The sequence below is a fragment of the Mitsuokella sp. AF33-22 genome (assembly GCF_003475755.1).
GTDB lineage: Bacteria > Bacillota > Negativicutes > Selenomonadales > Selenomonadaceae > Mitsuokella.
Map to the genome: position 1 here is coordinate 1 of NZ_QRQA01000003.1, position 57,671 is coordinate 57,671.

45 protein-coding genes and 2 CRISPR repeat arrays (1 of these 47 running past the window's edge) are annotated in these 57,671 nt (G+C 55.1%); of the genes, 7 read left to right on the forward strand and 38 right to left on the reverse strand.

The features are described 5' to 3' along the window. Positions 1 to 31 precede the first annotated feature (31 nt). The 8 genes from DWZ54_RS02310 to DWZ54_RS02340 all read right to left on the reverse strand — a co-directional run bounded on the left by DWZ54_RS02310 (position 32) and on the right by DWZ54_RS02340 (position 8,518). A complete protein-coding gene (locus tag DWZ54_RS02310) occupies positions 32 to 433 on the reverse strand; it encodes a methylglyoxal synthase (RefSeq protein WP_118474336.1) in 402 nt (133 codons plus the stop codon). Between the two features lie 205 nt (positions 434 to 638). After that, positions 639 to 1,007 (reverse strand): hypothetical protein, encoded by a 369-nt coding sequence (locus tag DWZ54_RS11970; RefSeq protein ID WP_233541593.1) that lies wholly within the window; start codon positions 1,005 to 1,007, stop codon positions 639 to 641. Between the two features lie 39 nt (positions 1,008 to 1,046). Further along, positions 1,047 to 1,844 carry an MFS transporter gene (locus tag DWZ54_RS02315; RefSeq protein WP_233541594.1) on the reverse strand — a complete coding sequence of 266 codons (798 nt, stop codon included), beginning with the start codon at positions 1,842 to 1,844 and terminating at the stop codon, positions 1,047 to 1,049. 260 nt (positions 1,845 to 2,104) lie between these two features. Beyond that, positions 2,105 to 3,742 (reverse strand): nucleoside kinase, encoded by a 1,638-nt coding sequence (locus DWZ54_RS02320; RefSeq protein ID WP_118474471.1) that lies wholly within the window; start codon positions 3,740 to 3,742, stop codon positions 2,105 to 2,107. 239 nt (positions 3,743 to 3,981) lie between these two features. Beyond that, entirely contained in the window at positions 3,982 to 4,980 is a 999-nt protein-coding gene (locus DWZ54_RS02325; protein ID WP_118015430.1) for an inorganic phosphate transporter, read from the reverse strand. Further along, complete coding sequence (locus DWZ54_RS02330) at positions 4,973 to 5,599, reverse strand: DUF47 domain-containing protein (RefSeq protein ID WP_118015431.1); 627 nt, start codon at positions 5,597 to 5,599, stop codon at positions 4,973 to 4,975. Before DWZ54_RS02330 ends, DWZ54_RS02325 begins: the two co-directional genes overlap by 8 nt. A 183-nt stretch (positions 5,600 to 5,782) precedes the next feature. Next, positions 5,783 to 7,027, reverse strand: a complete 1,245-nt coding sequence (locus tag DWZ54_RS02335) for a pyridoxal phosphate-dependent aminotransferase (protein ID WP_118474337.1) — start codon at positions 7,025 to 7,027, stop codon at positions 5,783 to 5,785. 261 nt (positions 7,028 to 7,288) lie between these two features. Then, a complete protein-coding gene (locus DWZ54_RS02340; RefSeq protein ID WP_118015433.1) occupies positions 7,289 to 8,518 on the reverse strand; it encodes an aspartate kinase in 1,230 nt (409 codons plus the stop codon). Positions 8,519 to 8,907: 389 nt separating this feature from the next. On the opposite strand from DWZ54_RS02340, the gene uraA reads away from it, so the two are divergent. The 4 genes from uraA (at position 8,908) to DWZ54_RS12120 (ending at position 12,291) form a co-directional block, all read left to right on the forward strand. Beyond that, a complete protein-coding gene (gene uraA / locus DWZ54_RS02345) occupies positions 8,908 to 10,170 on the forward strand; it encodes a uracil permease (protein ID WP_370245729.1) in 1,263 nt (420 codons plus the stop codon). After that, complete coding sequence (locus DWZ54_RS02350) at positions 10,167 to 11,054, forward strand: RluA family pseudouridine synthase (protein ID WP_118474339.1); 888 nt, start codon at positions 10,167 to 10,169, stop codon at positions 11,052 to 11,054. The genes uraA and DWZ54_RS02350 overlap by 4 nt, the downstream gene beginning before the upstream one ends. 155 nt (positions 11,055 to 11,209) lie before the next feature. Further along, positions 11,210 to 12,208 carry a class II fructose-1,6-bisphosphate aldolase gene (fba, locus tag DWZ54_RS02355; protein WP_118474340.1) on the forward strand — a complete coding sequence of 333 codons (999 nt, stop codon included), beginning with the start codon at positions 11,210 to 11,212 and terminating at the stop codon, positions 12,206 to 12,208. Continuing rightward, a complete protein-coding gene (locus DWZ54_RS12120; RefSeq protein WP_118474472.1) occupies positions 12,208 to 12,291 on the forward strand; it encodes a KxYKxGKxW signal peptide domain-containing protein in 84 nt (27 codons plus the stop codon). Before fba ends, DWZ54_RS12120 begins: the two co-directional genes overlap by 1 nt. An 83-nt stretch (positions 12,292 to 12,374) precedes the next feature. Here DWZ54_RS12120 and pyrE read toward each other — a convergent pair whose 3' ends face one another. The 21 genes from pyrE to cas1 all read right to left on the reverse strand — a co-directional run bounded on the left by pyrE (position 12,375) and on the right by cas1 (position 35,427). Beyond that, on the reverse strand, positions 12,375 to 12,953 hold the full coding sequence (gene pyrE / locus DWZ54_RS02365; protein ID WP_118474473.1) for an orotate phosphoribosyltransferase: 579 nt from the start codon (positions 12,951 to 12,953) through the stop codon (positions 12,375 to 12,377). A gap of 2 nt (positions 12,954 to 12,955) precedes the next feature. After that, on the reverse strand, positions 12,956 to 13,681 hold the full coding sequence (pyrF, locus tag DWZ54_RS02370) for an orotidine-5'-phosphate decarboxylase (protein ID WP_118015437.1): 726 nt from the start codon (positions 13,679 to 13,681) through the stop codon (positions 12,956 to 12,958). Next, on the reverse strand, positions 13,682 to 14,614 hold the full coding sequence (locus tag DWZ54_RS02375; RefSeq protein ID WP_118474341.1) for a dihydroorotate dehydrogenase: 933 nt from the start codon (positions 14,612 to 14,614) through the stop codon (positions 13,682 to 13,684). It abuts the gene before it with no gap. Continuing rightward, positions 14,614 to 15,381 carry a dihydroorotate dehydrogenase electron transfer subunit gene (locus tag DWZ54_RS02380; protein ID WP_118474342.1) on the reverse strand — a complete coding sequence of 256 codons (768 nt, stop codon included), beginning with the start codon at positions 15,379 to 15,381 and terminating at the stop codon, positions 14,614 to 14,616. Before DWZ54_RS02380 ends, DWZ54_RS02375 begins: the two co-directional genes overlap by 1 nt. Beyond that, positions 15,368 to 18,601 carry a carbamoyl-phosphate synthase large subunit gene (gene carB, locus DWZ54_RS02385; RefSeq protein ID WP_118474343.1) on the reverse strand — a complete coding sequence of 1,078 codons (3,234 nt, stop codon included), beginning with the start codon at positions 18,599 to 18,601 and terminating at the stop codon, positions 15,368 to 15,370. The genes DWZ54_RS02380 and carB overlap by 14 nt, the downstream gene beginning before the upstream one ends. Positions 18,602 to 18,604: 3 nt before the next feature. Continuing rightward, positions 18,605 to 19,678 (reverse strand): glutamine-hydrolyzing carbamoyl-phosphate synthase small subunit, encoded by a 1,074-nt coding sequence (gene carA / locus DWZ54_RS02390; RefSeq protein WP_118015441.1) that lies wholly within the window; start codon positions 19,676 to 19,678, stop codon positions 18,605 to 18,607. A gap of 23 nt (positions 19,679 to 19,701) precedes the next feature. Beyond that, positions 19,702 to 20,988 carry a dihydroorotase gene (locus tag DWZ54_RS02395; RefSeq protein WP_118474344.1) on the reverse strand — a complete coding sequence of 429 codons (1,287 nt, stop codon included), beginning with the start codon at positions 20,986 to 20,988 and terminating at the stop codon, positions 19,702 to 19,704. Then, positions 20,985 to 21,932: an aspartate carbamoyltransferase catalytic subunit gene (locus DWZ54_RS02400; protein WP_118474345.1), complete on the reverse strand. Its 948-nt coding sequence runs from the start codon at positions 21,930 to 21,932 to the stop codon at positions 20,985 to 20,987. The genes DWZ54_RS02395 and DWZ54_RS02400 overlap by 4 nt, the downstream gene beginning before the upstream one ends. 293 nt (positions 21,933 to 22,225) lie before the next feature. Next, entirely contained in the window at positions 22,226 to 23,839 is a 1,614-nt protein-coding gene (locus tag DWZ54_RS02405) for an MBL fold metallo-hydrolase RNA specificity domain-containing protein (protein WP_118474346.1), read from the reverse strand. 161 nt (positions 23,840 to 24,000) lie between these two features. Further along, entirely contained in the window at positions 24,001 to 24,915 is a 915-nt protein-coding gene (murB, locus tag DWZ54_RS02410) for a UDP-N-acetylmuramate dehydrogenase (RefSeq protein ID WP_118474347.1), read from the reverse strand. A gap of 36 nt (positions 24,916 to 24,951) precedes the next feature. Then, on the reverse strand, positions 24,952 to 25,434 hold the full coding sequence (gene trmL, locus DWZ54_RS02415; protein ID WP_118015446.1) for a tRNA (uridine(34)/cytosine(34)/5-carboxymethylaminomethyluridine(34)-2'-O)-methyltransferase TrmL: 483 nt from the start codon (positions 25,432 to 25,434) through the stop codon (positions 24,952 to 24,954). Between the two features lie 101 nt (positions 25,435 to 25,535). Continuing rightward, positions 25,536 to 26,573 carry an alpha/beta hydrolase gene (locus tag DWZ54_RS02420; protein ID WP_199663178.1) on the reverse strand — a complete coding sequence of 346 codons (1,038 nt, stop codon included), beginning with the start codon at positions 26,571 to 26,573 and terminating at the stop codon, positions 25,536 to 25,538. Positions 26,574 to 26,653: 80 nt separating this feature from the next. Further along, positions 26,654 to 27,379, reverse strand: a complete 726-nt coding sequence (locus DWZ54_RS02425; RefSeq protein ID WP_118474349.1) for a metallophosphoesterase — start codon at positions 27,377 to 27,379, stop codon at positions 26,654 to 26,656. A 79-nt stretch (positions 27,380 to 27,458) separates the two neighbouring features. After that, positions 27,459 to 28,208, reverse strand: coding sequence for a CRISPR system precrRNA processing endoribonuclease RAMP protein Cas6 (gene cas6 / locus DWZ54_RS02430; RefSeq protein WP_118474350.1), 750 nt, complete (start codon positions 28,206 to 28,208; stop codon positions 27,459 to 27,461). Next, positions 28,202 to 29,395: a type III-A CRISPR-associated RAMP protein Csm5 gene (gene csm5 / locus DWZ54_RS02435; protein WP_118474351.1), complete on the reverse strand. Its 1,194-nt coding sequence runs from the start codon at positions 29,393 to 29,395 to the stop codon at positions 28,202 to 28,204. The genes cas6 and csm5 overlap by 7 nt, the downstream gene beginning before the upstream one ends. A 12-nt stretch (positions 29,396 to 29,407) precedes the next feature. Continuing rightward, positions 29,408 to 30,409: a CRISPR-associated protein Csm4 gene (locus tag DWZ54_RS02440; RefSeq protein WP_118474352.1), complete on the reverse strand. Its 1,002-nt coding sequence runs from the start codon at positions 30,407 to 30,409 to the stop codon at positions 29,408 to 29,410. Next, positions 30,406 to 31,125 carry a type III-A CRISPR-associated RAMP protein Csm3 gene (gene csm3, locus DWZ54_RS02445; protein ID WP_118474353.1) on the reverse strand — a complete coding sequence of 240 codons (720 nt, stop codon included), beginning with the start codon at positions 31,123 to 31,125 and terminating at the stop codon, positions 30,406 to 30,408. The genes DWZ54_RS02440 and csm3 overlap by 4 nt, the downstream gene beginning before the upstream one ends. A 2-nt stretch (positions 31,126 to 31,127) precedes the next feature. Beyond that, positions 31,128 to 31,562, reverse strand: a complete 435-nt coding sequence (gene csm2, locus DWZ54_RS02450) for a type III-A CRISPR-associated protein Csm2 (protein ID WP_118474354.1) — start codon at positions 31,560 to 31,562, stop codon at positions 31,128 to 31,130. Beyond that, the gene (gene cas10, locus DWZ54_RS02455) at positions 31,559 to 34,117 is read right to left on the reverse strand and encodes a type III-A CRISPR-associated protein Cas10/Csm1 (protein WP_233541595.1); all 2,559 of its coding nucleotides are present in this window, start codon (positions 34,115 to 34,117) and stop codon (positions 31,559 to 31,561) included. Before cas10 ends, csm2 begins: the two co-directional genes overlap by 4 nt. Continuing rightward, positions 34,101 to 34,412, reverse strand: coding sequence for a CRISPR-associated endonuclease Cas2 (gene cas2 / locus DWZ54_RS02460; protein ID WP_118474355.1), 312 nt, complete (start codon positions 34,410 to 34,412; stop codon positions 34,101 to 34,103). The genes cas10 and cas2 overlap by 17 nt, the downstream gene beginning before the upstream one ends. Positions 34,413 to 34,422: 10 nt before the next feature. Next, positions 34,423 to 35,427 (reverse strand): CRISPR-associated endonuclease Cas1, encoded by a 1,005-nt coding sequence (gene cas1, locus DWZ54_RS02465; RefSeq protein ID WP_118016450.1) that lies wholly within the window; start codon positions 35,425 to 35,427, stop codon positions 34,423 to 34,425. 19 nt (positions 35,428 to 35,446) lie between these two features. Beyond that, positions 35,447 to 36,901: a CRISPR direct-repeat array (repeat unit 34 nt; unit sequence GTTTCCGTCCCCTGTCGGGGATGTTGGTTTCAAA). A gap of 307 nt (positions 36,902 to 37,208) precedes the next feature. Between cas1 and DWZ54_RS02470 the strand changes: the two genes are divergently transcribed. The 3 genes from DWZ54_RS02470 to DWZ54_RS02480 all read left to right on the forward strand — a co-directional run bounded on the left by DWZ54_RS02470 (position 37,209) and on the right by DWZ54_RS02480 (position 40,030). Further along, positions 37,209 to 38,987: an ATP-binding protein gene (locus tag DWZ54_RS02470; protein ID WP_158573593.1), complete on the forward strand. Its 1,779-nt coding sequence runs from the start codon at positions 37,209 to 37,211 to the stop codon at positions 38,985 to 38,987. A gap of 236 nt (positions 38,988 to 39,223) precedes the next feature. Beyond that, positions 39,224 to 39,412, forward strand: coding sequence for an IS66 family insertion sequence element accessory protein TnpB (gene tnpB, locus DWZ54_RS02475; protein ID WP_118474357.1), 189 nt, complete (start codon positions 39,224 to 39,226; stop codon positions 39,410 to 39,412). A gap of 36 nt (positions 39,413 to 39,448) precedes the next feature. Further along, positions 39,449 to 40,030, forward strand: coding sequence for a transposase (locus DWZ54_RS02480; protein ID WP_118474358.1), 582 nt, complete (start codon positions 39,449 to 39,451; stop codon positions 40,028 to 40,030). A gap of 156 nt (positions 40,031 to 40,186) precedes the next feature. Beyond that, positions 40,187 to 44,364: direct repeats of the CRISPR family, unit length 28 nt; unit sequence TTTCTAAGCTGCCTATGCGGCAGTTAAC. A gap of 129 nt (positions 44,365 to 44,493) precedes the next feature. Here the strand turns inward: DWZ54_RS02480 and cas6f are convergent. The 9 genes from cas6f to DWZ54_RS02525 all read right to left on the reverse strand — a co-directional run. Continuing rightward, positions 44,494 to 45,075 (reverse strand): type I-F CRISPR-associated endoribonuclease Cas6/Csy4, encoded by a 582-nt coding sequence (gene cas6f, locus DWZ54_RS02485; RefSeq protein ID WP_158573594.1) that lies wholly within the window; start codon positions 45,073 to 45,075, stop codon positions 44,494 to 44,496. A 5-nt stretch (positions 45,076 to 45,080) separates the two neighbouring features. Beyond that, entirely contained in the window at positions 45,081 to 46,103 is a 1,023-nt protein-coding gene (gene csy3, locus DWZ54_RS02490) for a type I-F CRISPR-associated protein Csy3 (RefSeq protein ID WP_118474360.1), read from the reverse strand. Between the two features lie 2 nt (positions 46,104 to 46,105). After that, complete coding sequence (csy2, locus tag DWZ54_RS02495; protein ID WP_118474361.1) at positions 46,106 to 47,053, reverse strand: type I-F CRISPR-associated protein Csy2; 948 nt, start codon at positions 47,051 to 47,053, stop codon at positions 46,106 to 46,108. Continuing rightward, the gene (locus DWZ54_RS02500; RefSeq protein WP_158573595.1) at positions 47,050 to 48,249 is read right to left on the reverse strand and encodes a type I-F CRISPR-associated protein Csy1; all 1,200 of its coding nucleotides are present in this window, start codon (positions 48,247 to 48,249) and stop codon (positions 47,050 to 47,052) included. Before DWZ54_RS02500 ends, csy2 begins: the two co-directional genes overlap by 4 nt. Positions 48,250 to 48,441: 192 nt before the next feature. Further along, the gene (gene cas3f, locus DWZ54_RS02505; protein WP_118474363.1) at positions 48,442 to 51,801 is read right to left on the reverse strand and encodes a type I-F CRISPR-associated helicase Cas3f; all 3,360 of its coding nucleotides are present in this window, start codon (positions 51,799 to 51,801) and stop codon (positions 48,442 to 48,444) included. Next, positions 51,773 to 52,774, reverse strand: a complete 1,002-nt coding sequence (gene cas1f, locus DWZ54_RS02510; protein ID WP_118474364.1) for a type I-F CRISPR-associated endonuclease Cas1f — start codon at positions 52,772 to 52,774, stop codon at positions 51,773 to 51,775. Before cas1f ends, cas3f begins: the two co-directional genes overlap by 29 nt. Before the next feature lie 168 nt (positions 52,775 to 52,942). After that, the gene (locus DWZ54_RS02515; protein WP_118474365.1) at positions 52,943 to 54,178 is read right to left on the reverse strand and encodes an HlyD family secretion protein; all 1,236 of its coding nucleotides are present in this window, start codon (positions 54,176 to 54,178) and stop codon (positions 52,943 to 52,945) included. 65 nt (positions 54,179 to 54,243) lie between these two features. Next, positions 54,244 to 56,859 carry an alanine--tRNA ligase gene (gene alaS / locus DWZ54_RS02520; protein ID WP_199663197.1) on the reverse strand — a complete coding sequence of 872 codons (2,616 nt, stop codon included), beginning with the start codon at positions 56,857 to 56,859 and terminating at the stop codon, positions 54,244 to 54,246. A 224-nt stretch (positions 56,860 to 57,083) separates the two neighbouring features. Next, on the reverse strand, positions 57,084 to 57,671 hold the 3' portion of the coding sequence (locus DWZ54_RS02525; RefSeq protein ID WP_199663180.1) for a DNA translocase FtsK. Its footprint extends 2,085 nt past the window's final position; the window shows 588 of its 2,673 coding nt (coding positions 2,086–2,673); its start codon lies off the right edge, out of view; the stop codon is at positions 57,084 to 57,086.

Genomic DNA, 57,671 nt, shown 5'->3' on the forward strand with positions numbered 1-57,671 from the left:
AGTTGACGATTTTATCTGTGATTTCCATGCGTTACTGCGCGTCCGCAGCCTCCTCCGCCGAAAGCTTGTCAGCTGCATAGCTCAGGAGGATGTGCGCGCTCTTGCGGTTCGTCGCGAGCGGCACATCGTGCACGTCACAGAGGCGCAACAGTGCGTTGATGTCCGGCTCATGCGGCTGCGAGGTCAGCGGGTCGCGCAGGAACACGACGTAAGCGACATCGCCGACAGCCACGCGTGCGCCGATCTGCTGGTCACCGCCCATCGGGCCCGACAGCATCGTCTCGACATGGAGATCAAACGTATCGTTGATGAGCGTACCCGTCGTCCGCGTCGCGATCAGATGGAACTTTGCCAAAAGTTCCTTGTGGTGGCCGACAAACTCGAGCATCTCGCTCTTCTTCTTATCATGGGCAATCAGCGCAATGGTTTTCATCGGGGGAATCCTTCCTTTCTCACGTCTCAGGCAACAATTTCATCCGCCTAAAAAGGCTCTACTTGTCCATTTCGCGGGAAAACAAAAAAATCCTGCCAGCTCCAAAGATACCGGCAGGTTTTTTCGGACTCTGATGAACGCCAACCACTTTTAAGTCAGAGCCCAAAGGTTAAAAAGGTTTAAAAGTGGCAACTGTCGAAAGAAATTACAGCGCGGAATGGGACGCCATGTCCTTGCGCAGGCCGTACTGCTTGAGCACGGCCGCAATGATGAAGTTCAGCACGAAGCAGCAGGCGAAGAAATAGAGCGAAGCCGTGTAGCCGCCCGTCTGCGCGTGGAAGCAGGAGACAATCGAGGGGCCGGCAACACCCGCGAGGCCCCAGGCCGTCAGGATGCGGCCGTGGATGGCGCTTAATTGGCGCGTGCCGAAGATATCGGAAAGATAGGCCGGCATGCACGAGAAACCGCCGCCGTAGCAGCTGATGATGAGCAGCACGAGCATCTCGAAGACGAAGGCCTCGCGCGTCCCGGCGAGCTGCCAGAACGCGACGACCTCAAGCAGGAAGAACAGCATGTAAACGCGCCCGCGGCCGAGGTAATCCGAGATTGTCGACTAGACGATGCGGCCGCCGCCGTTGAAGACGCCGATGATGCCGACCATCGAGGCAGCCGCCGCATCCATGCCGATGACCTCCTGCGCCATCGGCGAGGCCACGGCCAGAAGGCCGATGCCGCACGTGATGTTGACGAAGAAAACCCACCAGAGCGAGGCGAACTGCCACGTCTTGAGCGCCTCGTTCGCCGTCACGCCGCGCTGCACATGCGTGACACGGCCATGGCTGTCCTTCAGGACCGGCGGCTTCAGGTAGAGTGCCGAAGCCCCTATGACGACCATGTAGACGCAGCCGAGGATCAGGAAGTTGTTGACGAGCCCGACCGTCGCCGTCAGGTACTGCATGACGGGTCCTGCAATCAGCGCCGCGAAGCCGAAGCCCATGATGGCGAGCCCTGTCGCAAAGCCGCGATGATCCGGGAAATACTTGACGAGCGTCGAGACCGGCGTGATGTAGCCGACACCGAGGCCAATGCCGCCGATGACGCCGTAAAAGAGATACAGCAGCGCGAGGCTCTGGACCGACAGCGCGTAGGCCGTGCCGAGCATGCCCGTGCCGAAGAAGGTCATCGCGATGAGCCCGCTCTTCTTCGGCCCGATCTTCTCGACGAAGCTGCCGAGGAGCCCTGCCGAAAAACCAAGGAACAGGATGGCCAGCGAGAACGTCCAAGTCGTCTGCCCCAGTGAAAATCCCATCTCATTCATGATAGGCCGGGTCAAAACACTCCAGGCGTAAACACTGCCGATGGAAATGTGAATGCCGACGGCACTCAGCGCGATAAGCCAGCGATTTCTCATGAAATCTACCTCCCAGAACGATACCGGGGCATCCTTCCAGGCTTATGAAAAAAGACCGCCCGAACAGAATACCCTGCCCAGACGGTCGGCTATTTCTCACAACACAAGACATGTGGTCAATTCCACTCACCCGTCAGCCTTGCACTGCTCTTTACTTTTTCTGCTTTCATTATATGTGCCCGGCTTCCATCCGTCAAGCCCCAGAAAAATTAAATTTTGGGGCCTCGCAATCTTCCATACAGTCTCTATAATAAGGAAGCTTACACCTGGTCTTCTCCCTTGAAGAAGACGGATTTGCCGATGAACTCGCGCAGGAGGGAGTTGTTCGGGATGTCGTCTTCATCCGGCAGATCCTGGAAGTACTGGCAGAAATCGAGCAGGCGGCGCGCCTTCGTGTATTCGGGAACGTCGGGCGTGACGGCCTCGAGCACGGGCACGGCATAGCGGCGCAGTGCGGCGAGCTCGTAGATGAGCGCCGAGTTGAACATGACATCGGCTTCTTCCTGGAACGGGAAGATGTACTTCTCCTCGCCCTGGCGCACATCAGGCCACTGCTTGAGCGTCTTGAGGGCGCTTGAACCGCGGAACTGGTAGTCGCGCACGAGCCGGCGGATGAGCCGCGCGGCCGTCGTCGGGATGCGGTTGTGCGCGTCGATGTTGAGCTGCGTGAGCGCGCTGACGTAGATCTTGAATTTGTTCTTGCGCGGAATCTTCGCTGTGAGCTTCTCGTTGAGGCCGTGGATGCCCTCGACGATGATGGGCTGGTCGGCCTGCAGCGACATCGTGATGCCCGAGTCCTCGCGCTCGCCCGAGATGAAATTGTAGCGCGGCAGCGTAATCGTCTCGCCTTTCAGCAGCGCGAGCATGTCCTTGTTGAACTCAGGCACGTCGAGGGCTTCGAGGCATTCGTAATCGTACTCGCCGGCCGGCGTCTTCGGCGTGTCCTCACGGTTGACGAAGTAATTGTCAAGCGAGATGGAGACCGGCCGAAGCCCCATGACCTGCAGCTGGACCTTGAGTCGCTGCGCGAACGAGGTCTTGCCCGAAGACGACGGCCCCGCGATAAGGATCAGGCGCAGGTCTTTCCTGCGCGCCGCGATGTGGTCGGCAATGCCCGCGATGCGTTTTTCCTGCAGGGCCTCCGAGACGCGAATGACCTCGCCGATACGGCCTGACTGGATTGCGCGGTTGAGATCCGTGACGTAGCGGCAGTGCAGGATGTTGGCCCAGTCCTTCGACTCGGCGAGCACGCTCGAGAGCTTCGGCTGGCGCATGGAGGGCGGCACCTCGCCGCGGCTCCTGAGGTCCGGCGTGCGCAGCAGCACGCCCGCTTCAAAGGCTTCGAGCGCAAAGCGGCCGAGACGGCCCGTCGAGCCCATCATGGCACCGTAGAGGTAGTCGTAGTAGCCGCCGCAGCGGTAGATGCTGACGAATTCGAGCTCGAGCGAGGCGATGAGATTGGCCTTCTCGATCTGCTTGGCTTCCTTGAAGAGGCGCACGGCATCCTCGCGCTTCATGACCTCCTTGACAATCGGCCGGTCCTCGGCGACGATGCGGCGCATCTCCTCCTCGACCTTCGGCACGAGCTCCGCCGGCAGTGTGCGCGCCTCCTCCTCTTCGCTGCCTGCGATCTGCACCTCGCAGTAAAGCCCGTTGTTCGCGCGGAACTTCGCGATGACCTCGGCCCCCGGGAAGAGTTCGTGGACAGCCATGATCAGCAGGAACTCGACGGAGCGCCGGTAGACGATCCAGCCGGCCTCGCTGTCGAGCTCGACGAATTCAAGGCTGCGCGTCTTGCCGACGGGCGTCTGGAGATCGTGTATCGTATTGTCGAGCTTGACGGCGACAATCTTCGAGGCATATTCCTGCTGATAATCCGCCACGAGGTCGCGGGGCATGACATCCGGCAGGACGGTTCTGTTTTTGCGAATGGTGATGAACAAGAGAATCTCCTCCTTGCTGAAACTTGCTGCGTTGCCGTCTTTCCCTCTCGTTTCTCTCTTTCGTGCATTTCTGTCCAGCAAAAAAACAGGAACGCATCACATTTCTATTGTAACACGTTCCTGCCAAAATGTCAGAAAAATCAATATGTACAGCCCTACAATACGGGCCGTGCGTGTTCAAGATATACAGCGGTTTACTGGAAGATCTTGAGCACGAGGCTGTAGGCGACAGCGCCCATGACGGCCGTGCACGGAATCGTGAGAACCCAGGCCAGCACCATCTGCTGCGCAACGCCCCAGCGCACGGCATTGACGCGCTTGGCCGTGCCGACACCCATGATGGAACCCGAAACGACATGCGTCGTCGAGACGGGCAAGTGCAGCAGCGTGGCCGAGAAGATGACGAGCGACGAGTTGAGGTCGGCCGCGAAGCCCGAAATCGGCTCGAGCTTGAAGATCTTGCCGCCGATGGTCTTGATGATGCGCCAGCCGCCAACGGCCGTGCCGCAGGCCATCGCCGTCGCCGCGAGTACCTTGACGTACGTCGGCACTTCGAAGACGTCAATGTAGCCGCCCGAGAGCAGCGCGAGCGTAATGATACCCATGGATTTCTGGGCATCGTTCGAGCCGTGAGAGAAAGCCATCATGGCAGCCGAGAGGATCTGCATCTTCTTGAACTTGCCGTTGACCGAGGACGGACTGAACCGTCCGAACAGCCGGAACAGGATGGTCATGACGATACAGCCCGTGACGATGGCAATGAGCGGCGACGCGATGAGCGATGCGACGATCTTGCCGATGCCGTAGAAATTGAGGCCGTCGCTGCCGACCGAGACGAGCACGGCGCCGATGACGCCGCCGACGAGGGCATGCGACGAACTCGACGGGATGGCAAACCACCAGGTGATGAGGTTCCAGACCACAGCGCCGACGAGTGCAGCGATGATGATACGTTCATCGACATGCTGGGCCGATTTGACGATATCGGCGCCGATTGTCTTCGCGACGCCTGTGCTGTACATGGCGCCGAGGAAATTCAGGCACGCGGCCATGAGGATGGCATGACTCGGATGCAGCGCGCGCGTCGAGACGGATGTCGCGATGGCGTTGGCCGTATCGTGGAAGCCATTGATGAAGTCGAAGATCAGCGCCAGAGCAATAACGGTAAAAATCAAATACTGTAACTCAGGCATACTTCATTACCACTCCTCGAATCATGTCAGAAAGCTTCTCGCAGTGGTCGAGCGTATTCTCGAGGTTCTCGAGAATGTCCTTCCACTTGATGAGCTCAATCGGATCCTTTTCCTTGTCGAAGAGGTACGCAACCTCGTGACGGTACACGCGGTCGCCCTCGCTCTCAAGGCGGGCAATCTTGTGCGTTGCCTCCAGGATCTGGGCCTGATTCTTGCGGATGTTCTTCAAGAGGGAGAAGGCACGGATGATTTCCTCGGTGCTCTCGATCAGGAGCTTCGTGAGCGTCACGGCGCCGCTCATGGCCTTGCCCGTACGATACATGACGATGCGCTGCAGCGTGCCCTGCAGGTAGTCGACGCCATCATCGAGACCGTTGGCGAGGGCATAGATGTCCTCCCGGTCGATCGGAGTGATGAAGGTCAGATTCAGCTTGTCGATGATCTTGTCATTCACTGCATCTGCTTCATGCTCGAGGTCAATGATTTCTTTTACTTTGTCAGCGGCTTTGCTGTAATCCAGCATAACTTCGTCCATCATGAGCGCACCCTTATAGAAATAGCGGGCGCTGTCAACGAACAAGTCAAAGAACTCGCTGTCCTTCTGCTTGAACTTAAACATCTTCTTTTGTGTCCTCCCTCGAACGAAACTTACACATTATCACAGTTTTACTATATCATCATTTTTCATGCACATCAACTGCTAATTTTTGCCAAAACCATAAAAAATGACCAGATTCGTACGCATAAAAACGGACAAATCTGGTCAAATATGACGGTTTTACGTAATTAAGACCGCGAAGAATCAGCCTTCTACGGCCTGCTGAGCCTTGAGGACTTTTGCGGCGACGCCCTTCATCTTCTCGGCCGATACCGAGCAGGCGGCGATGCGGATGCCGAGCTTCAGCGGCACGGCGAAGATGAGATCGTCATGCAGCTTGTCGCAGACGGCCTGCGGATCCTTGGCCGGCACGGAGAGGAAGAAACCACCCTTGTACGGCAGCGCGTTAAGCCCGCAGGCCCTGGCCTCCTCCATGAAGAGGTTGCCGCGGCTCTGGATCATCTGGTAGAAGGCATCGCGTTCCTTCTCAAACTGCGCGAGCGTGCTCTTGTCCTGCTGGATGCGTGCGAGCAGCGTCATCGCGCCGCGGTTGATGTTCGACCAGGTCGCACGGCTCGTGTACTTGTTGATTTCCTTGAATTCCGTGATGACCTCCTGGCTCGAGGAAACGGCAACGAGTGCGCCCGTGCGCTGGCCGTAAGCCGTGTAGCCCTTCGACATCGAGAAGGCGAACATCACGAGGATGTTATCGGGCAGGCTGCCGAACTTCTTCATGAAACGGCGCGTCTCGTTCTTCTCGCCCGCGTAATCGATGTAGGCGATGTCGACGAGGATGCTGATCTTCTTGCCCTTGGCCGCATACTTCTTCGCGAGGTCCAGCACGCAGTCCCAGTCCTCCTCCGTGAGGCTGAAGCCCGTCGGGTTGTGTGCCGGCGTGTTGATGATCGTCAGCAGGCTCTCCTGCTTCTTGAGGATGCCCTCGAATTTGTCGGCGAAGTCCTTGCGGTTGAAATTCTGCTGTTCATCGAAGAGCTTGTAGTTCGTCAGGTGCGAGCCGCATTCGTTGCAGATGACGTTGTACGTGCCCCAGAACCAGTCAGCCGTCAGCACCTCATCGCCGCGCTCCGCGTAGTTGGCGACGGCGTGATGGATGGCGCCCGTGCCGCCCGAAGTGGCGATGGCACCGAAGTAGCCCTCCGGCTTCTGGTCGGCGAAGGTCAGGTCGATGACGGCGTCGAGGTACTCGGGCAGACCCGGGATTGGCGCATAGCGCATGTAGTCCTCAATCGTAAGAGAACGGAAGACGCGCTCCATCGTCGGGATGCTGGCCAGTTTGCCCTCATCGTCCATCATGACGCCCATCGTGGCGTTCGTCACTTTATCGGCGCCGTATTTGGCGGCAGCCTCACGGCAAGCCGCGCTCGCACCAAAAATCGCGTCCTTCAGTCTCTTGCTTGCAGCATGCGTTGCTGCCATACTCGTCGTCATAACGAATGACCTCCTTCATTGCGCTGATGCCCGTGACGGCTTGTACCCGCACACGGTGCACCAGACGTCCATCTATCCATTGGACGAATCCTATGATATACGGTTTCTCGCCCGTTGTCTACTATTATAACAGGCTTTTGGTATAAGTATACAATATTTTTATGGAAGAATTGATGAAACTTCTGGTAACCGGTAAAGAAAGACCGCCCCCGCTGAGGGAGCGGCCAATTCCTCACAGATTGCCCTCAGGGCAGCTGTGCCTTATTTTGCCGGGAAGAATTCCTCGTGGATGGCATTGACGGCCTCTTTGAGCTGGGAGCCCTTGACGAGGCACGAAATGCTGATCTCGGACGTGCTGATGATGTCGATGTTGATCTCGGCCTTCGAGAGTGCACCGAACATGCGGGCAGCGATGCCCGGGTTGCCGAGCATGCCGGCGCCGACGATGGAGACTTTCGCGACGTCCTCCTCGATGAGCACGGCGATGGCATTGAGCTTGTCGGCAACCTTGTCGACGACTTTCTTGGCCTGGCCGAGGTCATCGCTGGCGACTGTGAAGACCATATCCGTCACATTCTTCTCGATGTTGCGGATGCTCTGCACGATCATGTCGACGTCGATGTTGGCTTCCGCGAGCGCCGAGAAGATCTCATGGGCAATGCCCGGCGTGTTCGGGATGCCGAGTACGGCAATCTTTGCTACCTTCTCATCGTGTGCGACACCGCGAATGACAAAATCCTTATCTTCCATCGTATAGTCCTCCCTAATGATTGTGCCTGGTTTGTTCGTGAACGTCGAGCGTACATGGATCGGGATGTTGAAGAACTTGCCCATCTCCACGGAACGCGGCTGCATGACGCCGGCGCCGAGGCGAGCCATCTCGAGCATCTCGTAGTAGGTGATCTCCTTCATCTTGCGGGCATCCTTGACGATGCGCGGATCAGCGGAGTAGACGCCGTCGACATCGGTGTAGATCTCGCAGGAATCGGCCTTGAGCGCACCGGCGAGTGCGACGGCCGACGTATCGGAACCGCCGCGGCCGAGCGTCACGGGGTCACCGAATTCATCGGAGCCCTGGAAGCCCGCGACGACGACGATGTTGCCCTTGTCGAGTTCCTCGTGTACGCGCTTCGGCGTGATGTCGACGATGCGGCCCTTCGTGTGCACGGAATTCGTCTTCATGCCTGCCATCGGGCCCGTCAGCGAAATTGCCGGCTGACCGAGCGTCTTGAAGGCCATTGCGAGAAGGGCAATCGAAACCTGCTCGCCCGTCGTGAGCAGCATATCCATCTCACGCGTGTACTGGTACGGATCTTTCGTGATGCCCTCCGCGAGCGTTATGAGCTCATCCGTCGTATCGCCCATCGCGGATACGACCATGACAATCTGGTCGCCGGGCTGTTTCTCGCTCAGCACCCTCTTTGCCACATTCATGATTTTCTCTGTGGTAGCCACAGAACTGCCACCGAATTTCTTAACAATAAGCGCCATGATTCTCCCCCTAAACATCATACCGGCACATCCGCCACAAACGGACAACGACGGTGTTTTGTCTGTTAAAGTGTTTAATCGAAACATATTATACAAGAATTTCCGCGGCCTGTCTACCGAAATCGGCAAATTTATGTAAAAATGTTTTCCGCAGAAAAACAAGCCGAAATGCCAGCATTACATTTTCAAGAATTCTATACAGGAATACAAGTTAAAATGATAACATTTTCCACAATTTGCGCCGCTATCGGACAAAAGTGGACATCCGTCCCATCCTATGGTAAATTGAGGGATGTGATCATCGTATCTCATTTCGTTTGTTTTTTATTTGAAAGGAGTGTCTCATCTTGCAGAAACGTCCCATCGGTGTCACGGAGAAGCTTCCGCTCATGGAAACCGTCCCGCTTTCGCTGCAGCATCTCTTCGCCATGTTCGGCTCGACCGTACTCGTGCCGATCCTCTTCAAGGTCAATCCGGCCACGGTGCTCTTGTTCAACGGCATCGGCACAATCCTCTACCTCGTGCTCTGTAAAGGCAAGATCCCGGCCTACCTCGGCTCGAGCTTCGCGTTCCTCTCGCCGGTCTTCCTCGTGCTCGCGCAGTACAGCTACGAAGCGGCGCTCGGCGGCTTCATCTGCGTCGGCGTCGTCTTCTGTCTCGTAGGCCTGCTCATTCGTGCGGTCGGCACGGGCTGGATCGATGTGATCTTCCCGCCGGCCTCGATGGGCGCGATCGTCGCGGTCATCGGCCTCGAGCTCATGCCGACGGCCGCCGGCATGGCGGGCCTCACGGGCGACAAGGCCGACACGACGACGATTTTCGTCTCCCTCATGACGCTGGCCATCACGATCTTCGCGTCGGTGGCCTTCAAGGGCTTCCTCTCCATTATCCCGATCCTCATCGGCGTCGTCAGCGGCTACATCATCGCGGCCGTCTGCGGCCTCGTCAACTGGGAAATGGTCGAGAGCGCCCCGTGGTTTGCGCTGCCGACGTTCTACACGCCGACCTTTGATATGGGCGCCATCCTCATCATCCTGCCGGCCTCGCTCGTCGTCATCGTCGAGCACATCGGCCATCTCATCGTCACGGGCAACATCGTCGGCAGCGACCTCACGAAGGACCCGGGCCTCGACCGCTCCATTTTCGGCAACGGCCTCTCGACGATCATCTCGGGCTTCTTCGGCTCGACGCCGAACACGACGTACGGCGAGAACATCGGCGTGCTCGCCATCACGAAGGTCTTCTCGACCTGGGTCATCGGCGGCGCGGCTGTCTTTGCCATCATCCTCTCCTGCTTCGGCAAGCTCGCGGCTCTCATCCAGAGCATCCCGACGCCCGTCATGGGCGGCGTGTCGATGCTGCTCTTCGGCGTCATCGCGGCCTCGGGCATCCGCATCCTCGTCGAGGCCAAGGTTGACTACAACGATCCGATGAACCTCTTGCTGACTTCCATCGTCATGGGCATCGGCGTCTCGACAGCCAGCCTGACGATCGGCACGGTCAGCCTCAAGGGCATGTCGCTCGCGACGATCGTCGCCATCGTGCTGTCGCTCGCCTTCCGCCTCATCTCGTTCCTGCGCGGCGACGAGAAGCGCGTACTGCCGGGCACGGAAGACGAGACGGCGGACAGCTCGCAGGAGCCGAAGGCATGACCAGCTGGCAGGTGAAGCTTCCCGAGGGCGAGATCTGGCCGGCCAGACAGTACCTCCGCCAGGTGCTCGGCATCTCGGGTACAATCTGGAAGCGCATCAAGCATTCGGGCACGTTCATGCACAACGGCGTGCCCGCCAACGCCACGCGCACGCAGGTCAGGAATGGCGATACGGTCGCCTACGACATCCTGCGGCCGAGTGACATCGAGCCCGAGGAGCTGCCGCTTGATATCCGCTACGAGGATGATTTCCTCGTCATCGTCAACAAGCCCGCAGGACAGCTCGTGCATCCGACGACGAAGGAAGCGCACGGCACGCTTGGCAACGCCCTGCTCGCCTGGTATGCGCGCCACGGCGAGCATCATGCCTTCCACCCCGTGCACCGCCTCGACCGCGATACTTCAGGCCTCGTGCTCATCGCGAAAGAACCGCAGGTGCAGTATCAGCTCACGACGGGCCGCGATGGCAAAAAAGCCTTCACACGCGAATACCTCGCCCTGATTGAAGGCACGCTGACGCCTGCCTCCGGCCTCATCGACGCGCCGATCGCACGCGCGCTGCCGAGCATCATCCTGCGCAAAGTCGCACCACCGCCAGCCGGCAAGGAAGCGCGCACGCATTACGAGACGGTCAGGACAAACGGGAAACTCTCGCTCCTGCACCTCGTACTCGATACGGGCCGCACGCATCAGATCCGCGTGCACCTCGCGCATCTCGGGCATCCGCTCCTCGGCGACGACCTCTACGGAGGCGCATGCACGCTGCTTTCCCGGCAGGCCCTTCATGCCTGGCGATTGTCCTTCCGGCACCCCATGACACACGAATTTGTCGTTGTCACCGCACCGCTGCCATCCGATATGCAGCGGATTGCCGCGGATTTTTGACCAAGCACGCGATAGTTTCTATTATTTGCGCGCGAATGAGAAGATTTTCCGAAAAAATGGCGTTTCGCTATACACCGGCCGTCTTTTCTATGCTATAATGAAGTCAGTTCATAGTGTGTTTGTGAACATACACAACTTTTAGGGGGTAATGAAAAATGCCATTAGTTGGAACGAAAGAAATGTTCAAGAAGGCTTATGAGGGCGGTTTCGCCATCGGCGCTTTCAACATCAACAACATGGAGATTGTACAGGGTATCACGGAAGCAGCTGCAGAGCTGAACTCCCCGGTTATCCTCCAGGCTTCCGCCGGCGCTCGCAAGTATGCCAAGGGCCCGTATCTCCGTCACCTCGTACAGGCTGCCCTTGAGGTCAACGATATTCCTATCGCTCTGCACCTCGATCATGGTCCGGATTTCGAGACTTGCAAAGCCTGCATCGATGATGGCTTCACGTCCGTCATGTTCGATGGTTCGAAGTATGAATTCAAAGAGAACATCAAGCGCACGCAGGAAGTTGTCGCTTATGCTCATGAGCACAACGTCGTCGTTGAGGCTGAGCTCGGTAAGCTCGCCGGCATCGAGGATGATGTAAATGTTGCTGCTCACGAGGCAGCTTACACGCAGCCGGAAGAGGTTGAGGAATTCGTTCGTGAGACGGGCGTTGACTCCCTCGCCATCGCTATCGGCACGAGCCATGGCGCATTCAAGTTCAAACCGGAACAGTGCACGCGCAACGCTGACGGCGTTCTCGTACCGCCTGAGCTGCGTTTCGATATCCTCGCTGAGATCGAGAAGAAGATCCCTGAGTTCCCGATCGTTCTCCATGGCGCTTCCTCCGTTATTCCGAAGTACGTCAAGATCATCAACGAGAACGGCGGCAAGCTCGACGATGCTGTCGGCATCCCGGAGGATCAGCTCCGCAAGGCTGCTAAATCCGCTGTCTGCAAGATCAACATCGACTCCGATCTGCGCCTCGCTATGACGGCTGGTATCCGCCAGCACTTCTTCGCTCATCCGGAGCACTTTGATCCGCGTCAGTATTGCGCTGATGGCCGCAACTACATCAAAGAGCTCGTTGAGCACAAGATCAAGGACGTTCTCGGTTCCGACAACAGCGCCGCTGGCATCATGGAGCTCATCAACGCCAACAAGTAATCTTCGGATTACCAAAGCTGCATAAGAGCAAAAAGAGACTGTGTTTCGGCACAGTCTTTTTTTGCGTTATCCTTTCGTCATAAAAAGCGTCCCGCAAATTGGATTGCATCTCCAATCTGCGGGACGTTTCAATATATAATTCGATATAATTCGCTTTCGCCTGGAATTACTTCTTGCCGGTGCTGCCTCTCTTGGTCATCGGGATGCCCTGCTTGCAGAGCGGGCATTCCTCGGGCTTGTACGTCTCGACCTCAAGATGCAGCAGAGCCGTGCACGGTACCTCACCGAAACTGACCTTGCCGCCGCTGCGGTCGACAAGCATGCTGACGGCTACGGGGATGCCGCCGTTCTCCTTGACGACGTCGATGACTTCCTTGATGGAACCGCCCGTTGTAACGATGTCCTCGACAATCAGGCAGCGCTCACCCGGATGCAGGTGGAAGCCGCGGCGGAACGTCATCTTGCCGTTGACGCGTTCCGTGAAGATGGCGCGCGTGCCAAGGGCCTTGCCCGTCTCATGGGCGAGCAGGATGCCGCCGGTCATCGGGCCGACGACCGTCTCGATATTGGCGTCCTTGAATTTCTCGGCCATGGCCTCGCAGAGCTGCTGCGTGTATTTTGGATGCTGCAGCACGTTGAATTTCTCAACGTAATGCGGGCTGTGGAGTCCCGAGGTCAGCAGGAAATGGCCATCCATGATGGCATTCGTCTTGACCAGGAGATCCTTTACTTCTTGTTCCGTCATTGTCATGGTTTTACTGTCTCCATTTCTTTCAAGATTGCCTCGGCTGCCGCCCTGGGGTCTTCGGCGGCGCGAATCGGCCGGCCGATGACGAGGTGGCTCGCGCCATTTCGAAGCGCTGCCGCCGGCGTCGCAATGCGGCTCTGGTCGTTCACGGCCGAGCCTGCGGGGCGCACGCCCGGCGTCACGATCAGGAAGTCCTCTCCGCAGGCCTCACGGATGAGCGCGGCTTCCTGCGGCGAGGCGACGACGCCGTCGAGCCCCGCTGCTTTCGCGAGCTTCGCGAGGCGCACGACCGCGTCCTTGATGGGCAGCGTCTGGCCGACGCCGTCCCAGTCTTCCTGATTGATGCTCGTGAGCACCGTGATGGCGATGAGCTTCGGGCAGGGAATCCCCTGCTCCGCCGCTGCCGCATGCAGGCGGTCGGCAGCCGTCTTCATCATCGTGTAGCCGCCGCTCGCATGGACATTGAGGATATCGGCACCGAGGTTCATGAGGGAGCAGAGCCCTCCGGCCACGGTATTCGGGATATCGTGAAGCTTGAGGTCGAGGAAGACGTGCTTGCCCTCTTCGCGCAGCCAGGTCACGACCTCGCCGCCGACGCTGTAGAAGAGCTCCATGCCGACTTTATAGTACGAAACGCTGTCGCCGAGTTTCGCTACGAGTGCCTTCACATCCTCCATGGTGTGAAAGTCGAGCGCGACGATCAGACGGTCATCTGCTGCTGCCATTCAGCGGCCCCCTTTCAAAAAGCCAGGATTGGCTTTGCCGATGAGCTCATCGATGCTCTTGAGCCCATGATTCTCCAAGTATGCGGCCAGGCCGTCACAAATCTCCATCGTGATGGCAGGGTCCGTGAAATTGGCCGTGCCGACGGCTACGGCGCTGGCGCCGGCGAGGAAGAACTCGACGGCGTCCTCCGCACTCGCGATGCCGCCCATGCCGATGATCGGGATGCGCACGGCCTGCGCGACCTGCCAGACCATGCGCACGGCCACCGGCTTGACACAGGGGCCCGAAAGGCCGCCCGTGACGTTGCCGAGCACCGGCTGGCAGCGCTCGATGTCGATCTGCATGCCGAGCAGCGTGTTGATGAGCGAGATGGCATCTGCCCCCGCCTTCTCAACGGCCCGGGCCATGGCGACGCCATCCGTCACGTTCGGCGAGAGCTTGAGGATGACCGGCTTGCCGGTGTTGGCCTTGGCTGAACGCACGACGGCCGAAGCCGCCTCGGGGTCCGTGCCGAAGACGATGCCGCCTTCCTTGACATTCGGGCAGGACACGTTGAGCTCAATCGCGGCCACGCCCGGCACATCAAGCAGGCGCGCAAGCTCCCCGTACTCCTCCACCGTGCTGCCCGAGATATTGACGATGACATTCATGCCATACGCGGCAATGCGCGGCAGAGTTTCGTTGAGGAAGGTCGCAACGCCCGGATTCTCGAGGCCGATGCAGTTGAGCATGCCCTGCGGCGTTTCCGTGATGCGCACGCCGTCGTTGCCGCGGCGCGGCTTCAGGGTCGTGCCCTTGACCATGACGCCGCCGAGGCGCGAGAGATCGACGAAATCCGCAAATTCCTCACCGAAGCCGAAGGTACCCGAGGCCGTCAGGACCGGGGTCTTCATCTCGATGCCCAAGAGGGTTGTATGCAGGCTTTCATCCATTACAGGAACACCTCCTCTGCCGAGAAGACCGGGCCGTCCTTGCAGACCTTCTTGCGCTTGCCTTCCGTCGTGTCAATCGAGCAGGACAGGCAGGCGCCGAGACCGCAGGCCATGCGCTTTTCAAGCGATACCTCACATGGGATGCCGTGCTCGCGGGCGATGCGCGCAATGCCGCGCATCATGACGTCGGGACCGCAGACAATGATGGCATCGTATTTGTGGTCCTCGAGGATCTTGGGCAGGTACTCCGTCGTGAAGCCCTTGAAGCCCAGCGAACCGTCATCCGTGGAGATGAACACCTCGCCGCAGAGCTCGTCGAAGAGGTCTTTCCAGAAAACCTCTTCTTCGGAGCGGCCGCCGATGAGCACATCGCCTTTCTTCTGCATGGCTGCCGCGTAGTACAGGAGCGGCGAAAGGCCCATGCCGCCGCCGACAATCAGCGGATGTTCGTAGTCCATGTGGAAGCCGTGACCGAGCGGGCCGAGGATATTGACGACTTCACCGGGCATCAGGGCCGCGAGGGCTTTCGTGCCCTTGCCCACGACGCGGTAGATGAAGGCCACGCTGCCCTTCTTGCGGTCAACGGCGGCCACGCCGACGGGCCGGCGCAGGATGAATTCCCCTAGGGGAATGCGGAGCTGGACGAACTGCCCGGGCTCCGCGGCCTGTGCGATATCCGGTGCCTCGACGACCAGGAAGAACACGCGGGGCGCGAGCTCCTGCTGGGCGAGAATCTTGGCATCTCGAAGCATCTTAGGCAAGGTCATCACCACCGCCCACATAATCCTGGATGGCCAGTGAGTAAACGAGACGGCGCTCGCGCATGAAGGTCAGCACGCGCAGGACTTCCCAGGCCGTATCGAGCGAGGTCAGGCAGGCGATGCCATGCTCGACCGTCGCGCGGCGGATGCGGAAGCCGTCCTTGGCAGAATGCTTGCCCTGCGTCAGCGTGTTGATGACCATGTTGATCTTGCCGTTCTTGATCATCTGGATGATGTCGGAACTGCGCTCATGCACCTTGCCGACGACCTCGGCATCGATGCCCATGGACTGAATGGCTTTCGCTGTGCCTTCCGTGGCGACAATCTCAAAGCCGAGCTCATAGAAGGCTTTGGCAAGCTGCTTCATCTCTTCCTTGTCCTTGTCGGCAACCGTGAAGAGGATGCAGCCTTTCGTCGGCACATTGATGCCCGAGCCGATGATGGCCTTGTAGAGCGCACGGGCATAGTGATAATCGATGCCCATGACCTCGCCCGTCGACTTCATCTCCGGTCCGAGTGCGATATCGACATCCGTCATCTTTGCAAACGAGAAGACCGGTGCCTTGACGGCGACGTACGGCTTCGGCGGCACGAGGCCGGAGTGATAGCCGAGCTCCTTGAGCGTGTGGCCCATGGCAATGCGCGTTGCGATGCCTACCATGTCGACATTCGTGACCTTCGAGAGGAACGGCACCGTGCGCGACGAACGCGGGTTGACCTCGATGATGTAGACCTCGCCGTCGACGACGACGAACTGGATATTGAGGAGGCCCTTGACGTGGAGTGCCACGGCCAGGCGCTTCGTGTAATCGATGATCGTGTAGATGACCTTCGAGGACAGCGTCTGCGGCGGATAGACGGCGATGGAATCGCCCGAATGGACGCCCGCGCGCTCGACGTGCTCCATGATGCCCGGGATGACGACATCGACGCCATCGGAGATGCCATCGACCTCGACCTCCGTGCCCTGCATGTAGCGGTCGACGAGGACCGGGTGATCCGGCGTGACCTTGACGGCGCGACTCATGTAGTCGCGCAGCTCTGCCTCGTTGTAGACGATTTCCATGGCGCGGCCGCCGAGCACGTACGACGGGCGGACCATGACCGGATAGCCGATCTTGGCAGCCCCCGTGACGGCTTCATCAAGATTCGTGACGCTGATGCCCTGCGGACGCGGGATGTGCGTCTGCGTGAGGACTTCGTCGAAGCGCTCGCGGTCCTCAGCGCGGTCGATATCATCGACGGACGTGCCGAATACCTTGACGCCGGCCTTCTGCAGGGATGCAGCGAGGTTGATGGCCGTCTGGCCGCCGAACTGGACGATGACGCCCTCCGGCTTCTCCTTGTCGATGATATTGAGCACGTCTTCGGTCGTCAGCGGCTCGAAGTAGAGGCGGTCGGAAATATCGAAGTCGGTCGATACCGTCTCCGGGTTGTTGTTGATGATGATGGCTTCGATGCCCATCTCGCGCAGTGCCCAGACAGAATGAACCGAGCAGTAGTCGAACTCGACACCCTGGCCGATGCGGATCGGGCCGGAGCCGAGCACAATGACCTTGCGCGCATCCGAGACTCGGACCTCGTCTTCCTCGGCGCGGAACGTCGAGTAGTAGTACGGCGTCGCCGCCTCGAACTCAGCAGCACACGTATCAACCATCTTATAGGAAGGCAGGATGTTCATCGTCTTGCGCATCGTGCGGACGGCATCCTCCGTCTTGCCCGTGATTTCCGCAATCGAGCGGTCGGCGAGGCCGACATTCTTGGCTGCGAGCATGAGCTTCGGCGTCAGGGCATCCTTGTCCTTCGCGAGCTCCACCTCGATGTCCGTGATGTTCTTGAGCTTGTTGATGAACCATTTGTCGATCTTCGTGATGTCATGGATCTCGTCGACCGTGGCCGCGCCGCGGCGCAGGGCCTCGGCGATGACGAAGATGCGTTCATCGTTGATGCGTTCGAGGTTCTTCTTGACGCGCGCATCGTCCCACTCGTCCATCTTATCCATGTGCAGGCGGTTGACGCCGATCTCGAGCGAACGGGCGGCCTTGAGGATGGCACCCTCGAAGCTGCGGTCGATGCTCATGACCTCGCCCGTCGCCTTCATCTGCGTGCCGAGCGTGTGGTCCGCATAGACGAATTTATCGAACGGCCAGCGCGGGAACTTGACGACGCAGTAGTCGAGCGCCGGCTCGAAGCAGGCCTTCGTCTTCTGCGTGACGGCGTTCGTGATTTCATCGAGCGTATAGCCGATGGCGATCTTCGCGGAAACCTTGGCGATCGGATAGCCCGTCGCCTTCGAAGCAAGCGCCGAGGAACGGCTGACGCGCGGGTTGACCTCGATGACGTAGTAGCGGTTGCTGTTCGGGTCGAGCGCGTACTGCGCGTTGCAGCCGCCCTCGATGCCGAGCTCGCGGATGATGCGAAGAGACGCACTGCGCAGCATCTGATACTCGTGATCCGTCAGCGTCTGCGACGGTGCCACGACGATGGAATCGCCCGTGTGGACGCCAACCGGGTCGAAGTTTTCCATGTTGCAGACGGTGATGCAGTTGTCATTGCCGTCGCGCATGACCTCGTACTCGATTTCCTTCCAGCCGGCCACACTGCGCTCGATGAGGACCTGGCCGATCATCGAATACGTCAGGCCCTTGATGACGATCTCGACGAGCTCTTCTTCATTCTCGGCGATGCCGCCGCCCGTGCCGCCCATCGTGTAGGCCGGGCGGACGATGACCGGGTAGCCGATGGAGTTCGCGAATTCGACAGCCGACGGCACATCCTCGACGATCGTGCTCTCGGGGATCGGTTCGCCGAGCTTCTGCATCGTTTCCTTGAAGAGCTCACGATCCTCGGCCTTCTCGATGGCCTTGAGCGGCGTGCCGAGGAGCTCGACGTTGTATTTTTCAAGCACACCCTTCTCAGAGAGCTGCACGGCAAGATTGAGCCCCGCCTGGCCGCCGAGCGTGGCGAGGAGGCCGTCCGGGCGCTCCTTGGCGATGATTTCCTCGAGGAATTCCACCGTCAAGGGCTCGATGTAGACGCGGTCCGCGATATGCGTATCCGTCATGATGGTCGCCGGGTTCGAATTGACGAGGACGACCTCAAGACCTTCTTCCTTGAGGGCACGGCAGGCCTGGGAGCCGGCGTAGTCGAATTCTGCCGCCTGGCCGATGATGATGGGGCCTGAGCCGATGACCATTACTTTCTTGAGATTCTCTTTCTTTGGCACGAGTTATTCCCCTTTCTTCAGCATTGCCCAGAATTCGTCGAACAAGTACATATTGTCGTCCGGGCCAGGTGCAGCCTCCGGATGGTACTGCACGGAGAAGATCGGCAGCTCGGTGTGGCGCATGCCCTCGACGGTGCCGTCGTTGACATTGATGTGCGTGACCTCGAGCGGCAGACCCTTGAGGGATTCCTCGTCGACGGCAAAGCCGTGGTTCTGCGAGGAAATCTGGACTTTGCCCGTGCGCAGGTCCTTGACCGGCTGATTCGTGCCGCGATGGCCGAACTTGAGCTTGTACGTCTTCGCGCCCATCGCGCGTGCGAGCAGCTGATGGCCGAGGCAGATGCCGAAAATCGGTTTCTTGCCGATGAGCTTCTTGACTTCCTCGACGATCTCCGGCACATCAGCTGGGTCGCCGGGGCCGTTTGAAAGGAAGATGCCGTCCGGGTTCAGCGCGAGGATATCCTCGGCCTTCGTGTGTGCCGGCACGACCGTGAGCTTGATGCCCATATCGTGCATGGATTTCAGGATGTTGAGCTTGACGCCGAAATCCATTGCGACGACGAACGGCGCATCCTCTTTCTCGCTGTCCATCGTGTAAGCCTCAGGCGTCGTGACTTCCATGACGACATCCTTCTTGATGGGCACGGCGAAGAGCTCGTCGATCTCTGTCTGTGCGGCATCCTCGGGGACGATGATGCCCTTCATGGTGCCGGCGTTGCGGATCTTGCGCGTGACGGCACGCGTATCGACGTTGTAGAGGCACGGCACGCCCTGCTTCGTCAGGAAATCCGCCAGGCTCATCTCGTAATGCCAGTTGCTGCCATGCTCGCAGAGCTCGCCAATGACGAAGCCGTTGACGAAGGACTTGCGGGACTGCATGAAGATATCCGCAATGCCGTAGTTGCCGACGAGCGGATACGTCAGCGTCAGGATCTGGCGGCAGTACGAGGGGTCCGTCAGGCTTTCCTGATAGCCCACCATACCCGTGTTGAAGACAACCTCACCCGTCGCCTTGATATTGTTCAATAATTCGCCATGGAACACGCTGCCGTCTTCCAGGATCAGTTTACCTTTCACTCAAATACACCTCACTGTAGAGCTTAGAGCACTTTGCCATCTTTCATGACGACCTTGCCATCCACGATGGTCATGACGGCCTTGCCCTTGAGCTTGCGGCCGACAAACGGGGAATGACTGCCTCTAGTATAGAACTTCTTGGCATCGACTGTCCAGTCGAGCTCGGGATCGATGACTGTGACATCGGCATTGGCGCCGACGGAGATCGTGCCGGCATCGAGCTTGAAGGCCTTGGCAGGGCCCCACGTCATCTTCTCGATGATCGTCGGGATGTCGACCCTGCCCGTGTGGCAGAGATCCGTGAAGAGCACGCCGACAGCCGTCTCCAGTCCCGGGAAACCGCTCGGTGCGTAGATGTACTCGCGGTCCTTCTCTTCCTGTGCATGCGGGGAATGGTCCGTGACGATGGCATCGATCGTGCCGTCCTTGAGGCCCTCGACCATGGCATCGACATCGCTCTGCGTGCGCAGTGGCGGATTCGTCTTCGTCGAGCTGTCGTAGAGATTGACGCACTCGTCCGTCATCGTCAGATGATGCGGCGTAACCTCCGTCGTGACGCGCACGCCGCGCTTCTTGGCCTGGCGCACGAGATTGACGGAACGGCCCGAGCTGATGTGTGCGACGTGGACGCGCGCACCGGCGTACTCGGCGAGCAGGATATCGCGGGCGACGGCGATATCCTCGGCCACCGTCGGACGGCCCTTCATGCCGAGCATCGCGCTGCGATGGCCCTCGTTCATGACGCCCTCCTCGACGAGCGACGGCTCCTCCTCGTGATTGATGATGACTTTATCGAACGTGTGCAGATAATCGTAAGCATTCAAGAGGACCTTGGCCGTCGGGTCGAAATGCCCGTCGTCGGAGAACGCGACGGCGCCGGCTTCCACCATATCGCCGAGCTCCGCGAGCTCCTGGCCCTTCTGCCCCTTCGTGACGGCGCCGATGATCCTGATGTGGACTTTCGCGACATCCTCGGCGCGCTTCTCGAGGCTGCGCACGATGGCAGCCGTATCGACGACCGGTTTCGTATTCGGCATCGTCGCCACCGTCGTGTAGCCGCCGGCCGCTGCCGCCATCGAGCCCGACTTGAAATCTTCCTTGGCTTCCTGGCCAGGCTCACGGAAATGGACGTGCATGTCGATGAGGCCCGGCGTGACGAGCTTGCCCGTCACATCAAAGACCTCGGCACCCTCCGCCGTCAGGTCCTGGCCGATGGCCTTGATCTTGCCGTCCTCGATGAGGACATCGGCTACTGCATCGAACTGTTCTGCCGGATTGATGACCCGGCCGCCTTTGAGTATCAGTTTCATTCCTGTTTGCCTCCCGTCAGCGTCAAGGTAAAGAGTGCCATGCGGATTGCCACGCCATTCTGGACTTCCTCCTGAATCGCGGAGTTGTCGCCATAGGCAACGAACGGCGAGATTTCCCAGCCTTTATTCATCGGGCCCGGATGCAGGACGAGCACATCGTCCTTCGCGAGAGCCAGGCGCTCATTGTTGAGGCCAAAGATGCGGGCGTACTCGCGGGTCGTCGGGAAGAGGCCGCCCTTCATGCGCTCGAGCTGGATGCGCAGGACCTCGATGACATCGGCGTCCTTGATGGCATCCTCGATGCGCTCGTGCACGACGATGTCCGGCTCCTCGTAGAGGAAGCGCGGCAGGAGCGTCTTCGGTCCTGCGATGTGGACCTCCATGCCCATCGTGCGCATCGCGTAAATATCGGAACGGGCCACGCGGCTGTGGAGCACATCGCCGAGGATGGCGACCTTGAGTCCTGCCAGATGACCTTTGTGCTGCTCGATCGTGAAGAGATTCAAGAGGCCCTGCGACGGATGCGCATGGGCCCCGTCACCGGCGTTGAGGATGACCGGGCTCACGACGCGCGACGCGTACTCAGCCGCACCCTCCGCCTTGTGGCGCATGACGATGGCATCGACGCCCATGGCCTCGATCGTGTAGAGCGTGTCGCGCAGGCTCTCGCCCTTGACGATGCTCGAGGAACCAGCCGTGATGTTGACGACATCGGCGCCGAGATACTTGCCGGCGAGCTCGAACGACGTGCGCGTGCGCGTGCTCGGCTCGTAGAACAGCGTTACAATGGATTTGCCGCGCAGCGTCGGCACTTTCTTGATGTCGCGGTGGATGATGTTCTTCATTTCCTTGGCCGTCTCGAGTACGAGGCGGATCTCCTCGGCCGTGAAGTCTGCCAGGCCCAGAATGTTCTTGCCTCGCAAGGATACATTAGTCTTTCCCAAGTCAATCACTCCTTAACTTTCACAGATCCATTGTCTTTTCAGCCACCTATAAGAAAAGGGCTTTCCTATGCGACTGCATAAGAAAGCCCCTGGCTTTACGTAAACTTATGACGTTACTCTATTGGCTCCCTTTATACGCATCGCGGTACGCATCTTAAAAAGGCAATGATTCTCTTTTGGGCAGCTCTCGTCTGCCTTGTTGTACCTCATTATATCGTAAAACCTTCCCATGTGCAAGCGCCTGCCGCCGCGGATTTCTCCCGCCAAAATGAAATGCACCTGCTGCGTTGGCCTCAGATGTTGAACGGCATGAAGAGCTTGCGCAGGTAGTTGCGTCCCTTCGTCATGACCTTGATGACAGGCTCCATCGCCTTCGGCTGACGGATGACAAGCTGCAGGACCTTGCGACGCAGCTGACGGTAATCGGCATCGAAATCCGAGAGGACTTCCTCCATCTCCTTCTCCACCGAAACCGACGGGATGTTCGACTGGATGATTTCCGACGCGCGTCCCGTGATCTTGGCGAGATCGCCACGGAACGGGATGTACACCTCAATGCCGAGCTCCTTCTGGATGCGTCCCTTGAGGGCTTCCTGCGCCGGCGCCTCGCCGTGGACGATGAAGATCTTCGCGGGCTTTGGCGACTGGATATGGCTGAGCCAGTCCATGATCTGATTGGCATCGGCATGCGCCGAGAAGCCGTCGAGCATCTTAATCTGTGCCTTGACGGCGATTTCCTCACCGAGCACGCGCACGCGCTTGATGCCGTCGACGAGCCGGCGGCCAAGGCTCCCTTCCGCCTGATAGCCGACGAAGAGGATCGTCGACTCCGGGCGCCAGAGGTTGTGCTTGAGGTGATGCAGGATACGGCCGGCATCCGCCATGCCCGAAGCCGAGAGGATGATGGCCGAGCCTTCCGAACTGTTGAGCGCGCGGGATTCCTCGGCCGTCTCACAGATGCGGACCTGCGGGAACGTCGGAATCTTGCCGCTCGTCAGGAACGGCTTGATGGATGTCTCATCGAAATCCTGGAAATTCTTGAGGAAGACGCGCGTCGCGGCGATGGCCAGCGGGCTGTCGAGGATGATCGGGATATCGGGGTCAAGCCGGCCCTCTTTGCTGAGCCGGTAGAAATAGTAGAGCAGCGTCTGCGTGCGGCCGACGGCGAACGACGGGATGATGAGGTTGCCGCCGCGGTCCATCGTGTCGTTGATGATCTCGAGCAATGCGCTCTCCTTGTCGTAGATCTGGTGCAGCCGGTCGCCATACGTCGACTCGACGAGCACGAAATCGGCGCCGTCGACGTAGGTCGGATCCTTGATGATCGGCTGATTCGGCTGCCCGAGGTCGCCGGAGAAGACGAGCTTCGTGTCCTTGCCGTCCTCGTGGACGAAGACCTCGAGGAGTGCCGAGCCGAGGATGTGGCCGGCATCGCGGAAAATGACGCTCAGGTGTTCGGAGAGCTTGAGTTCCTGGTTGTACGGCACGGCCGTGAAGCGCTTGAGGGCTTCGGCCGCATCGTCAAGATCGTAGAGCGGCTGGATGGGTTCATCGCCGCGGCGGCGTCCCTTGCGGTTCTGGAGCTCGGCATCCGATTCCTGGATGTGCGCGGAATCCGGCAACATGATCTGCGCGAGATCACACGTCGATTTCGTCGCGTAGACCATGCCCTTGAAGCCTTCGTGCACGAGCTTCGGCACGAGGCCGCAGTGGTCGACGTGCGCATGCGTCAGCAGCACGCCGTCAATATCGCCGGGATTGAATGAGAATCCCTCGTAATTGAGCTCACGGATGCGCTTGGAGCCCTGGAACATACCGCAGTCGATGAGGTACCGGTCTTCTCCCGTTTCAAGCAGATAGCAGGAGCCCGTAACCGTATGGGCAGCGCCCAAGAATTCGAGTCTCATATGCAATACCTCCTTTTTACTTCCATTTATATAGGTAATATTCTGACTCTTGCTGCTGGAATCCTCTTTTTTCTTTGCGATTTTCTTTTTTTATGATTTCTTGTTCAAAAAAACTCCTGTGCATGGAAATTCCACGTACAGGAGTCTTGACTGACGATATGTTATTCCTCGCCGATGATGCGGACCTCGGGATGAAGCTCGACACCATGTGCGGCAAAGACGCGTTTCTGAACCTCATGGATGACGCCGAGCACATCGGCCGCCGTCGCATTGTCCACGTTGACGACAAAGCCTGCATGCTTCGTCGAAACCTCAGCCCCGCCGACGCTCAGGCCCTTGAGGCCCGTCTGGTCGATGAGCGTGCCGGCAAAATAGCCTTTCGGCCGCTTGAACGTGCTGCCGGCACTCGGCATCTCGAGCGGCTGCTTACTCTCACGGCGCTGCGTGAAGTCCGCGATCTTCGCGTCGATGGCGTTCTTATCCCCCGGCTGCAGCAGGAGTTCCACCTCGCAGATGGCCTCGCCGTTGTCCTGGAAGGCGCTGTGACGGTAGCCGAGTTCAAGCTTCTCGCGGCTGTAGGTATGGAGCTTGCCCGCGCGGTCAACCGTGCGCACGGCATACGCGACGTTCTTCATCTCGCCGTCATAGGCGCCGGCATTCATGAAGATGGCGCCGCCGATGCTGCCCGGGATGCCGCAGGCGAACTCAAGTCCCGTGAGGCCGTTGCGCGCGGCAACCTCTGACACATCCTTGAGCAGCGCGCCGGCGCCCGCGATGATCTTCGTGTCCTCGCAGCGGATGTAAGCCATCGGGCGTGCGAACTTGACGACGACACCGCGGATGCCCTTGTCGCGCACGAGCACATTCGAGCCGTTGCCGAGAATCGTCAGCGGCAGCTGATACTTCTTGACGAGCGCGAGCACCTTCTCCGTCTCCTCGAGTGAAGCCGGGAAGATCAGGCAGTCCGCCGGGCCGCCGATCTTGAACGTCGTATGGAGTTTCATCGGTTCATCAAGGCGGAAGCGATTGGCCTCGAGGAAGCCCTGGCATTCCGTCACAAAAGCTTTATCAATCATCAAGCAGTCATTCCTATCTATTTTATATATACAGGATCAAATATGCAGTCCCGGGCCCGCTTCCGCCAGGTTGGCGAAGTCGAGCTGGCGCATTGCCTCATAGGCCACGATGGCCACGGAATTCGAGAGGTTCAGCGAGCGCGCTTCCGAGATCATCGGGATGCGCACACAGTGATCCCAGTTCTCCTTGAGCAGCGTCTCGGGGATACCGGCCGTTTCCTTGCCAAACACCAGCATATCGTCCATCGTGTACGAAACCTCGGTATACGAGCGCGGCGCCTTCGTCGAACAGAAGTAGAAGTTGTGTCCGGCGTACATGGCTGCGACTTCGGCAAAATTCTCATGGTAATGCACCTTGACGAGATGCCAGTAGTCGAGACCGGCGCGCTTGAGGTACTTGTCATCCGTCGAGAAGCCCAGCGGCTTGACGAGATGAAGCTCGATGCCCGTCGCAGCACAAAGGCGGGCAATGTTCCCCGTATTGCCGGGGATCTCAGGTTCTATCAGTACAATATGCAATGGTTCCTACACCTCGTATCCATCTTTTTGTGACCTACTCATTATAGCGAATGTCGCTTGAAAATACAAGGCCGTCCGTAAAAACCGGTCCAGCGGTTCCTTTATTTCAGGTACCGGTCAAAGAAATCCGTGATGATCTTGAGCACGGGCTCCTGCACCCAGTACTTGCCGCCGTGCGCGGCGCCTTTGACGAGGTAGCGCTCACTCGGGATGCCCTTCTGCTGCAGGGCCTGGAACAAAAGATCGGTCTGGCTCGGTGAGACGACCGTGTCTGCCGTACCGTGCATCAGGAGCATCGGTGCGCTCGTCCTGCTGATGTAGTGGATGGGATTGGCGGCTTCTGCGGCCTCCTTATCCGCCAGGATACCACCGTCACGGCCGCCGAAAACGGCAGAACCGTTGACCCAGAGTGCTTCCGTCGCGCCGGCTGAGCGATGTCTGGCCTGAACATCCTCGGAGTAGTCTGCGCCAATCTGCGTGAGATCGGAGAGTCCGTAAAGATCGACAGCTGCCTTGACATCACTCGTGACCTGGAGATTCTCCCCCTTGTCGAACGTCTTCGTACCGCTCGTCGTGCCAGCCATGGCCGTCAGATAGCCGCCGGCACTGCCGCCGACGATGCCGACACGCGCAGGATCGATGCCGAAACGGTCCGCATTTGCCTTGAGATAGCGGATGGCTGCCTTGACGTCCTCAAGCGGTGCCGGGAACTGTGCCGTGGGTGCCACGCGATAATTGATGCTGCCAACGACATAGCCATGCTCGGCAAGATGCATGCGGAGCTGCAGGCCGTTGTCCTTGTTCGCGTTGATGAAGCCGCCGCCCGTCACAAAGACGATGGCCGGTTTCTTCTGCTGCGTCTTCGGCTGCAGGATGTCCATCTGCATCGGGACATTCGCATAGCCGCGGCTCGGCACCTGCTCATAGACGACATTCGAGATCAGGCTGATTTCCGTCGTGTCCGCCGGGATATCGAGCACCTTGCTCGCCACATGGTTCGGCATGTTTTTCGTAGCCGAATCCACCTGTACCTGCGGCTGCACAGCTGCCGCCATCCCCGTCTGTCCCATGAGCATCAGTCCTCCTGTCACCATCGTCGCCAGTGCAATCTGCATCATTTTCCGGTATGTCCGTCTCATAAAAACCTCCTAAACTTATGCAAAAAACAAAATGGACCGCTGCGCCAAGAGGCCCCGTGCACCATGTTTCACCGTGCCAGTCAAGCACCATCATGCGACTGCCAGATGGTGTGCGTCAAAAGATCCATGCAGGAGACACGGCCCCTTTTGAGGAAACTGCCTGTGTCCATAAGAATAATGTGCTGCCGGCAAAGGATCTGCGGCACGGGTGGGTAGCCGATGAGCTGCACGGGCGTATGCCCCATCACGAGCACAGCGTCGCCCGTATAGAGCTCCGGCTTCGCAGCCAGCACGCGCGACCAGAGCAGGTCATCCGTCTTCTGCGCATCGAGCGGAACTTGCGGGTCGATGCTGGCATGCGAAAAGAAATATGTCTGTCCCTGCCACTCCTTCCGGCAGAAAAGCGGCATCTGGCGGATGGCGGCGAGCCAGGCCCGGTGGAAAGTCAGCGGGTCTTCCTGCGCCTGAATCTCACCATACGTCTCATAGCCGCCGTTATCCTCCCAGAGCAGCTGCGCACTGCACGCAGACATATCGTACGTTATGGCGCCGCCAAGGTCGGATTCCGTCTGTGCGGCGCCGTCCGCGTACATCGCTTCGTGATTCCCGCGCAAAAACGTCATGCCCGGCTGTCCCTCGTGTGCCATGACCCACTTCATCATCGGCGCATTCTGCTTCCCGCGGTCGGTATAATCGCCGAGGAAGACGATCTCATCCTCCTGCGGCCGGAACTGCACGGCCTCCCATACCTCCTGGAACCGGTCGAATCTGCCATGGATATCCCCCATGGCCAGCAAGCGTTTCATCACACGTCACCCCCTCGCGAGAAAAGGGCCTGCCGGAGAGTGCCAGACAAGCCCTGTATTCACTTAAACAAATATGATTTCATTCCAGCAAAACTGTCTGGACTGCTCCCATGCCCAAAGCAGTCTTAATGCCGACTCCTGCAAAGGGGGCAAAAATCGTCAGTAATGTCAGGATGCGGCAAATCGCATCCGTGCCGCCAAAACGCAGCGTCACATTGCCTTGAAAACCTGTGATGCGCTGACGCTCCAGCGAAAAAACTGCCGAATGCAGCTGGTAGCGCACAATGACCGCTTGTGCCGTCAATTTTTCAACCAGATTATCTTCTTCCAGACGGATATGCGGGCAAAGGGCATTCCAGCGCATCAATAAACTTTGCAGAATGAGCCGGACATCCGGGAACAGGACATATCGCCCATCCCGCTTAAAGCTTGTCGGCGACAAAAAGGAGAACATGGCACCATGCGGAACGGTTTCAGCACAAAATGCTATATCCGCCAGGTCATCAAACGAGCACGCTTGGACGCAGCAAATCTCGCCAAGATGAACGTCATATCCCTTTTGATGCAAAGCAATTGCACCGCCTTCCTCCAAGCCGAAGAGCAAGGCTTGTGCGACGTGGTCCGACATGGTCCCCAGCCGCCAGATTGGCCCTTTATCCCGGTCAAAAAAAACGCACTGACTATAGGGCCGCAAGCTTTCCTGATGGAGCCTCCCGGCCAGTTCCGACGGCAAACGCTCCATCAATGCTCCATGAAAAACAGACCCCATTGAAGGATGAATGCGTTCTCCTTTCGGCAGGAACAATGGTATCTCAAACAATCTCAGCATCCTGTCATCTCCTCGAACCGGCAGAGTCCCAATATCCATGTTTTCTGTCCTGCTTTCGCTACTTTGAGCGTCCGCGGCGACAGGAACGTATCCAGCTTGACATGGTTATGCATGGGCTTATGGCTGCGGGAAAACGCCATATCCAGAAAATGAGAAATAAACCATTTCGCTTCCCCTTCGTCTGGAGCCAGTGCACGTACCAGTGTCTTGCTCAAAAAGCCAGTCCCCCCGCCCAGCAAAACATCTGCCATCTCTGCTTCACAGAAGATATTCGCGTTCACATGACCAAAAACCTTCTTTTCTGCCAGCAGCGTATCCTGCGTATAAGCGTGCAAGGTATGCATGAGTTCCTCAAGCGAAGAAATGCCAATCGTCTGCAGCATGGGAAAATCTGCCGTAATCGAAACATGCAATTTCGTCCCCGCCGGGATGCACTCGCGGAAAATCGGCAGGGACTTTTCTTTGGACTGAGAATACCCTGCCTGCATGGATTCGTCTATTTTCTGCAGGATGATGGTTTTTCTGGCATCCGTTGAAGCGTCGCTGATACGCAAGCCACGCAAAGCAAAATTCACCGCATCATGCGCAGTATGCGTTACATCCAAGGCATGCAGAATCTGCTGCTCCAGCAGGCGAATTTCATCGCCGATTTTCCGTTTGGTATAACGAGGATTTTCAAAATCAAGCGAGCGCAGCTGCCCCCATATCCCGGCAAAACACGCTGGATGCTGCTCGATTGCCTGCCAGAGAATTGCCGTACGCAAGGCCCCCTTGATGGTGCTGCCAGGAATATATAGGCGTCCATCCGGCAGCATTACCTGCTGGGCAATATCATTGAGGTGATTTTTTCCATTGATGATTTTATCTTTGGCCACAGTCACACGACGTTTGGATAACGCGCGGATCTCTTCTGCCGCAATGCCATGACAAGACAGCCAGTCCCATAGGTATTGTCCGCGGAAGTTCCCCTTGCCCGCCAATGCCCGTGCCGTGATGTTTATGTACTCTGCAAAATCATCCATGAGTCCTTTTTCATACAGAAAGGCAATCCATTTCTTTTCGTCCAGAAATAGAACTTGCTGCTGATGGTCATCATAAACATATTCATATGCTTTGAGCGTTATTCCATTCCCGATATGAACGGGCGCCATACATGTGAGTTCATATTCTTTCCGCACAAGATTCACGTTCTCACCTCATCATCCCGCTATCCCCGCATAAAGGCCATACCCGCACCGCAGAACAGGATGGCCTCCATGCGTTCCCAAAGAAACCATTTGACCGTTGATGCGCGTCCCGAAACAGGAACCGGCTTCAATCAGGCAAATGCTGTTCTTTTTCTCTGCAAAGGAATCATCCGTCACGAATCCTCCGGCACGGCGCAGCCGGTATGCCCCTCGGCAGACCAAATCCAGCTCGGATTCCTCGGGAATGACAGAAGAAAGTGCCATCTGCCAGGAAGACTGCTTCCCCTGGAGTAAATGGTACAGCGCAGCATCATCGGCCCCACAGATTTCATAATCATCCAGCTGGATGCTGTCATCTGCCATATGGAACTTGCCATAACCGGAACTGCGTTTGCCACCCAGCCCAGACAATCCGACAAAAGTCAGGACATTTGCAAAGAAAGCCGCATCCTCTTCCTGCTCCGCTGCCAGAATGACATATAATCCGGATGAATTGTCGAAGATGAAAGAATCGACAAAGTACGGCAGAGACTCTTCTTCCCGGCAGTTCACACGCTGACGAAGGACCTCCTGCCCAAAGGTATTCTCCTCAATAAATGAGCAGCCTTCCTGAACAGCCTTTATATATGCCGCCATACGGCTGGCTCGTATATAACCGATTTTCTTTTGCTGCTTCCAGGCCGAAGCCATATGGCAGACGGATGCATACGACATTGAAGAACAATCCGCAGGCTTCACCGGCAAGATGGGGCGTGGCAGATAAAAATACAGTTCCCCGTTGCTTGTTTCCTGCCATGGCAAAAGATCCGAAAAACGAAGCTGTCCCTTCTGTACCTTATCCAGGAAGGTGCGGGCAGGTACGGTTTCATCCGCATGATACATCTCAGCCAGCAAAGCCGAAAACAAAGCATCCGAAGGCAGAGTAAACCGCGTATGTTCCAAGCCGCCGCCACATTCAGCCGTGCCGAAATGAACCGGCGCATCGAAGCGCAACGGATAAAGAAAATAATTCATGACTCACACAAAGCCTCCTGCAGCATAGTCTCAATTGTTTTCATCAAGGCCTTGTCCGGCTTTGCATCGAGAACAAAGTGCTTCGCGCCAATGTCATGAATGGAAACCCGGCCATAGCCGCGCGAACCATGACCACCCAGATAATCCATCTGCAAAAGCCGCAGTCCATTCCGAAGGGTTTTCATGTCTTCAAGTATTTCATCATCACGTTCAATGTTATATACGAGACGAAAAGAAAATTCTGCGCCAGCCGGGACACGCTCAATCTGACGCGGATTGGCCGTAGCCGTGAGACGGTCGATGGAATTCTCAAACTTTATTTCACCAATATACGTATCAAGTTCCAGATTTTCCAGATACTGCACCGAGGATTCAGTCAACGGTAAATCAAAAAACTGGAGACGGGAAGGCCTGCCACTGTCACTGCCTTTCGCTGCCGCTCCAAAGAGCCGGGCAATCCCCTCCGGATCTTGATCAATGGGATTCAAGACATAGCCTGAAGCCATGCTTTTAGCCAATAACGTGCGAATCTTGCCCTTAAGCGAGCTCCCCGGTATAATCGGCTGTTTGGTCAACGGGTCACGGACAAATGGACTGTCTACAGCACCGATTGGGGCAAAAGCAGAAGCTCCGCCAATATGAAGGCCACTCTCCAGCTTCAATGTGGCACGCAAATCAATCTTCCCTTTGAGTACGCCCTGCGTCTGCTGTTCCATGTTCATCTCTCCTTCCCACCATAGAATTTATGATAAGCAACCAGGGCTTCCACAAAGTGTGCAAAATCCTGATACCGGTTGAAGTCACGCCCAATTGCATCGATGCGCGCAAAGAGATCTGCTTTCTCAATAAAATTCCTTACTTCTTTTTCTTGTTTTTCTTTGTCACGGCCAGCCTGATAGGCAAGACGCACCTTCAGGTATTTGACTTCAGCAGCCAGGTCATCCGGCAGTTCCTTGCTCTCACTATGCTTCATATGCCAGACATCGATTTTATTTGTCACCATATTGACAGCCGTCAAGAACTTGCGAATCTGATTTGTCTTAAGTCGCAAAATCATGCCATTTTCTCCTTGTTTTGGAACACGCATGCTTGTAATGACACGTTCCGCTTCTGCAGCGATATCCGGGATGGCCGGCTTCCTTGCTTCTTTCATCGTGACGTTTCCCCTTTCTCGCGCAATCCATATAGGATCAATTCCGTTGCGGTCAGCAGTTCCCGCCGGTCCTTCACCTGACGATACCACGTATAAAGCGTTCGACGTACTTCCTCATACGTCTTCCGGCGATTCTCGCTTGCTCGTGATCCCGGATCCATACGTGCCAAAAGATAGGCAAATCGTGCCAGCTGAATGGATCCCTCTGTGCTCAACAGTGTCAGCAATCGGTATAAGCCTGCTTTGCTGAAAGACAGCCGGCTTGTACCGTTATCATGCTCAGCAGCAAAACAGAAATGAGTCTGCAGAAAGTGTAGCTTTTCACCACATACGCGCTCGATGAAGTCCTGCCATGGATACGTTTCTACGCGCATGGCATCATCCGAGATGCCAAACAAAGAAAGGCTGTCCTTCCCGGGCGTTGCCTTGGCTGCATCTTCCAGCCGGCCGGCCTGACGGGCCATATCTGCCACAGGGTGACGGCTTTTGAACAATCCGACACCCGCTGAAAAATGCAGCTTGCCGCCCGTGAACCGTTGAAAGGCCCGATAGAGATCGACGGCCAGTTCCAGGATGTCATCCCAGCTGCCAACGAGGAAAATATCATCACCACCGGAATAGATGATATGAACCTTCCTGGCTTCTTTCTTCGGCGTGTGGAACAAGGAAAATTTCACATGATCCTGCTCGCCAATGCCATTAACTTCGCCACGGCAAAGCGCATTAATTTCATGCTTGAAAAAGAGGGAAAGCTGCCGTGACAACGCGGCCATGCGCGTCAATGTCGTATAGCGATCCGGGAATCCCGCCAGGAAGGCCGCGCCCAAATTATCTACATCTGCACGCAGGACACCAAGGCGCGGGATACCGCCGGAAGGCGACAGGCCAGAAGATAATGCAGAAAGCGACTCAAACTCCAAAATGTGTCCATGCTCATCGCGCATCGTATAATCGCCAAGCCAGAGATGTGTCGCCAGGCGTTCGCCGGTGAGTGCCTCGTTCTTGACATAAAGACGTTCCAAGGGAACCATTCCCTTTTGGACATCAGCAAGGGACTCGGCCGAAAGATAGGCAGTACGGTTCAGTCCCGGAAGCGGGACAGCACCAGCCGATGCCGTCTCAGAGACACAGAGGATATCCTTGTCCAAGACACGTTCTCCAAATGAATAAAGGCCTGCACAGAGCGGGCATACCTCAATTTCTGGATTAGCCGGATACGGCTGCAGCCGGCTGACAGAAGTATGACAGATTGCACATTCCCGGGCAACATCCTGTGTCTTATTACAGGGGCTGGTCGGCGAAAAAAGCTGCTGCAACTGGCCGCGTGAATAACGGTTCACTTTCCTGTCGGACAAGATTTCATTCACGCGGCGAAAGGCCTGACGCGTCCCTTCCCCCAGGAATTCATTCGCACTGCAGGGAGTCCAGGCAAGGGCCAGATAAAGGCGCTGCGAAAAATGCGCAATCATCCAATCGTTGATCTGTTCGCTCACACGCTGCAGCACTGCAATCGTTTCTGACGTATTCGCCAGGAGCAGATAAAACTGTCCCCCACCCGTATAAAGCAGGGAACTGCGGGAAAGATGACATGCCTGAAGGATCTCATCCACCACATGTTCCAAAAGGATTTCCAAATAGACCGACCGGCCGCGCAGCCCTTTCAATGCCCCTTTGGATGGGATCGTGTAAATGAATTGCTGGATGCCGGAAATATCACCTGACACCAAAAGGTACATATTCGTTGCACGACAGGATTTCCCCGCAGCCCCAGTCACCGCCGCACGATAATCCTTGATACCATGCGCTTCAAAGTATCCATACATCGCCGTGGCATAGGCAGCAGTCAGCCGCAAATGATCATAAAGGGAAATGTCCCCAGCCTCACCAAGGGCTGTACTCGAAGGCACATAACTGAGAACAGCCTCCAACACCCGCAGCAGTTCATCCGATTCCATATGGAATGGCGATTTGCGCAGGAAATTCGCTTCCAGATCGCGGTATAAATTCTGATAGGCGCTGACATCGGCACGGACGGCATCACGGGGCTGTGGATACTGGACCGCCGCATCCTCGCGCAGCGAGCGAAGATAAAAAGCCTGATGTCCCGCCTGATCACCAAACACATTGAAGATACTCATGAGCGGCATCTGTACGGAAAAACCATTGTTGCCATCTTCTACGGGACGCCGGTCGCTGCCGGCTGCCAGATTATCCGCTTCATAAATCAGATAACTGATATCCGCCGGATCCTGGATCTGCTTTAAATCACTGCCATGATGATGACGAACGGCGCGCAGGATATCTGCATCTTCGGGTTCTGCAAATCGCGCCAAAAAATCCCGTCCTACGACAGAATGTGTTTTCCGTTCTGGATTAGCCCGCAAGACAAGCTTGCCGACATCATGAAGCAGTGCCGCTAGCTCTACACGATCCGATAAATCTGTCGCCATCCAGTCATCCCCTTTCGCATCTCCCTGCTCGCAATAAATCGTATATTTATGTTCATTCTGCAAGAATTCAAAATATCCTGCAAAATCCTTAAAATATGATGACATCGGCAATCTGCTTCGTTTCCGCTCCCCAGGAACGCACCATCGTGTGATTCGCCAGCAGATAAATCCGCAATGAATCCGTCCGCTCATCAATCAGGCGCTGCGTTTCCTGCACAAGAGCCTCGTATTTCCGTTTTGTCAGAAAAGCTTCAAAGGCGGATTTCTGCACACGTTTCCCGTACTTTTCCAAGCACTTGACCATCTTGCTTCGCCGTTTGTTCTCGACGATATCGTAAATCACCAGAACAATATAATGGCGTTCGTCTTCTGCAATGAGTTCCGCTTCTTCATAGTCCATTTCTTTCACCTCAGCGCAGGAATATCGGCTCATACATATCGGCATTCTCCGCCATCAATGCCTGGGCGTATTGGGAAATCTGATGCGCAATGCTGTGGCGATAGGAATGAACACCCTCCACATATTGATTTTTCGTCCGCATCTTTTTCTCATACGCGCGTAAAAAAATGGCACGTCCCTCCCGCGTCAGGAAAGTGCCTTGTTCCTGCTCATCATAAGCAGCCTTCTCAAAGTGATCCAGCCGGATTTCATGATGATTGACCAGTGACAATACCATCGAGTCTACAATCACAGCCCGCCATTCTTCCATCAAATCTGAAGCGAGTGCCGGATGATGATTTTTCAATGAATGAAGAAAGCCAAAATAAGGATGGAGTCCTTCATTGCTCAAAGCCGTATAAACTTCATACATCAGCAAGGTATAGCCCAGGCTGAGCATCGCATTGAATGGATCCTTGGGCGGACGTTTGCTTCTCTTAGCAAAGGCAAAATCCTTGGGAACAATTTTCCCCAATGCCTGGAAATACTGTCTGGCAACGATGCCCTCATACCCCATCAATTCCTCGTTGGTCCCTGCCGTATCAATATGGCGGCTGTTAGCGATGATTTGACGTATGCCGTCTTGTACATCAGATGACTCTGTATAACGATTATAACGCCGTAAAATCGTCAGTTGATTATGAATTTTTGCCGCTATGCATTTCTTGGCCAAGGCCAGATAAAATGGCCCGCCACGTTGCAAAACCTGTTTTTCCTGACGAAAGACATTGACATGACGTGTAGATTCCAGGCGGCCAAAGAAGGCACCTCGCCGTGAAAGCCAGGTCACGGGGATTCCCAAACGAAGAAACTCAACCATCGCCCGAGAAGATACTTGCACGGAATCGATGATGACCAATCCATCAAGCACCGCTTCGGGAATCTCCATAAGCTCCTGATCGTTCTGCCCCACAATAAAGCTGCCCCCGCGCTTACGGATAAAGGCGCCATCTTCTGTGATATAAACAAAACTCATTGCAAGACCTCCCTTCTATTATTCCGTCCCCTGTCGGGGATGTTGGTTTCAAATTCTGCCGCATAGGCAGCTTAGTAAATATTTAAATCCTGAGGGTTTCCGTCCCCTATCGGGGATGTTGGTTTCAAATCGGCGTACCTGACGAGCATGTGCAATTAAAGTCGCAATAGTTTCCGTCCCCTGTCGGGGATGTTGGTTTCAAATATGCCAGGGCAAGGGGGTGAAGTTTTGAGAAAGAAAAGGGGGTTCCGTCCCCTGTCGGGGATGTTGGTTTCAAATATGTGAAATGTGAATGCGTGTCAAAGGATACGCCAGTGTTGTTTCCGTCCCCTGTCGGGGATGTTGGTTTCAAATGCAAAGAAAAACAGGTGTATATTTACAATCTGCTGCGCGGGTTTCCGTCCCCTGTCGGGGATGTTGGTTTCAAATTGATTGAGGCTTTTGAAAGCGAGAAACCGGCAATTCGTGAAGGTTTCCGTCCCCTGTCGGGGATGTTGGTTTCAAATTCGGAGTTCATGAAGAAGTACCACCTGCAAGCGGTGAAGCTGTTTCCGTCCCCTGTCGGGGATGTTGGTTTCAAATTGGTAGAGGCCATCAAGAATCATGCAGCAGCTATTATCCTGTTTCCGTCCCCTGTCGGGGATGTTGGTTTCAAATATTCTGAAAGCCGTGCTTGACTATACATGGCGTGCTTTTGGTTTCCGTCCCCTGTCGGGGATGTTGGTTTCAAACTTGTGCTCAGTGGCTATGACATGGAGACATGACTACAAACCGTTTCCGTCCCCTGTCGGGGATGTTGGTTTCAAACTGACCAGTATCCAGTTTTCATCAACGAATCCGGCCTCTAGTTTCCGTCCCCTGTCGGGGATGTTGGTTTCAAACTCCAGTCTTTCAGCCCAGCATTCCTCTACACGAAAGAGTTTCCGTCCCCTGTCGGGGATGTTGGTTTCAAACTTCCTTTATGCGGAAGCCGTAAAAGCCGGAGAAAGATTTGATGTTTCCGTCCCCTGTCGGGGATGTTGGTTTCAAACATTATATCGTAAGAGTTGATTCAAGTTGATTCTTAAATGTTTCCGTCCCCTGTCGGGGATGTTGGTTTCAAACAAATGGAATACGTTTTACTTGCCATTGTTATCGTTCTGTGTTTCCGTCCCCTGTCGGGGATGTTGGTTTCAAACGTGATTGTCTGGAAAAACAATCAAAAGCACGTTGTCACTTAGTTTCCGTCCCCTGTCGGGGATGTTGGTTTCAAACTTTCGGTGTTACCTATGGAGAACACTTTCTCCTCAATGTTTCCGTCCCCTGTCGGGGATGTTGGTTTCAAACATCCTGCCAGTCCCAGTTCTTCACGTCATCACCTCCCTCGTTTCCGTCCCCTGTCGGGGATGTTGGTTTCAAACCATTACGATGGGTATGACATTGAAATATCTGAATGTTCATGTTTCCGTCCCCTGTCGGGGATGTTGGTTTCAAACTCTGTCGGTGAAATCCGTTGCGCGGCAATGGAGAAACGGGCTTTTGCGGGGCGGATGGCAAAACGCTCAGTTTTGTCAATCGAAAAGTTTCTATATGTTGCTCGAATCCTTATACAGCAAGCCGCGGTGCGGATTATGTCACCACCACAATGGATTTATTATTTTAATTCTACGCAGATACGCAAAATCCTTCTTGTTTTCTTATTTTTGACATACATTGACTATGCAAGAACTCTTACCAGACATCACGAATAAATATGATATAATAAAGGCGTCGAATCAACTCTGCAGTCAGGGGAAATGTTTATGTTTCGTTCAAAAATCACGCGCCGGCTCGTAACATCCTTTTTGCTCATCATCTTTGCGTCCTTCGCCTTGCTCGGAGCCTTCCTGCTCCACTACTTCCACGACTACACGCTCGAAAACGAGCGCACGGCCCTCATCCGCAACGCCAAGATCATCGAAGTCGCACTTGAACCGACCTTCTACGTCCGCAGCGACGCACTCGATGACACGCTGGAACGCCTGCACAACGAGACGGGACTGCGCATCACCGTCATGGACGCCGAAGGCAACGTGCTCGGTGACACGGCTCAGGCTGCCGACCGCCTCGACAATCATTTTGCGCGCGAGGAAGTCCAGGCCGCACTGACCTCTGACTACGGCGTCGCCGTGCGTGAAAGCGCGACGCTGCACGAAAACCTCATGTACGTGGCCGTCCCCATCCGGCACGACGGACAGCTGACCGGCATCATCCGTACAGCCAATTCGCTCTCGCCGATGGAACACTCCTACCACACAATCTTCCAGGTCATCATCTGGGGCCTCTTCCTCGCGCTCAGCGTCTCCTTCCTGATTTCCGTCTGGCTGGCCCACCGGCAGGTCCGGCCCATCATGCTGCTTTCGCAGGATGCCATGGCGATTGCGGCCGGCAACCTCGACAAACGTCTGCGCTGGCACAGCGGCGATGAATTCGATACGCTCGTGCAAACCATCAACCACCTGACCGAGAATCTGGCCAAGAAGATCCAGGAATCCCAGGCCGAAGCCCACAAACTCGCGCTGACGCTCGACAACATCGACAACGCCATCATGCTCATCGACGCGCGCGGCAATATCGTCGACGCCAACCCGCAGGCCGAAGCCATCTTCCATCTGTCGCCGGGCTGCCTGCAGCGCCACAGCATCCACGTCATCGGCAATGCCCAGCTCTCGGAAACGGCTCAGGTCGTCAGCCGCGAGAACCGCTCACAGACCATCACGTTCCACACCGACCGCGATGATGACGAACATTACACCTTCCAAGTCTTCCTCGCGCCTTTCCCCGAAGAAGACGACCAAAAGCTCGTGCTCGCCGTCTTCCACGACATCTCGATGCTGCAGGAAATCAACGACCGGCAGGCGGAATTCGTCAGCAATGCCGCCCACGAGCTCGCAACGCCCCTGACTTCAATCTCAGGCTTTGCCGAAACTCTGCTCGACGATGACTTCAAGAACCCCGATGCCAGCCACCATTTCGCCGGCATCATCTACCGCGAAGCACAGCGCATGAGCCGCCTCATGAAAAGCCTGCTGCAGCTCGCGCGCCTCAGCGACGAAACGTGCCGCAAGCAGCTTGTGCAGGTGCCCGTTGACCTCGCAGCCGTCGCACGGCAGGAAGGCCAGGCCCTCCTCAATGCGGCAGAGGCCAAGAATCAGCAGCTCATCATTGAAGGAACGGAAGATCCGCTCTTCATGCTCGCAACCCCCGAACTCTGCGGACAGATTGTCCATAACCTCATTGAGAACGCCATCAAGTACACGCCTGAAGGCGGCACGATCACGGTCCGCGCTGCAGGTACAGATGCATCAGTCAACCTGTGCGTCGAGGATAACGGCATTGGCATCGCCGCTGCAGACCTACCGCGCATCTTCGACCGCTTCTACCGCGTCGACAAGGCCCGCGCCCGCAAGTCCGGCGGCAACGGCATCGGCCTCTCGCTCGTCAAGTTCCTCGTCGAACTATTCGGCGGCCAGATCAAAGCCGAAAGCGAGGTAGGCCGCGGCACCCGCTTCACCCTGACCTTCCCGCGCTGCCAGCAGTAACAAGCTATAGAGAAAGTCCCTCCGTCTGCTTATCAGGATTTTTCATCATCCTGCCAGATAGACTGAGGGACTTTTCTTATCCATATATATCGCCGACAAGTGAACATATTCTGGGTTCTCGACTGTAGCCAAAGTTACGGGATAAGCGCTAAATAATACAGCGCATGTACTCACGGCACAGGAGGGATCCATATGACGTCAGTCCGTCGGGCAAAACATCAGCATAATGTTCAGAAGTGGACGCAGAGGACCCGCACCAGTCGACACTCTCTTGTTCTGCAGCCGTCGTAAGGACCGCATCAAGGGGGCCGCTCTGGGATAAGACGGGTTTTCTGCTGCTCTGCAAGCGCCTCGAAGATGGCAAGTACCAATGGTCGGATAAGCCCAAGGACGTGCTGGAAATCTCGGAACAGCAGCTTCACTAGCTCGAGGAAGGACTCACCCTAAAGACAGAAGTCCAGATGCTCAAGGCCCAGATTGCCCGGCTGCAGAAGATGGTCTATGGGGCCCGCACGAAACGGACGAAGCGGATTCTGCTGGAGACTGCAAACGAGCAGATGGACCTTTTCAACGAGACGGAGTCGAGGCGAAGAAAAATGCGCCCGAATCGTGCATCGATGTGCCCGCACGTCTGCAAGCGTTGCAGCGTGGCCCTGACGACCATGGGCAAAGAGAAGCTCCGCACGGAAATTGAGTTCATCCCCGCCAAGATCAAGATCATCGACTACTGCTGCGAATCCTTCCAATGCCTCACCTGCCGCAAGGAAGAGCATTTCTCCATCGAGAACCCGGCCATGCCGCTCGTCTCGCGACTGCAGCAGGGCCTCCTCGAGCAGGATATCATCCATGCAGATGAGACGCCCGTACAGGTCCACAAAGAGAAGGGGCGCAAGAACTGGTTGTTCAGCGACTCCCCGAAAGAAGCCAAGGCCAACGGCCTGAATCCGTTCCAATACCTCTTCAAGCACCTGTCAAACGCCGACATCCAGCAGCATCCCAAGTACCTCGACGACGTCCTGCCATGGAATGAGACAATCCAGTAAAACTGCAAATGAACCATCCAAATTTCCTTGCTCGCACAGCAGCGCTTTTTGATGCGCATTTCAGTGATGACGAAAATTTTAGCCATCAGGCTGGCAGATTATACACCGGATAATTTAGCGCTTACACTATGATACGCGCATCGCGATGACCGTCCTTTTCTAAGCTGCCTATGCGGCAGTTAACCGTGCCTTTCCGGCGCGCTTGGCTTTTTGTACTTTCTAAGCTGCCTATGCGGCAGTTAACAACAACCACCAACGTAGCGGTCTAAATAACTTTTTCTAAGCTGCCTATGCGGCAGTTAACTCTTACGCGCTATAATGATACCATCAACGCATTTTCTAAGCTGCCTATGCGGCAGTTAACCTTGGGCGGCGGTCTTGCTGCTGTCATCATATTTTCTAAGCTGCCTATGCGGCAGTTAACTGGTCAAGCAGATCAGACGGGACAGCACGGAATTTCTAAGCTGCCTATGCGGCAGTTAACCCGGCCGGACTGGTGACAAACGCAATCTTGGCTTTCTAAGCTGCCTATGCGGCAGTTAACAAGCCGATCGTGAACACGCTGGCGGGCTTTATTTTCTAAGCTGCCTATGCGGCAGTTAACCAGGACAAGCGCTCTAGCCTTTATCAGCGCTTTTTCTAAGCTGCCTATGCGGCAGTTAACCTTGAATGGCAATAATCTGGATACGTCAAAATTTTCTAAGCTGCCTATGCGGCAGTTAACGAAGACAAGTCAAGCCGCATGAAATCCGACGTTTTCTAAGCTGCCTATGCGGCAGTTAACCGAATGGATACGGCAGTATTACAAAGCTTTCTTTTCTAAGCTGCCTATGCGGCAGTTAACCAGTAGCTGTTCCCCACTGTCTACCTGCCAACTTTCTAAGCTGCCTATGCGGCAGTTAACCGTTTAAACAGTGGAGAAATGATGTAGTAACATTTCTAAGCTGCCTATGCGGCAGTTAACTTCCCGCAGCTTGCCCAGCAGATGCAAGCACATTTCTAAGCTGCCTATGCGGCAGTTAACGAATCTGGCTGGTGTAAGATCCGTGACATGTTTTTCTAAGCTGCCTATGCGGCAGTTAACGTATCGCTCGATGATGGCGTTCGTATCGAACTTTTCTAAGCTGCCTATGCGGCAGTTAACCGGGCGCCATTGTCGCGCCGTCATTTCAGACATTTCTAAGCTGCCTATGCGGCAGTTAACCCCAGACAAAATTGGCATTGTCTTTGATATAATTTCTAAGCTGCCTATGCGGCAGTTAACCTGATCAAGCTGAATCAGCTCTTCGTCAATCATTTCTAAGCTGCCTATGCGGCAGTTAACGATGATTAAGCAGAACAAGGGCACTGATGATTTTTCTAAGCTGCCTATGCGGCAGTTAACGGGTAGCAGATGGCAGGGGTATATAACATATATTTCTAAGCTGCCTATGCGGCAGTTAACCAGTGTTTCGTTTGTTGCGACCGACTTAACACGTTTCTAAGCTGCCTATGCGGCAGTTAACCACGCATGAGACGAATACTGGCGCAGCTCTCATTTCTAAGCTGCCTATGCGGCAGTTAACCCTGCTTTGCCGTCTCCTCTGTACCTATGTTTTTTCTAAGCTGCCTATGCGGCAGTTAACCTCGAACCCGCTGCTCCGCCTTATGCCCGGGCTTTCTAAGCTGCCTATGCGGCAGTTAACGTAAGGTTAGATAAAACTGGCGGTAATATCTCTTTCTAAGCTGCCTATGCGGCAGTTAACATATGCCATCACGGTCCAGGAAGAACAGCTCAAGTTTCTAAGCTGCCTATGCGGCAGTTAACCCGCTCTTTGAGTCCTCTGTCTACCATGTCCATTTCTAAGCTGCCTATGCGGCAGTTAACGGAGTCGTTGACATGGTTGCAGGCATATTGTCTTTCTAAGCTGCCTATGCGGCAGTTAACGCATCGTATTCTGGTAATAAATCTGCGTGGCTTTTCTAAGCTGCCTATGCGGCAGTTAACCCGCAGATTGCGCAGTACGCCGTCAATGTTATTTTCTAAGCTGCCTATGCGGCAGTTAACCAGGAAGCGCATTGATTCTCCCAGTCAGCATTTTTCTAAGCTGCCTATGCGGCAGTTAACAACGTGGTTGCTCATGGCCGCCTGCACGGATATTTTTCTAAGCTGCCTATGCGGCAGTTAACCGACGACAAGCGCCGCAAGCACGTCATTCCATTTTCTAAGCTGCCTATGCGGCAGTTAACTCCTCCTTACTTGCCCGCACCGGTGCTCTTCTTTTCTAAGCTGCCTATGCGGCAGTTAACTTGGTGTCCATCAGGCCCGTGATGCCGAGCTTTTTCTAAGCTGCCTATGCGGCAGTTAACAATGAATGTTTATATGCAAACGCAAACCATTTTTTTCTAAGCTGCCTATGCGGCAGTTAACTTTTGTCAGTCGCTCGCGATGGACGAGAACGTTTTCTAAGCTGCCTATGCGGCAGTTAACCTCGGCAGCGGGGAGGCTATGGATGTCATGCATTTCTAAGCTGCCTATGCGGCAGTTAACTTGAAGAAAGAGCGCCAGAGTCAAATGGACGATTTCTAAGCTGCCTATGCGGCAGTTAACGGATATGACTGGCGGGAGCAGCTGGAGCAGATTTTCTAAGCTGCCTATGCGGCAGTTAACTATTCCGAGAGCATCGAGAATATCATCAATCATTTCTAAGCTGCCTATGCGGCAGTTAACAAGCGGGAAAGTATCATCGGCAAGCTCAAGCATTTCTAAGCTGCCTATGCGGCAGTTAACAGAAACTACTGCTCTTTCGTACCAAGAGCCGCAATTTCTAAGCTGCCTATGCGGCAGTTAACCTAATTGTTAGCTGGCTTTTCTGATGTGAGGTTTTCTAAGCTGCCTATGCGGCAGTTAACTCGCCTCCTCACGCTTCAGCAGAGATCCTTCCTTTCTAAGCTGCCTATGCGGCAGTTAACCGATGACGGCGTAGGCGGCGGCGTCACGGACATTTCTAAGCTGCCTATGCGGCAGTTAACAATTGAAAGACCTGCTCGCGGAGATTGGCGAATTTCTAAGCTGCCTATGCGGCAGTTAACGACCTCCGTCTTTGTGATGCGCTGCCGGTATCTTTCTAAGCTGCCTATGCGGCAGTTAACTAGTTGTTATTGTATACGGTCGTTGCCGTATCTTTCTAAGCTGCCTATGCGGCAGTTAACAAACAAATAGTTATAGAACAGATTATTGCGGTTTTCTAAGCTGCCTATGCGGCAGTTAACCAGGCTAAACTTGTCCCGGAAAACATTAAAGCTTTCTAAGCTGCCTATGCGGCAGTTAACGGAAATCACAAAGGATGACGTATATATCGTATTTTCTAAGCTGCCTATGCGGCAGTTAACAATCAAGCGCTGGAAAGCCGTTTGTTGAGTGATTTCTAAGCTGCCTATGCGGCAGTTAACTCACGAAGTTGCATTGTATTATAAAGCATGGTTTTCTAAGCTGCCTATGCGGCAGTTAACGATGATTAGCGAAGCTATCACGAAGTGATAAATTTCTAAGCTGCCTATGCGGCAGTTAACGCCCAGAATTGCCCCGCATCTCTTTTTCTACTTTTCTAAGCTGCCTATGCGGCAGTTAACTATTTTATATAGTAACGTGGTCGCAAAAGTAATTTCTAAGCTGCCTATGCGGCAGTTAACTACGGCAGACAAAAATCCGAACCCTATAGTAATTTCTAAGCTGCCTATGCGGCAGTTAACGGGACAATAGGAACAGTAGCCGGAAATCAGTTTTTCTAAGCTGCCTATGCGGCAGTTAACGACAGTACGCGAATATCTTTTGTGCAGACGATTTTCTAAGCTGCCTATGCGGCAGTTAACTTAGTGCAATCCTTGTATTCCTCAAAATTATTTTTCTAAGCTGCCTATGCGGCAGTTAACTTCCACGGCGGGCGAACCCTTGTCAATGAGATTTTCTAAGCTGCCTATGCGGCAGTTAACCGCAAGTACGGGATCCGTTGTGGCCATAGCAATTTCTAAGCTGCCTATGCGGCAGTTAACAAATCCATCTATCACGGGTGGAGCAAAGATGCTTTTCTAAGCTGCCTATGCGGCAGTTAACGTAACGGTTGTTTATCGCCACCACGCGCTGTATTTCTAAGCTGCCTATGCGGCAGTTAACCTTCGTGAAAGCGCCATTCGTTGTAACGATATTTTCTAAGCTGCCTATGCGGCAGTTAACATGACGCAAGACATGACACAGGATGACAGCGCTTTCTAAGCTGCCTATGCGGCAGTTAACATAAATCCAATCGCCATTCTCTGCTCTGTCCGTTTTCTAAGCTGCCTATGCGGCAGTTAACAGTAATATCCTGCGTGAATACCCTTATTCTGACTAAGCTCGCAGTTATTTACCCTTATTTAACCAAAATTTTAGGTCCTTGTCAAAACCCTTGATTTACAAGGCCTGCCAGCAACGGAAAATTTTTAGGTCAAAAGTCAGGCACCGATGTTTCAGTACTGAACCCATATGCAGAAAATCCCTTGAAGGGCTGCTCAACTGCTTCTTTTTTTTGGATGAACAGGCTGAAGCGATGATGGTTGGTCATACTATCCAATTGAATATATGGATATCGGGTTTTATTGATAGGTGCCGGAAAAAGCTTTTGCGCTTCTTCTATCGAAATACCATGGCGCTTTGCATAACGTCTGGCTTTCCGCATAACAGTGGCTTCTGGCTGATATCGCCCGTACGTCACGAAGCCTTTGCAGGCCCTGACGGGGACTGGACGGATGGTCTTTATTTTCACATAATCTGGTGTAAAGCGCTTCAATGCCTCAGTCAGATTCAAATGCTGCAAATCGGATTCTTCTGGAGCAAGCAAACGAAGTTGACGGCCGAGTGTCGGCTGCTCATCGGAATACTTGGGAAAAGCTACTCCACATCGGATAATTCCCTGTTCATCCTTGCTGTTGACTAATGCCAAATGAATCTGACGGTAGACTTTAGACCAAAGGAAAGAAGCGGATATGTCTTCTGTCGGCTGTAATATAACATCTTGGAAGAACCACATGCCAATCATTCCTTTCCGCTTGCGCCAAATACTCCGCCACGAATCAGCATAGCCATTACGTAATGTGCAGCTTCCGGGCTATCAAAATCAGCACCTAGTGAATATTTATCAAATAGCGTATAAAAATCGCATTTATCTTTGGGATTGCGGAACGCCTTGCCAAGATTCGTCACGGTACCATATGGTTCTACAGAAATCGGCCCCACACCGTCCTCCGTTTCATATGCGTTATACCAGGTATCAATTGTGCGAATCGCATTGCCAAGTTTCTGTGAATGCATTGCCGCCGTGCTGTTCACTTCATACAAGACTTTGCTCTTCTTGCCTTTCCCTTTGTCAAGGATAAGTTCTTCGCTTGGATAAACTTCCTGTCCCTTGCCAATCTTGGCAAAAGCCGTAATTTCCAACAGCAGGTACGGAATCTTGCCAGCCAATGCCGATTCAATCTGTTCTGCTAATGCTTCGACCGTTGCATCACTGTTGTCAAAGTCCTGCAGAGAATAATCGTACGAATGGAACAGCCACTGCTTATCGGCGGCTTTTACCTGTACTTCCAGGTCTTCGGCACCGACGCGATTCCGCCAGAGGAAGCGCGCATTCGCAAGATTCAGCGCATACCGTTTAGCTAACTCACGAAAACCATACTGCTCCACATAGCGATGTCCCATCTCCAGGATCTTTGCTTTATGTTCCGCAACATTACAAGCTGCGGGAATAGCTGCTCCCGGCAGGATTTTCATCGTAAACGTGACCTTCAGCGTATCCTGATTCATTGACAACGATGCCGCATCAACAGTCTGCAGATTAGGTTTCTCTACTTCGGCATTGAGCTTTGCAGGGTCATTGGCCACAGCTGCCTTCAAGCGGTTGGAAATCGTACCCCGGACGGATTTCTCGCGCAGAGGAAGGGAAGTCGCTTTACCCTGACGATCATCCCAGGTCGTCCCATACATCAAACCATCTGAGAGAACGATTTTTTTCTCAAAAGATAATACTGTTGCTAAGCCCTTCGCACTTGACTTTGCCATAATTAATCCTCTCCTTCATTTGATTCATTCACACAGACATATAAATCTTTATCCTTATCATAATGATAATGCCACATCATGTCATCAATACAATCAAACCGATGGGCCATCTTGAACTCGCCGAGTGTCAGCACGGGTTCTGCAAAGTGATGTAATGTGCTCGCATCACGCTGATTCGCAACATGTCCGAGTGGTGTCAGCCCTTTGAATCCCGTGACGATGGGTACCAGCCAGCCTTTTTCTTTGCGTGGCTGTAAATGCCATGAATCCTGTTCATCATCGTATTCATAGTGCAAAGCCAGCAAGTCCAGCATCACCTGCAGGATATCCTGTTGATTGAGTTCTTCCTGCTTCCGTTTCAGTAACTGACGACGCTCTACCAGGACATATCCTGGCATGAGGCTGCGAACCGCACGGCGCACATCTTTCTCATTTTCTTCATCCACCAAGAGGAGTCTGGAATTTCGTGTCGAAATTGATTCCACAGGGTCCTGTATTGGCGAAAAATCAAGGATATCTCCACCTGCAATCTTCATTCCCATCAAAGCCGCTGTCGTCTTCTCAGTGAAAGTCGAGAAGCTGCTCGGCGCTAATCCATCTACCTCCATAAGGAGGGATACGGTCAAGTGGACTCTTGCTTCTTCGATAAACGGAGGCCGCTCAAAGGAAGCACCTTTTTTTCGCAAGGGATTCGCGGTGATAATCACCGAGTTCACATAGTCGCCTGGTCCCTTATAGGTCTGCAGATTAAAATCATGGCAGGATACAGCCAATTTCGTCAAACGGATATCAGACAGCGCTTCATGCTGCCGAAGCTTTCTTTCAAGCGCATGCATGGCACCCAGCCACGCCGTCATGGCGGGAAAACCAATCGTGAGAGGACTGCTGAATGCATTTGCATTGTGGATTTTGACATGCCGCAGCAGCAAATACTTTTTCGTTCTATTCATCCTTCTCTCACCTCCTGCTTCAGGACATCCTCCATCGTCGATGCAAAGGCATGCATCTCCACGTCAGAAAGCGAAATCTCTTGTAGCTTCTCATAACAACAGAATTTTTTGTAAGCATTGACGAGCCAGCGGGCAAAGTCCAAGCAGACCGGCCAAATCCAATCCGTATCGACCTGACGCTGACTCCCGTAGGCTGCATCCAGCCAAACCGCCTGCTCATCGGACAGCTCTGTATCCTTGCTCCAATCAGCAGGAAGAGTCTGCAAGTGATTTGCTTCGTACAGGACAGCTTCGACAAAGTCCAGGATAATATCTTCACGGCGCTCCCGCATCTCAAGATTATGGCGCTGGTCTCGAAACAGTGTATCGAGATTGGACAGCATGTCATTAAATCTGCGCCAGTAAAGCGAATCGGAAAAGAAATTCCTTTGGGGTAAGCGTTTCTTGCGTCCACTGAGTATAGGTGGTTGAGAGGGCAAAATATCTATCCCAAGAGATGTATTGCGACAGCTCATGTTCTGCGGCTGTGATCCTCCGAATGCAGCACGTGTAATATTAGGGAATATGCAATGTGATTCTCCGTAATTTTCCGACTTTTTATCACGGCATCTTCTCTGAAAACGGGATGCAGCCTCAATCCTATCCGTTAAAGAAAACATCATCGACACAGGCGATAGAACCGTCAACAGATGATAAGCATCTTCACCTGTCGGAAAATACACTTGCCGCAAACGAGTGTCTGTCTGTTGCGGCAATTCCTGTGGCTGAATCTCAAGGATCTTCTCTCTCAGCGGTTCATACGCAATTCCCAGAGATTCAATCTCTTTGCGGATGAATGCTGCATCTTCGCGAAAATATTGCCATGCTGTCTTTGCAGTAAGGTCTGCCTTTTGCTCTTCTGCTGTTTCCTTTTGAGAAAACTTTCCTACCAGGAATGAAGCAAAGGCCATATAAGCAGCTCCGCCTTGTACAACCAAATCATCTTCGGTTGTTATGTCAGCTGTTGTCAAATATCCTTGCCCAACAGGCTGACTATTATCGTGTATGCTGATTGCAACATCCGGATTGGTATAGCGAGCAATATGTGATACAGCCCTACAGCGTTCCAGGTTCTGTAGATTGCTTTGTATCCACTCAGCCGGGGTCTGTTTCTTCTTTACCGCTTTATCGGCAATGTAAGTTGCTATCGATCCCATATACATCCCTCCTCATGTTTTAATTATACTCCATAAAATTACTACGGTCAATAATAGCTTGTATTCCCCCAAAAATTATCAAAGAAGCTGCCTGTGCGGCAGATAAATAACTCCAGAATATAACTACTTTCTAAGCTGCCTACACGGCAGATATTACTGATTTATTATAACAGAAACGAGCTCAACTGACTATCACTTTCTTTCCTTCACCAAGATATGAAATGCTCCCAGCTGATCATCATACCAGTATGTCCTGGCTGATTCATCTTCATAGCCTGGAAGAGTCAACTGACCATATCGCTCGGATATGCGCTGCAGAACATTTCCTTCATCTTCATCGGAATGCATTTTTCTAGCAGCTTGCGCCTGAAGAGACGCCATATAAGAGCGTGGCAACCAGAACCGCTCTCTGTAAGGATTCAGCTTCTCCTCAGGGTATGATTTCAGATTGCACATATCCCCGTAGGGTATATATTCACCCTTATCTATTTTATAGAAGCCCAACATCCCCTTCTCTGCATCGTATCGATAGCACAGGTCTTTATCAGGAACCCCTGCACGGAACGGACACAGATACTGTGGTAAGCCTGTCATCCACCAGCAAGTCTGCTGCCAGCCACCCACTTTGTCCGGTGATTTATCGTCGAGACTACGCCAATCTGCCAATCTCTGGTGTTCTAAGTCAATCAATTGAGACTGAGGACGCAGCGGCCTTGGAATTTGCACGCGAGGGATTGCATCGATATGCGCCCAATTATCGTCAGGCACTAAATCTTCCATATCATGGCTCTGCAACAGATAATGTGGAGTTTTTTCGAAACCGGGTCTACAGAAGACGACTCTCTGTCCGGGATTGGTCATCCCCTTCCAATTAAACTGCATGACGCCAATATTCGGGGCAGATATATCCTGCAGACACGGACGATGACGATGTACACGCCCTGCCAGCTGAATAATCGAGCGATAAGAAGAAGGTTCTACAATGGCCCAATCAAAATCATGGTCACGTCCAATTTCTTCTACCGGAGTGGCAATTACCAAGAAAATGCAACGCTGCTTTTGACTTTTATCCAAATGAGCACGAAGGATTGTATCTTGGAAGGCTATTCGGCCTCCCTTCTCTTGCTTGCGGCACAAAACATGATCAAGATACATTTCCTGTTCATGACGGAGCAGCAAGACCTGGCGGCTGTGATAGCACATGAGGAACACCGCTGTATCATCCGGCCAGTCAGTCGACAACAGGGAAAGTGTCATATTGACACAGGGATTGATATTGGCAAGTCGCACGAGGCCAAAGGACACTTCCTTGCCCGTTTTCTCATCAATGACATGGTGATTACTATGAAGCTGCTGGACAGCCTGTTTCATAGCCGCAACATACGATTGCCAGGACAGGTCTTTCGTTGCCTGCGGCTGGCAAGGAATTACGACAGCTTTCCGCTTCACGACCTGTGTCCGCAGCTTCTTGACGCGCTTCTCAATAAAGTTTTTATGGGCCAGCTTATACTGCTTCGGCTGTTGCAGCGGTATGGCGGAGGATGCAGAACGGAACTCATCCACCCAGACAGCAGTCATCGTTTTCGCCTGCTCTGAAAATGCATTATAGCAGCACAGGCCATCCTGATAAGCCTGATACATTCCCTGTGCCAAGTCCGGCGGAATCGTCGCAGAAGACAAAATCACATTGCGTCCGAGCATACCCGCTAAATGGACGAGACGGGCGACGGCTGTCAAATCCTCCGGTGAAAAATCGTCCACTTCATCAATGACGAGATCCGCTGACATCATCCGCAGGAAAGGCAATAGTGCCTTCCCTCCGCGCGTCACCTCTGTCGCACGGATAATCTGGTCGATTGTCGCAACCAGTACAGGCTTGAACAGGAAAGCGCCATTTTTCTTCGCCTGTGGATTCTTGCGCCCATCCAGGTAAATGTCCAGATACTTCAACTGATCGTGCGTGAAATTATCCTCGAAGGAAAGCATGTCTTCCAGGAGTTCTTCTTCTCCCGAGCCACCGATATCACAAGGCGAGCCTTTCTGTTCCAACTCTGTATTGTCATTCTCTTTCTCCTGCTGGTGCAGCGATTCGACAGCTTGGGAACCGATGATTACAGCCAATTCATCTTTCGTCAGATGCATGCGTTCCCGATATTCACTGCCTGTCTGGAGCGTCAACGAGCGCAAACCCAGTGCCAACGTATATCGCATGACCTTGCCATCTGGTGACAAAGCCTGCATCAGTTTGGCATTGGCAGTGGTCTTGCCACAGCCCGTACTTGCCATATTCAGAATAAACCAGGCCTGATCCATTCCATCCTGTTTTGCCGATTGGATTTCGCGAACAGCCTTGTCCTGCCACTGATAGGGCGACTTTGCCGGCGTAAACCGCACGGTATCGGCCACATCCATCCCGCTTGCAAAGAGGGGCAGCTGGTGCGCAATATTGACAGCTTGAGCAGCCACACGTGTTAAATGAGAAGACAATTTATCACAGAGCTTATCTCCATCTGTATTGGCATATAAAACCTTTTTCTGTTCTTCTATCGGCACATCTGTCTGATGCTTTTGAGAAGAAACAAAGTGGTCTGCCAGCATCAGGGATTCCCGCGCATATAGAAGGAGCGGGCGCAAGGCCAGGCTTGAATCCGTACAGAGATGCTGCAGCTGTGCTTTTTCCCGGAGCAGACGGGTCAGCCATTTTTTGACTGCCTTATTCCAGTCATCATCATCCAGCAGGAAGCCTTTTGAAAAAGAAAAACAGGGATCCTTCCCTGCTGGGACAACGCCTTCATACCCCCATCCAGCTTTAATCATTGAAAAAAGACTCTCCAATGACATGGGCAAATTTTCGGCGCAGATTTTGCATTCCGTCTCATTCCGCGTTACGGGCAAATGATGATGCGACAGAATCAGCCACGCCAGCATGCGCATGATTGGTGGCATCTTCGGCAATGCCTGCGCATGTTCGCTTTGCTTCTTCATCTCACTCTTTAAGGTGGTCTTTTTTAAATTGCCCTCCAAGAAGAGATGCATCCAGGCATCGTCATCCTGCGTGTCTCCACTGATTCTCGCTACGACTGCCAACAATTGGCAGGAGACCCACTCATGACGATACGGGTCTTTCTCCATCGATGATGACCGCAGTTTTTTCTGGAAGTGATCGGATGATTTACCCCAATCGTGAAAAAGTGCTGCAACAGATACCAATGCTTTGAGCAGGGATAGATATGGCCAACCACCTTCCCACTCCTTATGCAAGATATTTTTTCGTGTTGTATTGACGGGCACCAGGCCTTCTTCATTGAATTTATCACGGTTTCCCACCACCCATAGGAGCTGACTGCGATTGCGCGAGCGAATCCAGCGGCAGGACACTGCCGTGCTTTTCGTCGCGCTCCGGCGCAGGAGCGTCCTGACCTCCTGTACGCCTTCCTGTGTCATGATGGTCTGCCATGTGTCATTGCCGATTCGATCTGCAAATTGATCCAAGATACGGCGAACCGTCAACAGGGCTTTCTTTTCACTGCGACTGGTAAACAACACCATCATGATACGGTCCCTCCTTTCCCCACAATTGGCTCACGCGCTTTACTTCTTCGAACAAGAAGTCCATTACCTTGTGTTCCGTAAATTTCTGCAGGCAATACGAACGAAATTCCTGATCTCGGATGTCATCTTCGGCGCAGATAAATGCACCCGGCAGGACAATGGCATCTTTTACGAGATCGGCAACGTCGAAGACCAAGGCACCGCGCCGCGTCTTCCCGTGCATGACAGCAAAACCATGCGGTATTCCCAATACCCAGAGGGTGACTGCAGCCAGGCCATAAGCCAGGTAATTGCCGTGATTTAGGAAGATATTGGCCTTATCTCCTGCAGGAGCATCATGAAGGCGGACAAAGTCTGGCATATTGGCGTGTTCACTCGCATATTTATAAAGCGCTTTCGTAAAGATGGCCTCGCCTGCCAGCAATTGTTTGATATCCATGGCTTGCCGGATGACCCGCTGAAAGCGATGCATAGCCGACTGGATTTCATCATCATCTGCATAAAAGCCCCAGCTCTGCAAGTCGCGATCTTTCTGCCAGACCTGCTCGATAAACTGGCACCGCTTCAGCTGGAACTCCTTTGCCGCTGTTAACCGCTTATCGGCCTGAAACCAAAAGGAAAGCCATCCCTGCACATATTCCGTTGGCCGGTATTCGCTCTGAGGACTGAGCCATTCGATTTCCATTCCTGAAAGCAAGGGTGTCCCACCATTGCCGCAAAACCCAACCATGACACCCGCCATAGCTAGCATCCGCATCGCAGCTTGTGTGATGGATGTACCCGTCCCCAACAGCAGCACTGTCGTATTCGCAATCGGTATATTCCAATACTGATTTTCCCGCTTTCCCTCTGTCAGATAAAGCACACGTCCATCCTTCTGCATCACTCGGCACTTTTCCAGGTAATAGATATTTGCCCTCTTGGAATGCAGAATGACTTTTAAATTCGATGCTTCAATTTCTGATTTTGTCATGACATCACCTTCATCATAGCGTACAATCCATTAATAACGAACTACTACGATATTTATAGTATACACTAAAATGATGTGCGCTTGAAACCAACAGATAAAAATCCCCATCGATGAATATTTACATCGAGGGGGATTTGTTAGCGTGATGAAATGGATTCAGATACTGGCTCAGCCATTCAGGGCGAATTTGACGATGGCTTTCATGCCGGGTTTGAGGTCGAAGGAGAGGCCGGTCGGGATGGAAATCTTGACGATCAGGGTGTCGTCGTCGACATCGGCGTTCTCGGTGTCTGTGGTCGTCTTGGGGCTGGGGCTTCCCTGCGTGGCGTTGCCGTTCTGGGCCGTGCCGTTCTGGTTGTCAGCGCTCTGGCTGGTATCTGCCGCACTGTTGTCGGCGGCACTGGCATGATTGGCACTGCCGGTATTGGCGTTGTCGTTGATGCCGAGAGCCTGGTCGGCTTCCTGCTGGGCGGCTTTATCGGCTGCGGCTTTGTCAGCGGCCGTTTCGATGTCCTGGATGGAGCCCTGGAGCTTGTGGCCGTCGATCTCGTAGGAGGCGAACTGGCCGAGGCGGAGCTTCTGGCCCTGGTCGGCCTTGACCTTGGCTTCGACCCAGATGTCGTCGGCGTTGCCGACATTTGCAACGGTCTGGCCGGCCGTTACGACGGCACCTTCCATGATGTCGGAGGCATAGTAGACGGTGCCGGCAACCGGGGCGACGATGTCGGTCTGCTGAGCGTCCTGCTTGGCGTTGTCGAGTGCGGCCTGGGCCTGGCGGAGCTGGAGCTCGGCGTTCTGCACGGCCTTGGGGTCAGGCGGCTGCGTCGTCGTCTGGTACGTCACGGCCGGCGAGGAGGCGGCAGGAGCGCTTGAAGATGCAGCGGCCTTGGCTGCCTGGTAGTCGGCGGCGGCCTGGTCACGCTGCACGGCGCTGATGGCGCCCATCTCGAAGAGCTCGTTCATGCGCTGCATGCGGGCGGCGGCGCTCGCGACGCTTGCGGAAGAGCCGCCCGAGGAGGAGGCGGCTGGAGCCGGTGCGGCGCTCGGCACGGCGACGGTCACGGTCTGGCCCTTCTTGATCTCGTCGAGGTTGCGCTGCGAGAGCGCGACGTTCTGCTCGAGCTGCTGGATCTGGTCATCCGTGATGCTGCTCTCGATGTGCGCGATGACATCGCCGGCTTCGACGTGTTCGCCGTCCGCCACGACGAGTTCGGTGATCGTGCCGTTCGTGCGGGCCTTGGAGGCGACGAGCGAGCTGGCGACCTGCGCATCGTAAACATTGAAATACTTGTGCTGGTGCTGGTAGTAGTAGATGCCGCCGGCACAGAGCACCGCGATGATGATAAGGCCCGGCAGGCCGTATTTCATCAGGTATTGTACTTTTTTTGTGATATCAACTTCCAAGATTGAGTCCTCCACCTACAAAACCTCCCTCATAGCGAGGGAGGTTGTTGCTTCTATACGAATTCTCAGCCGAGCTGTGCCTTGATGACTTCGATGGCCTTGTCGAACGCCTTCGGCAGAGCCGCAGCGTCCTTGCCGCCGGCCTGTGCCATATCCGGGCGTCCGCCGCCGCCGCCACCGACGACTGCGGCTGCTTCCTTGATGATCTTGCCGGCATGGATGCCTTTCTTGACCACATCTTTGGAAGCCTTGACGACGAGGTTGACTTTATCCCCGTTGACGCAGGCGAGTACGACGACGCCGCTCTCGAGCTTGCCGAGCGTGAGGTCGGCGACTTCGCGCAGGCCGTCCATATTCTCGACGTTGGCCTTGCCGGCGATGACGGCGATATCACCGACATGCTGGACACCGGCCACGAGCTGCTGGGCATCGGCCTTTTCCTGCATGGCGGCGACTTCGGCGAGCTTGCCGGACATCTCTTTGTTCTCTGCCTGGAGTTTCTCGACGGCTGCGACGATATCGTCCTCGTTCGTCTTGAGCTTGCCGGCAGCCTGCGAGAGAATGGCGAGCTTGCCATTGACGTAGTCGAGTGCAGCCTGGCCCGTGATGGCCTCGATGCGGCGCACGCCCGAAGCGACGCCCGTCTCGCTGATGATCTTGAACATACCAATCTGGCCGACGTTCTTGACGTGGGAGCCGGCGCAGAGCTCCTTGGAGAAGCCCGGTACGGAGACGACGCGCACGACATCGCCGTATTTCTCGGAGAAGAGGGCCATTGCGCCCGATTTCTTGGCTTCCTCGAGGCTCATGTGCGTGATCTCAACATCCTGGCCCTTGAGGATGACCGTGTTGACGAGTTCCTCGACGTCAGCGAGCTGCTGAGCCGTGACGGGCTCGAAGTTCGTGAAGTCGAAGCGCAGGCGTTCCGGCGTGACGAGGGAACCGGCCTGATTGATCTGGTCGCCGACGACGCGCTTGAGCGCGGCCTGCAGGAGATGCGTGGCCGTGTGGTTGCGGGCCGAAGCGAGCTTCTTGACCTGGTCGACTTCAATCTTTACCGTCTCACCAACCTTGAGCTGGCCTTCTTCGACGTAGGCGACATGGTAGACCGTGCCGTCCGGCAGCTTCTTGGCGTTGACGGCCTTGATGCGGCCGAATTCGCCGATGAGCATGCCTTCGTCACCGACCTGTCCGCCGCCTTCAGCGTAGAATGGGGTCTTGTCGAGGATGATGCCGGCTTCTTCGCCGTCGGTGATCATGTCGACGAGCTTGCCGTCCTTCCAGATGGCGACGACCTTGCCCTCTTTGGCTTCGGGGTCAACCGTGAGCTTCGAGACGTCGATGCCCGAGAGGTCCGGCACGGCGACGCGCTGGTTCTCGGCACGCGCGCTGCGCGCACGCTCGCGCTGCTCGTCCATGGCCTTGTCAAAGCCTTCTTTGTCGAGGTCGAGGCCGTTCTCGTGCAGAATCTCTTCCGTGAGTTCCCACGGGAAGCCGAAGGTATCGTAGAGGCGGAAGCCGATCTCGCCCGGCAGCTGCTCCTTGCCTTCCTTCTTGAGTTCGGCAATCTCAGCGTCGAGGAGCTCCATGCCCTGGTTGAGGGTGGCCGCGAAGCGGTCTTCCTCGATGCTGATGACTTTCTTGATGTAGTCGTGCTTGGCGACGAGTTCGCCGAAGTCGCTGGCATCGCGGTAGATGTCGACGACGGCGTCAACGGCGCCCTCGAGGAATTTGCCCTTGATGCCGAGCATGCGGCCATGGCGGACGGCGCGGCGCAGGATGCGGCGCAGCACGTAGCCGCGTCCCTCGTTCGACGGCAGGATGCCGTCCATGATCATGACGGCCATGGAGCGGGCGTGGTCAGCGATGACCTTGAGGGAGATGTCCGTCTTTTCGTCCTTGCCGTATTCGACGCCGGCAACCTTGGCCGCGTATTCGATGATCGGGTACAGGAGGTCCGTCTCGAAGTTCGTCTTCTTGTTCTGGACGACGGAGGCGAGGCGCTCGAGGCCGCAGCCCGTATCGATGTTCTTATGGGCGAGATTCTTGTAGGAGCCGTCTTCCTGGCGGTCGTACTGCGTGAAGACGAGGTTCCAGATCTCGAGGTAGCGGTCGCAGTCGCAGCCGACGGCGCACGTCGGCGAGCCGCAGCCGCGCTCTTCACCGAGGTCGATGTAGATCTCGGAGTCCGGGCCGCACGGGCCAGGGCCGATTTCCCAGAAGTTGTCATCCATCTTGACGATGTGATCCTGCGGGAAGCCCGGCTGGGATTTCCAGATTTCGATGGCTTCCGTGTCGTCCGGGTATACCGTGACCCAGAGCTTGTCCTTCGGCAGCTCGATGACTTCCGTCAGGAATTCCCAGGCCCAGGGAATGGCTTCGCCCTTGAAATAATCGCCAAACGAGAAGTTGCCGAGCATTTCGAAGAACGTCTGATGGCGCGCCGTGCGGCCGACGTTCTCGATGTCGCCCGTGCGGACGCAGCGCTGGCTCGTCGTCACGCGCGTGCGGGGCGGCTTCATCTTGCCCGTGAAGAACGGCTTCAGCGGCGCCATGCCAGCACCGATCAAAAGCAGCGTCGGATCATCTTTCGGGATCAGCGAAAAGCTCGGCAGGCGCAGATGGCCTTTCTTCTCTGCAAAGAACTGCAGATAGGCTTCACGCAGATCGTTACCACTCATGTACTTCAAAAAAATCTACCCCCATAAGAGACGCCGGTTTACGCTGACACAAGCGGCCAGCATCCCGCGTGCTCTGGTTTTGTACGTTAACTAACCCTCAGTATACCACAATGCTCCCGTTCTTTTCCAGTAGTTTCCCCGAGTTCGCAAAAAACTTCCCAGCAAACGGCCAAAAAACTGCCGGGATCCGCCGGTCTGCGCATCGCATCTGCCACCTTCCGGCGTCAGCCTTCGGCTTCGGCGGCGAGCGCGGCCTGAGCCTGCTCGGAATTCATGAGGATCTCGCGCGGCTTGCTGCCCATGTTCGGGCCGACGATGTGGAGTTCCTCCATCTCGTCGATGAGCCGGGCCGCCCGCGTGTAGCCGACGCGGAAGCGGCGCTGGATGGACGAGGCCGAGGCCTGCCCCGTCGACATGACGAGGTTGACGGCATCTGGCAGGAGTTCGTCGCGCTTCGGCGCGCGGCGGCCCTTGCCCTCCTCTTTCTCTTCCTCTTCTTTCATGGCATTCTCCGTGAACGTGATGATTTCTTCGTTGGCTTCCATCTCCTGCCCCTGCGCACGGATGAAGTCGAGCAGGTGCTCGACCTCGTCGTCGCTGATGAAGGCGCCCTGCACGCGCAGCGGCTTGGCTGCACCGACCGGGTAGAAGAGCATATCGCCCTTGCCGAGGAGCTTTTCGGCGCCGCTGCGGTCGAGGATCGTGCGCGAGTCGATCTGGCTCGAGACGGCAAACGAGATGCGCGAGGGGATGTTGGCCTTGATGATGCCCGTGATGACGTCGACGGACGGGCGCTGCGTCGCAAGCACCAT

Bases quoted from the DNA above. Each gene is read 5' to 3' on its own strand.
- DWZ54_RS02310 (WP_118474336.1), bottom strand. From the start codon at position 433: ATGAAAACCATTGCGCTGATTGCCCATGATAAGAAGAAGAGCGAGATG.
- DWZ54_RS11970 (WP_233541593.1), bottom strand. From the start codon at position 1,007: ATGCTGTTCTTCCTGCTTGAGGTCGTCGCGTTCTGGCAGCTCGCCGGG.
- DWZ54_RS02315 (WP_233541594.1), bottom strand. From the start codon at position 1,844: ATGAGAAATCGCTGGCTTATCGCGCTGAGTGCCGTCGGCATTCACATT.
- DWZ54_RS02320 (WP_118474471.1), bottom strand. From the start codon at position 3,742: ATGCCCCGCGACCTCGTGGCGGATTATCAGCAGGAATATGCCTCGAAG.
- DWZ54_RS02325 (WP_118015430.1), bottom strand. From the start codon at position 4,980: ATGCCTGAGTTACAGTATTTGATTTTTACCGTTATTGCTCTGGCGCTG.
- DWZ54_RS02330 (WP_118015431.1), bottom strand. From the start codon at position 5,599: ATGTTTAAGTTCAAGCAGAAGGACAGCGAGTTCTTTGACTTGTTCGTT.
- DWZ54_RS02335 (WP_118474337.1), bottom strand. From the start codon at position 7,027: ATGACGACGAGTATGGCAGCAACGCATGCTGCAAGCAAGAGACTGAAG.
- DWZ54_RS02340 (WP_118015433.1), bottom strand. From the start codon at position 8,518: ATGGCGCTTATTGTTAAGAAATTCGGTGGCAGTTCTGTGGCTACCACA.
- uraA (WP_370245729.1), top strand. From the start codon at position 8,908: ATGGAAACCGTCCCGCTTTCGCTGCAGCATCTCTTCGCCATGTTCGGC.
- DWZ54_RS02350 (WP_118474339.1), top strand. From the start codon at position 10,167: ATGACCAGCTGGCAGGTGAAGCTTCCCGAGGGCGAGATCTGGCCGGCC.
- fba (WP_118474340.1), top strand. From the start codon at position 11,210: ATGCCATTAGTTGGAACGAAAGAAATGTTCAAGAAGGCTTATGAGGGC.
- pyrE (WP_118474473.1), bottom strand. From the start codon at position 12,953: ATGACGGAACAAGAAGTAAAGGATCTCCTGGTCAAGACGAATGCCATC.
- pyrF (WP_118015437.1), bottom strand. From the start codon at position 13,681: ATGGCAGCAGCAGATGACCGTCTGATCGTCGCGCTCGACTTTCACACC.
- DWZ54_RS02375 (WP_118474341.1), bottom strand. From the start codon at position 14,614: ATGGATGAAAGCCTGCATACAACCCTCTTGGGCATCGAGATGAAGACC.
- DWZ54_RS02380 (WP_118474342.1), bottom strand. From the start codon at position 15,381: ATGACCTTGCCTAAGATGCTTCGAGATGCCAAGATTCTCGCCCAGCAG.
- DWZ54_RS02395 (WP_118474344.1), bottom strand. From the start codon at position 20,988: ATGAAACTGATACTCAAAGGCGGCCGGGTCATCAATCCGGCAGAACAG.
- DWZ54_RS02405 (WP_118474346.1), bottom strand. From the start codon at position 23,839: ATGAGACTCGAATTCTTGGGCGCTGCCCATACGGTTACGGGCTCCTGC.
- murB (WP_118474347.1), bottom strand. From the start codon at position 24,915: ATGATTGATAAAGCTTTTGTGACGGAATGCCAGGGCTTCCTCGAGGCC.
- DWZ54_RS02420 (WP_199663178.1), bottom strand. From the start codon at position 26,573: ATGAGACGGACATACCGGAAAATGATGCAGATTGCACTGGCGACGATG.
- DWZ54_RS02425 (WP_118474349.1), bottom strand. From the start codon at position 27,379: ATGAAACGCTTGCTGGCCATGGGGGATATCCATGGCAGATTCGACCGG.
- cas6 (WP_118474350.1), bottom strand. From the start codon at position 28,208: ATGCTGAGATTGTTTGAGATACCATTGTTCCTGCCGAAAGGAGAACGC.
- DWZ54_RS02440 (WP_118474352.1), bottom strand. From the start codon at position 30,409: ATGAATTATTTTCTTTATCCGTTGCGCTTCGATGCGCCGGTTCATTTC.
- csm3 (WP_118474353.1), bottom strand. From the start codon at position 31,125: ATGGAACAGCAGACGCAGGGCGTACTCAAAGGGAAGATTGATTTGCGT.
- csm2 (WP_118474354.1), bottom strand. From the start codon at position 31,562: ATGAAAGAAGCAAGGAAGCCGGCCATCCCGGATATCGCTGCAGAAGCG.
- cas10 (WP_233541595.1), bottom strand. From the start codon at position 34,117: ATGTCATCATATTTTAAGGATTTTGCAGGATATTTTGAATTCTTGCAG.
- cas2 (WP_118474355.1), bottom strand. From the start codon at position 34,412: ATGGACTATGAAGAAGCGGAACTCATTGCAGAAGACGAACGCCATTAT.
- cas1 (WP_118016450.1), bottom strand. From the start codon at position 35,427: ATGAGTTTTGTTTATATCACAGAAGATGGCGCCTTTATCCGTAAGCGC.
- DWZ54_RS02470 (WP_158573593.1), top strand. From the start codon at position 37,209: ATGTTTCGTTCAAAAATCACGCGCCGGCTCGTAACATCCTTTTTGCTC.
- DWZ54_RS02480 (WP_118474358.1), top strand. From the start codon at position 39,449: ATGCTCAAGGCCCAGATTGCCCGGCTGCAGAAGATGGTCTATGGGGCC.
- cas6f (WP_158573594.1), bottom strand. From the start codon at position 45,075: ATGTGGTTCTTCCAAGATGTTATATTACAGCCGACAGAAGACATATCC.
- csy3 (WP_118474360.1), bottom strand. From the start codon at position 46,103: ATGGCAAAGTCAAGTGCGAAGGGCTTAGCAACAGTATTATCTTTTGAG.
- csy2 (WP_118474361.1), bottom strand. From the start codon at position 47,053: ATGAATAGAACGAAAAAGTATTTGCTGCTGCGGCATGTCAAAATCCAC.
- DWZ54_RS02500 (WP_158573595.1), bottom strand. From the start codon at position 48,249: ATGGGATCGATAGCAACTTACATTGCCGATAAAGCGGTAAAGAAGAAA.
- cas3f (WP_118474363.1), bottom strand. From the start codon at position 51,801: ATGATGGTGTTGTTTACCAGTCGCAGTGAAAAGAAAGCCCTGTTGACG.
- cas1f (WP_118474364.1), bottom strand. From the start codon at position 52,774: ATGACAAAATCAGAAATTGAAGCATCGAATTTAAAAGTCATTCTGCAT.
- alaS (WP_199663197.1), bottom strand. From the start codon at position 56,859: ATGAGTGGTAACGATCTGCGTGAAGCCTATCTGCAGTTCTTTGCAGAG.